This window comes from Colwellia sp. C2M11, assembly GCF_018860915.1.
GTDB lineage: Bacteria > Pseudomonadota > Gammaproteobacteria > Enterobacterales > Alteromonadaceae > Colwellia.
Window position 1 is genome coordinate 1 of sequence record NZ_JAHKQD010000017.1, and the last position, 57,671, is coordinate 57,671.

Below are 57,671 nucleotides of genomic sequence, written 5' to 3' on the forward strand. Positions count from 1 at the left end.
GCACTATTAAGGCGTTATTTATCGTTCATATTTTACTTTTAAGCTGTATACTCCGCTTAGTTTAATATTAATGACAATAAATTAATTAATATTGTGACTTTTACGTTTATTGTTCGTTATACCCCTAGAAAGTAAATTTTTTATTCCTCTTACTTTTTCAGTTTACATTAAAGTTCACACTAAATTTTATCAAATCAGATAGATAACAAGGAAAGAAATGAAAAAAATGAGTTTACGAACGCGTCAGTTTATTAATGATAATATAAAAATTAATGCTGCAGCCTCTTCTTATCCACAACGAATTGTAGCTCCTGGCGCTGTTAACAACATAATTAAAGCAACTGAGCCTACTTTAAATAGCCAATCACCAACCTTAAATCACTCCAGACGCCTGAAGATTGATAAGTAAAAATTGTCTCTGTGTTGTTTGCCAAAACCTTATAAATTGTTAAATTCAAATTAGTTCAAATATAGGTTTTGGCTATACCTTTATTATGGTAATAAAGGTATTTTTGACGTATATGAAAAACTCAAAGATATGCTATTACCTTAACTTCCCTTTCAAAAATTCGATAATCCTTTTATGTCGCATTTTTATAGCAGATAACTTTAAATTACAGATATCTGCTATTTCTTGAAACTCTAATTCAGTACGATAACGCAATAACATTATATTACGATCTTCAAATGATAAGTTTTTCATTAAGGCCGATAGTACCGCAGGTAAATCTTCATAATCATTATTCTCTACGACTAAATTATCCAGGTACTCATCATCGTTGATCATGGCATCCCAACGGCGGTCTCTTATTTTATTAATACATTCATTGTGTGCAATTTTAAATAACCATGCTTTAAAAGACCCAACCCACTTAAAGCTTTTCAAGTGAGTTAGAGCCTTAATAATTGTTTCTTGCACAACATCTTCTGCATCAGACAGGTTGTTCAGCAGTTTCGCACAATATCCTTTTAAAACAGGCAAATATGGTGTGATTAATTGCTGAAACAGACGCGTATCGTAAGGCAGACTTTCTTGCACTAAAGCAACAAGCTGGCGTTCGGTAAGGGTACTCAAAAGTTAAAAAACCTAATTATTGTTTAGTAACTTTATTCGCTAATAAAAAGGTATTAGGCACTGTTGTTATCGATTCATTTTCACCCATAACTTTACTTGCGACACTACCAATAGAAGCTAACGTTCCTTTGATATCTTTTACTTCAATGTTATCGCCTACTTGATACATTTCTCGTAAATAAACTCCGGCTACAATTTCTTGTGCCATTGACTTGGTTCCTATTCCTAAAGAAATAGCGGCAGCCAAACCAACACTAGCAATAACAACGGTCATAATGTTGTTAAGCAGAGATACATCAATATCAAGTTGAGTGATTGATAACGAAATAGTGATAACAATAATAATACCACGACATACTTCAGCAACAGAGCGGCCATAATCAACACCTGTATTCTTAGCTGCTATTTTTACACCATTGAAAACGATCTGCGCAACAAAAAAGCCACAAGATAATACGGCGAGTGAAGCAAGTAACTTAGGTAAGAATAAAACTAATGTATCGATTAAACCTGAAAGTACTGTTAAACCAACAATATCTAATGCCGCTAATAAAAATATTAACAAGAAAAATATTGAAATAAGACTAGAAACAATTTGGCTACCAGTAACCGTTACTTCCATTTTTTTCAATAAAGCATCTAAACCAAGTTTATCTAAAAAGGTATTAAAGCCAATTTTGATTAATGTTTTATTTAAAAAACGTTTAATCATTGAAGAAATCATCCAACCAACCAGTAAAAAAACAATGGCAACAATTAGGTCTGGTATAAAGGTGACAACTTTATGCCAAATAACCATAAAACCGGTATATGCTTTATCTGTAATGTTTTCAGTATCCATCATTTGTTCTCATCATTTATCGTGTTAGTGTTTATCGTCTTTGGATTTGCTGCTACTTTCTTAAATATTGGCTTTAGTATTTTCATAAATATGCTAACAAAAACTATCCAAATAGAAGCCATACCCAATGTAATCAGGTCTTTAGAGCCTTGCTGGTTATTCATAGTTACTGTGGCGCGCTTAAATAGCTCATCATCTGAAGTATTAAAGGCAAATTCACTATCACGCTTAAGCTCTAATGCTATATTCTTTTCTATATTTTTCATCTTTTCCTCTAGCAATAATTTTTATCGCTTTACCTTATAACGATTGAGTCGCTCAAAAGTCACATTTAAATTTATATATGTTTAATTTTTATCCTTGTATACCTATCTATTACTGATTAAACCAGTGCATTCTACTTTATTTAAGTAATTTTTTATTACCTAAACATAAATAAAATTTTGTGACTTTCTAAAGTTCTATCCGTTATAGCTCGGTATGTCGGTTTTATTAAACGATAACTACTAACACGCCCTTTAACACTTTCGACTAAGATGACTCATGAATAACATTAATATCAACACCCAAAATCAACAGGGAAATGTTTCAATTAAGACTATTTCTAAAGATAATTATGAAGAGAATGGAGGCTTACTAGCGCCGGAACAGTGGGAAAAAAGAAACAGTAATATACTCCCCCCTTATTGGTCTGATGATTATGCTTTTGCTCTGCACAAGGGATACCAGCAATATTTATTAAAAAACAAAGAATATATTGAACAGTCTTCTTATGAGCTGTTACTTAATGATACTGAAACACAACAAGAAACATCATTTACTAGAATATTTGTTACTTTTCAAAAAAAAATGGATCGAGGTAATTTACAGCTGGTATTAAAAACACATCAGACAGATGAAATTACGTTATGTGACATAATAGATCTTGAAGAACAACTTACTAATTCCAAGCGTATTATTAATCAACAAGTTGATTTTGCTCGTGCCTTACATGCAAAAATACCTGACTTTTGTATTGCGCATGGTCAGCAGCTTTTATTGCGTATTACAGGAGGATTTCTCCTTAAAGACAACATCCTTGTTTGTTCTAAATCACTATAAACGCCACTTTTAAACTAACTCTACCTTTACTTAATTAGATGCTTAATATGTTGTTAAGCTGAATATCTACCCTACTTTTATCACTTGTTTCCCCGTAAAACCGCCATTAATTTGTGTATGTAATGCGTAAGAAACATCTTTTGCAGAAAAATTCACTAAGGTGACTTCAGGTGTATGAACACTATTTTTTGCCACAGCATCAAGTAATTCATTACTCATAAACCCCATTTTTTGCTGAGCACATAAACTATTGCTTAACCATGCCCCTGCTAAAGAAATAATACCAATATTTGGTGCTTTCCTGAACATAAGTGCAGGCTCTAAAAATGGTAAGGGTTTCAAACAAGCAATACGACCACAAAAGCGCATAAGTTCGATGTTACGAGCGGTAAATTCCCCACCAAGTGAATCAAGCACAGCATCAAAACCTTCGGGTCCTATCTCTGAACTTATTTTCTGATGTAGCTTGTCATCCTGTGAATCAAAAACAAAATCAGCCCCTAATTGCTTTACTAATTTATGATTACGTTTAGCTGCTGTTGTAAAGACATCAGCCCCTAAGCTTTTAGCAAATTGAATCGCAAATTGCCCTACACTGCTAGCACCTGCATCAATAAATATTACTTCACCTTGTGTAACTTGTAACTTTTTCATGGCGATTAAAGCCGCCATTCCTGAGCATGGTAATGTTGCGGCATCACTACCGCTAATATTATTGGGAACAACTGAAACAGCGAAATTAGGTACGGTAGCATAATCACTTAATATACCTTGTTTTTCTATATTGGCGTGCCACATAACACGGTCGCCAACATTAGGAAATAAGCCTTTCTTGGCTTCTACAACAGTGCCTACAGCGTCAAACCCTATAGTATGAGGGTATTGCCAATCACAAAAACCAGTTTTAACTAATTCTGCATCAATAGGATTCAAACCTACATATTCCACTTTAACTAACAGCTCTTGTTCACCGCGTATTGGAAGTGGAATTTGAACCTCAGATAAAGTTAATTCATCATTAGGTTTAACAAGTACAATTGCTCGCATCGATTTAGGTAGGTCAATTATGTTTATTTCGTTGCTATTTAACATGAAACACTCAAATATTATAAGGTCTTTAAACCATAACTCCATCGACCATTAAACGCTTGGTAAGCCTTTACTTTCGCTAATGATGAAGTGATCTTGGCATTAACTGCATTATCTTCTGCTATTAAAACATCTTGCCGCGCATCTAACAACGCTAAGTATGGAATTTGTCCTTCTTGATACATCGCATTAGCTTGCAAAAATGCTTTATTGGCAAAGCTATAACGCTGATCGGCATACCCTTTTTGTGCAATACTTTTTGATAGTAAACGTAATGAAAGTTCACTGTCATTAAGTGCGCCCAATACTACTTTTTGGTATTCATTATAGGCGGCTTTACTCAAGTATTGTTGTGCATCACGTTGCGCTAATAATGCAGGATAGCTTAATAATGACCATTCGATTTGTGGTAAAATTTGCCATTGTTGCTGTGTATTACTTAACGTATTAGTACCAAGACTTACAATACCCACAAAGGCGTCTAAACTAACATCAGGTAACAATGCTTTACTTGCTACAACACTTAGCGAATTAGTTTGGCTAAACTCATATAACGCTCTACTAATATCAGGACGTAAGGCGATAGCCTTATTAGGTTCAGCTAAAGCCACAGTAAAAAGTGTATCTAAAATAGTTTGCTCGTCTTCTAGTATAATATCACCACTAAAACGCCCTGTTAGCATAGCTAAAGTTGATAAATCTCGATATTGCGCATAGCTTACATCAGGTAATAACGCCTGTTGTTGACTAAGTTGCGCATGTGTACGATTTAAATCAAGCTCACTTGCAATCCCTTCTTGCACGCGCGCTTCAAGTACATCAATACTTTGCTCTAGAGCAGTAATCTGTAAATTAAGAATTTTTTCCTTCTGTTTATTACCTTGATAGCTGATATAACCGGTGACTACGGCAGATACTACTTCAATTCGTAATGCTCTTAACTGTTCAGCTTGACTCATAGCTGACGCATTAGCCGCGTCAACCAATGCAGTGATTCGACCGAATAAATCAAGTTGCCAATTTAACTCTAAATTAGCTGATGATTGACGAGTAACATCATCAGCTAAACCTGTACGTTGAGCACCAAGATTCACGCCACCTTGTGGAAGGTACTCAGCTTTTTGCGCACCTAATTTTGCCAGCGCACTTTTCATTTGTAATTGACTGGTCTTCAAATCGTAATTACTGGCTAACGCATCGTTAACCAGTTTATTAAGCTGAGCTGAATGCAATTGTTGCCACCAGTTTATTTCATCTTCACTGGCTAAATGCGCTGCAACATTTGTTTCTGCAACAAAAGCTTCCATTGATTGCCGATAGTTTTGTTCTTCCACTTTACTAGCACAACCAGACAACACAGGGGTAATTAAAATAACACTAACAGCTAACTTATGGGCTAATTTGCACCTAAGCTTATTTGTTAAGTTAATCATGACTCCCCCTTTCCTGTTCTTTGTTTAGGTGCCGTCAGTAAAATATAAAATACCGGAGTAAATAATAAACCAAATACCGTTACTCCTATCATGCCTGAAAATACAGCATTCCCCATCGCATGTCTCATTTCAGCGCCAGCGCCTGTCGCTAACACTAATGGCACAACACCGGCGGTAAATGCAATGGAAGTCATTAATATTGGACGTAAACGTAATCGGCACGATTCAATAATTGCGTCGAAGTGAGATAAGCCTTGTTCATGCTGATCTTTAGCAAATTCCACCATCAAAATCGCATTTTTAGAGGCTAGCGCGACCAGTACAATTAATGCAATTTGAGTAAATATATTATTGTCTGATCCTACTAACCAAACACCTAACAACGCTGAAAAGATAGTCATAGGTACAATTAATATAATCGCTAATGGTAAACGTAAACTCTCATATTGCGCAGCTAATACCATGAAAACGAGCAGTACCACTAAAGGGAATACATATACCATAGTATTACCAGCCAATATTTGTTGGTACGTTACCTCGGTCCATTCATACGTAATGTCTTTTGGTAGTACTTCTGCTAAAACTTTCTCTATCGCTGCTTGCGCTTGATCTGAACTATAACCAGGTGCAGGGCTACCATTTAATTCAGCACTTGGATAACCATTGTAGTGCATAACACGATCAGGTCCGGTGGTTGGCGTAACCGTTAATATTGAACCTAATGGCACCATATTACCTTGGCGATTACGTACTTTTAAGTTAAGGATTTGCTCAGGTACTTGACGAAATTCAGCTTCAGCTTGTGCTTTCACTTGATAAGTACGACCAAACATATTGAAATCATTAATATAAACAGAGCCTAAGTATATTTGCAATGCATCAAAGACTTCATCTAACGGTATTCCTTGAATTAACGCTTGTTCACGGTCAATTTCAATATCCATTTGTGGAACTTGAACTCGAAAGCTCGAAAACAGCCCCATTAAGGCAGGGTCTTGTCTTGCTTTGTTAATCACACTTTGTAAACTGTTAAATAATACTTCAAAACCTTTGTTGCCACGGTCTTCAATTTGTAATTTAAAGCCACCCGTTGTTCCTAAACCACGAATTGGTGGTGGTGGGAATACCGCAACAAACGCTTTATCTATTGCCATAAATTTTTGATTTAACTGTGCAGCAATCGCCATAGCCGATTGACTAGGGTCTGTACGCATATCAAAAGACTCTAATGGCATAAATACAATGGCACTATTGGGACTATTGGTAAAACCATTTATTGATAAACCAGGGAAAGCAGCCGTATTAGCAACACCTGACACTTGTAGTGCAATCGCTTCCATTTCTTTTACAACAGCTTCTGTACGGTCAAGACTTGCGGCATCAGGTAACTGTGCAATGCCCACTAAATACTGTTTATCTTGTGCAGGAATAAAACCACCCGGCACTGTATTGAATAACTGCACAGTGCCACCAACTAGAATAATATAACCGGCAATCGCAATAACGCTCATACGCATTAATTTTTTAACTATCTTTTGATATCGTTTACTCGCACGATCAAAAAGGCGATTAAAAGGAGCAAATAACCAAGCACCAAACAGTTTATTTAATATTCGCGTTAACCTGTCTGGTTTGCTGTCATGTGACTTTAACAATATAGCGGCTAATGCTGGCGATAACGTTAATGAATTAAAGGCGGAAATGATCGTTGATATAGTAATAGTTAACGCAAATTGTTTATAAAACTGACCTGATACTCCACTAATAAAGGCTGTGGGAATGAATACAGCACTAAGCACTAAAGCAATGGCAATAATAGGCCCTGTTACTTCGGTCATTGCAACTTTTGTCGCTTCCAACGGAGATAAACCTGTTTCAATATTACGTTCAACGTTTTCAACAACGACAATGGCATCATCCACCACAATCCCTATGGCGAGTACTAAACCGAATAAAGATAAGGTATTGATAGAAACACCAAGCCAATGCATCACAGCAAAAGTACCTATTAATGAAACAGGTACTGCAATTAATGGAATAATTGACGCACGCCATGTTTGTAAAAAGAGTATCACTACAATCACAACAAGCACTATCGCTTCAATTAACGTTGTAATAACCGCATCGATAGAGTCACGTACAAAAATAGTTGGATCATAAACAATATCGTATTCAACCCCCGCAGGGAAATCTTGAGATAAGCGCGCCATGGTTTCACGTACTTGATCTGACAATTCAATGGCATTAGAGCCTGGACGTTGGAATACTGGGATAGCAAGTGCAGGTTGACTATCTAACATAGCGCGCAAAGAATAAGAGTCTTGTCCTAATTCAACACGTGCTACATCTTGTAAGCGTGTAACTTGACCTTCATCGCCTACCTTAATGATCACTTGTTCAAATTCTTCAACGTTATCAAGCCGCCCTTTAACATTCAATAATATTTGAAATTGGCTATCATTAGCAGAAGGTTGAGAGCCTAAGCTACCCGCTGCAACTTGCTGGTTTTGTGAGCGTAACGCACTGATAACGTCTGATGCAGTTATTTGACGCGAAGCTAAAGCATCAGGATTAAGCCATACGCGCATTGAAAATTGACCACCACCAAATAATCTAACATCACCAACACCCGCTAAACGGGCAATTTGGTCTTTAATATAAAGATCTGCATAGTTAGACAAATAGGCCGTGTCGTGAGTTTTCTCTGGTGAGAATAGATGCACAACCATGGTTAAATCAGGTGTCGATTTTTCAGCAACAACACCTAGTCGTTGAACTTCTTCTGGCAAACGAGATAATGCACTATTAACACTATTTTGTACTTGTACTTGAGCTCTATCAAGATCAGTACCCAGTGCAAAGGTTACGGTTAAACTCATTCGGCCATCACTTGTCGCTTGAGATGACATGTACAACATGTTCTCAATACCATTTATTTCTTGCTCAAGTGGCGTTGCAACAGTTTGCGCAATAACTGACGGATTAGCACCAGGGTAACTTGCTGTAACAACAACCGTTGGTGGCACTACTCCAGGATATTCACTAACAGGTAATTGAAAAAGCGAAATACTGCCAGCAATTAGAATTAACATCGACAAGACCGCTGCGAAAATAGGTCTTTGTATAAAAAAGTGGGAAAATTTCATTGCTAATTCTTACTCTTGTGACGTTAGCTGTGCCGTTAAATTGGCATCAGCAATAGGTAATAAAGTAAAAGTAACACCTGTACTATCAAGTATTATAGTGTTTGGGGAGATAGTCATACCAGGACCAACTCGGGCAGGACCATTCACGGCAATAACATCGGTTGCAACTAAACCAGCGTTAATCGCTCTATAGCTACCGTAGAGTTCACCGACTTGAATTGCCTTATATTCTAGAATATTGTTTTCGCCTACCGTTAAAACAAAACGGTTTTTTAAATCAGTACCAATAGCGCGATCAGGCACAATAATTTTATCACTTATACCATTAGCCGCTAATTTAATGCGAGCAAATGAACCGGCTCTAAGTTGACTTTGATTTTCATTAAATACAGCTCTTACACGTAACGTGCCTGTTGCTGAGTCAATCTGATTATCAATAAAATCAATGTAACCTTTAAAGGCAAAATCATCCTGTCCAACTTTTTGCATGACAACTTGCTGCTTATCATTAGCGGTAACATCAGAAAATGATCTATTCCATGTACGCTCATCTACGTCAAAATAAGCATACATTGCTTTATCTGACACAATACTGGTAAGCACACTTTGTCCTGCAATAACGTTATTACCTTTAGTAATACTGGCACGAGAGATTATTCCATCAATTGGTGAACGAATAGAAGTAAACTCTAATTCAAGTTTTGCAGCGATTAACTGTGCCTGTAAAGCATCAAGTTGTGCTTGGCGTTGACGTAAAGTTGAAGTACGTGATTCAGCTTGCTCTGTTGATATAGCTTTACGTTCAGTTAAACGTATAGCGCGTTTTTCTTCGCTTTTTGCTTGTTCTAATGCCGCTTCAGCACTATCTTTTTGCGCTTCTAGGCTAGCAACGATAGCTAAGAAAGGACGATCATCTAATTGAAAAAGTAGATCACCCTCTTTTACTTTTTCACCTTCATTAAAGGCGATATGCTCTATAACACCAGACACACGTGGCTTTAAAGCAACTTGTTCAGGTGCTTCTATGCGTGTGGTATAGGTGTGCCAATTTTGTACAGGTTTAACAATAACATTTGCAACATCAATCGATTGTAATGGCGCCTGTTGTTTTTGTGCGTTCGGCTCTGGTGAGCAACCGGCTAGTGTTAAGATAGCAATAGTAATAACTATTGAGATTAGATGTTTGTTCATGTTAACTCCTATGGTGATGTGGCCGCAATTTTATGTAATTTGTTTAGTGACAAAAAGAATAGTTTTTACATTTGATTAGTGCCAAAATGGCAACAATAGAGTTAAATCGTGATAATCAATGGGGATAACTAATGGACACAACGAGTCGATTATTAATGTTACTTGAGGTGGTAGAGCAAGGTTCTTTTATCAGAGCAGCCGAAATACGCAATATAGATCGTTCTGTTATCTCTAAACAAATTAACCGTTTAGAAGATGAGTTAGGCGTAAGACTACTTAATAGAACCACACGTTCATTCTCATTAACCGCTGCTGGCTCTGAAATGATAAAAAAAGCAACAGAATTACGAACGCTATTGGGTGACACCGTACGTATTGCAGAGAACTTTCATTTAGAGCCACAAGGGTTACTGAGAATTACCTCAAGTACTTTATTCGGTAAACGTTACTTACAACCAGTGATTAATGATTTTCAAAAACGTTTTCCACAAGTAGAAGTTGAATTGAATTTAAGTGATCGCTTAATGGATATTGTCTCAGAAGGGTTTGATTTAGCTTTTCGTGTCGGCGAGCCCAAAGATTCGTCACTAATTGCCCGACAAATTGCTCGAAATCGTTTATTGATACTGGCAACACCCGAGTTTATTAAAAATTATGGTATGCCTAGTACCATGGAGGATTTAGCTAGATTACCAGCAGCGACCTATGCTGGCGCATCTTTTAGAATTGACAGTGTACATTATTATGATGAACACGATCAGCTACAAGAGCAGAAACTTAAAAGTGTGTATAGAGCAAATGATCCTGAAGTGTTACTGATGAAAACACTTTCAGGTACTACTTTTATTATTGCGCCAGCGTTTATACTCGCTAACGAAATAATGGAGGGTAAATTAGTTCCTTTATTGACCAATATAAAACTAATACAGTTCGGGGCAATTTATGCCTATTATCCCCACCGAGATCTTCCTGTTAGAACAAGGTTATTTTTTGATGCGGTACGCGAATATATAGGCAAAGAAATACCAGTTTGGGAACAGGCGATTCCAAATTTTGAAGATATGTATTAAAAATAACAAAATATTATTTTAATGCCTTAGCTCGCTCATCGATATAGATGTAACCCATTGGAATTATTTAGGATACTTCAATAGCTCTAACATAAAAATCTGCGTCAGAGATAGAGATAATGTTCAATAACAACAAGCTTTCTAGCCATTCATATAAACATTACCCTATCAGAAGATCGTTCATCTCATTAAATTCACCGTCCATATAATAACCGTAAATATCAAGAGAATTATAGCACTTTACTTTAAAAGTCTACTTTAACTTTATTTGCAGTATTCACTGCTATTTCAATTGCTGTTTCAATCGACTCTGCACGTTTTAAAATAACACCTAAGCGACGTCTTCCATCAATTTCAGGTTTACCAAATAAACGAACTTGTGTTTGAGGCTGAGCTAATGCATCTTCAAGGCCTGAAAAACGAATATCTTTTGAGGTACCTTCACGCAAGATAACCGCTGAAGCACTTGGACCATATTGCTCTATTTGATGAATAGGTAAACCTAAAATCGCACGAGCATGCAAAGCAAATTCAGATAAATCTTGTGAAATAAGAGTGACTAATCCAGTATCATGTGGCCGTGGTGATACTTCACTAAAAATAACATCATCACCTTTAATAAAAAGCTCAACACCAAATAAACCGCGACCACCTAGAGCTTCAACTACACTCTTAGCCATTTGTTGTGCTTTTTCAATAGCCACAGCAGACATAAGTGCTGGCTGCCATGACTCTCGATAATCACCGTCTTCTTGTCGATGACCAATCGGAGCACAATAATGTATGCCATCTTTAGCATTAATCGTTAATAGCGTTATTTCATAATCAAAATCAACAAAACCCTCGATGATAACTTTTCCTTTACCTGCACGACCGCCTTCTTGTGCATATTTCCAAGCAGTTTCAATATCATCATTTGAACGAATCAGTGATTGGCCTTTACCCGACGAACTCATAATAGGCTTAACAACACACGGTATTCCTATTTTTTCAATACCGGCAGTAAACTCTTCATACGTAGCAGCAAATATATATGCTGAAGTAGCTAACCCTAACGTTTCAGCAGCTAAACATCGAATACCTTCTCTGTTCATTGTTAATTGTGTTGCTCTAGCACTTGGCACAACATTGAACCCTTCTTGCTCAAGTTCAGCTAACGTGTCTGTAGCAATCGCTTCAATCTCAGGAACAATAAAATGAGGACGTTCTTTCTCTACTAAAGCACGCAATTCTGTACCATCAAGCATGTTAATAACATAACTTCTATGAGCTACCTGCATACCAGGTGCATTGGCATAGCGGTCAACACCAATAACTTCAACACCCAAGCGTTGTAATTCAATAACAACTTCTTTACCTAATTCTCCGCAACCTAACATCATTACTTTTGTAGCTGATGCTGAACAAGCTGTACCTAACATTAATACCTCAAATATTTATAGTAAGTTAATTAAAAAGATCATAACTGAAGTTGTGTATTCACCCTAGTAAAAATCTCTCATTTAATACTAAAGATAATAACAGCATCATATAAAGTAATTTGAAACTATACATCCTCCTACGGAGTATGTTTACATTGAATTATCAATAAATAGTTAATTTATGATCTGAAACCAATTAAATCCATTAAAGCTTAAGTGGTTTATTTTAATGATTAATAACGGTTTATTTAGACGGTGAAATTATTAAAGTAATGTTGTTATATAACCTACATCGTTAATAATGAGAATAATAGCCTATTTCTTCACGCTAATGTTTTCAAGTAATTTAATAATTGTATGATTTTTATTTAATTGAGCTAAATCAATAAGGTAGCTTTTTTCAATATCGAGCATAGGTTCGTGTGATAGCAATTCCCTTACTAATTGATCTTCACCATTGACTATAGCGGTTTTTAAGGCCGCAAAATTGGCTATCCCTGGTTTATTTCTATCGGTATTATCAGATCCCATAAGTCGTACTCCATTAAATAATTCAAGAATGAAATTCAAGCATAGTCTTATGGCTACAAATTACCAGTGCTATACCTGATAAATATAGGTGATTATTAATTATTTATAAACCAATTATAATCGGCTCTCGAATTAAGCTTCTGTGATAGATACAAGCCTAATTCTTTAAGCTGGGTATTATTTTGGTAATTTGGAATTAACGCCTTTAGTTTATCTAAAGCATCCTGACTTTGCCCTGCTCCATCTAATGCAAGCACATATGTATAAGCATACTCAGGGTTACTTGGCATAAGCTGCATAGATTTTTTAAACAAAGGTAACCCTTTATCTAAGCGTTTTTGGCGAACAAAGTGTAACCCATAAGAATAATGCAAAGCAGCTGACTTAGGATTGAGTTTAATACCTTTTGACAGTACCGATGCTACCTGAAATGACTTCTGCTGAGAGCGATATATATCAGCTAAATTAATATAACCCGTTTCAAAATAAGGCTCTATTTTAATTGCCTTTTTGAAGGCCTCTTCAGCTGCTGTTTTTCTATTCATCTCAAGAGCTAATATGCCTTTATTCGCCATACCTTCACCACGCCAACTATTAACATCATTAAAAATAATTAATTCTTTAAATGCTTTATCAAAAAGAGTTTGATTGAGAAAAAGTACATCGCCTGATAATAAACTACGTGCAGTAGCAATTCTTACCGATTTATATTTATCTTCAAGTAAAGGGCTGAGTTGATTAACTCTGTCCTGTGATGGCAATAAAGTTGCTACACTTGCGGCACTCAATCTTATTAATGCTTCATCATGAGATAAGTACGGAGCCAACTCAGCTACACTAATTGTAGTTGTGGTGTAACTTAGTAATTGAATAGCAGTAGCTCGACTCATAATATCAAGTTGTTCATCTGCCATAATAGATAAATGCTGTTGTAATGAAATACCTTGACCCCTATTTAATAACATCAATAAGTGCTTACTTGAAAGAATAGCTTTAGGCTTACCATGCCATTTTTCTAAAGTAGCACTTGCCCATTCATTAGACTTCTCTTCATGGCATTGTACACAAGCATTTGGCGTATCGAAGGTTTCAGATAAATGTGGACGAGGTATTTTGAAGCTATGATCACGTCTATCATCTACACCCATATAAGTGTTTTCAGGCATATGACAATTTACACATTGAGCACCTGTAGAGTTTTCATTATGTTGATGATGTTTTTTAACGTTATAAACTTCAGCGCCATGACATTGTAAACATAAGCCATTGCCTTCAACTTTTAGTTTCATCGTATGTTTATCATGGCAATCTAAACAGTTTACACCCTCTTTATACATTTTGCTTTGCAAGAAAGAACCATAAACATAAACTTCTTCTTTAATTTGGCCATCAGCATAATAGTTAGGGCTAGCGGTAAAATTAGGTGTAAATTGATCTAGAAAAGGTATATTTGCTTTAAAGCCGTCGGTTAATGGGGCTCTAAGTGAATGACATGCAAAACAGTTATCCATAAAATCGTTATTACGTTCACCACCTTCCCAATGAGCTGTTTTATCGCCGATGCTTCGTAACCATCGACCTGTAGGATGATTGATAGATGTAACGCTAGCACGTACTTCCGCTTTCTTTGGTGTTTTCATATGATCGGTCATATCCCCATGACAAGATAAACAACCTACATTGATATTATCAAATTCAGTTTTAAAGGTATTATCTTGACCATTATAGTTTCTAACCAGTCCATCAGAATGACAATCTGCGCACATGCCGTTCCAATTTTGTAATGGCTGTCGCCAATGTAGTCTGTCTTCTGGACGTATTTCTTCATGACTATAGTTGTGATACCAACGCTGTCCACCTTCTTCTTTACTTCTAGCATCCCAAGCAAATGGAAGTACATGCAACCTTCCAGGCTCAGTTTCAACTAAATATTGCTGCAATGGTGTATAGCCAAAAGTATATTTTATTGGATAAGTATCCACGTTATCATCATAAGAAACAGTAACTTGATAGCTATTGTCTTTAATGAAGAAGTGAGCTTTCTGACCATAATGTTCAACATTTACACCTGAAAAGTCAGCGATTACTGTCGTGCTATCTGCAATCGACATGGCTTTAGAATGATCTGAATGTGTCCATTCTTGTTCAGACTGAGCATGACAGGAAGTACAGGTTTGATTTGATATAGGTGCTTTCTTTTGAAAATCATGACCACTTATTACTGCTGACTGTGCGGAAGCAATAAACAGAGAAAACACAAATAAAATAGTTACTACATTTTTAATATTCAAAATTTATATTTACCTTAAAAAGCTTACTTATTTATTAAATTAACTTCGTAATAATTTTTTTATTATACGGCTTAATGTTCAGAAAAAACGTGCTACAACTCTTACTTATTAAGTTACCAATGTTGAGATATCATATTGATAAATTGTGCTAAAATTTTATATGAGTATTAAATAATAAGATTTATTAAATAGTTCAACATCCTTTCTTTTCGGCCAGCTCATTAAGCTTTATCACTATTTATACCTAACCAGCCACTACAGTACAATAATCAAGCTGCAACTATAAATATTCTTTCTCTTACCTCATAAGTTATAATATTTATCGCCTCCCTTTGCCTAAATATTTTTATCCTCAAATATTAATAACTGACTTATTTTTAATAAGAATAAATGAGGTAGCCGACAAAAAATAATAACTCACATTATTCAATCTGACGTTATTCGTCTTCAACAATAATAATATGTAAAACTTCAGGTCCGTGAGCACCTTTAACTAATACACCTTCAATATCCGTTGTGCCACTAACCCCTGATATTAAACACATATTTCGTGGCGTTTGTTTTTTCTTAGCCATTTCATTTGCGATAAGCGCGTAGTCATCCATGTAGTGAAGTATTTTTGACTTAGGTATAACGGCAATCAAATACAACGGAAGGAAGTTAAGTAAAATAGGCATTTCAGGACCCGAATGTGCAACAAACGAACCGGTTTCAGCAACACCATATTCCGCCCAACATAAACCCACAGTGTTATCGTTTACAATATCGATATCTGTTGTTATACCCTGCCAGTTTAATTTATTTAATGGTTCAACACTCTGGACTTTAAGTTCAGATGGTAAAGCGTTTTTATTAAAAAACTGCTTTACCGAATGAGGTAACATATCAAGGGTCGAAATTTTCTCGCAGGTTGTTCCTATAACTAAACCCGCATCAATTCTTAACATTAATGCTTCAGTTGCGTCTGCAGACATTAATTGAGGACGCGCAAATTCACTCTCTTTTAAAAGCTCAAGTGCTTCATCTTCAATAGTTTTAGCATCGGCAGTGATAGTTGGTTTTGCAGCTTGAATAGCACTAAATATTTTTTCTCTACTCATATCACTTATTTGTTTATTCATGATTTACGATCCACCACTTTCAGATTTTTTCATTTTTTTATATTGATGCATAAACGTTGTTGTTTCTGGTTCAATCAAGTCTCGGTTGCGTGTCCAACCTGAGGTGAATGGCATGTATTTGATCCAGCCATTACGACTGAAGGCTTTCATAAAAATAAGACTGCAAGATGAGAACAGTTGAAACAGTTGAGGTCTTTTAGCTAGAACACCGAAAAATTTAACAACAAAACGATTGGTTAAAGGTTCATACTTTTTCTCCCACGATTGTGCGCGCAGCGAGCGTAATAATTTAGGGAGAGGAATATTAACAGGACAAACATCTTCACAACGCCCGTTCATGGTACAAGCATGAGTTTGCTTATTGGCGACTTCAAGACTTTGTAAATGAGGCGTAAGTACCGATCCCATAGGTCCAGGATATACAGAGCCATAAGCATGTCCGCCAATATGTTTATATACCACACAATGATTCATACAAGCTCCGCAACGAATACAGCGCAGCATTTCTTCCATGCCTTCAGCGAGCATTTTTGTTCGACCATTATCAACTAAAACAATGTGACATTCTTCAGGTCCGTCAGCATCGTTCTTTCTTTTGGGACCATTATGAAAAGTTATATATTGCGTGATATCTGCGCCAGTAGCAGAGCGTGTTAACAAACGTAATAAAGGAATTGCATGTGCCATTGATGGTACAAGCTTTTCAATACCTGCGGTAACTATGTGTACTTTAGGTGGAGTAATTGTTAGTTCAGCATTACCTTCATTGGTTACTGTACAAGAAGAGCCACTGTCGGCAAGTAAGAAATTAGAGCCACTAATGCCAATATCAGATGTTAAAAACTTAGTGCGCAGATCACGACGTGCACTTCTTACCAGATCAGTAATTTCTTCTGAATAAGTTGGATCGCTATGAAACTCCCTAAAAAGTTTAACAACGTCTTCCCTGCTTCTATGCATAGCAGGCCAAATGATATGAGATGGAGGATCACCCGCCAGTTGAATAATATGTTCGGCAAGATCGGTTTCAATGCGCTCCATCTCTGAATTATCAAAAGCGTGTGTTAAGCCTATTTCTTCGCCCAACATAGATTTGCTACGAGTTACTTTTTTAGCTTTGTGTTCACGACAGATATCTAACACAATTTTTGAAGCTTCTTCAGCAGTACTCGCCCAATGAACAATAGTACCTTGAGCTAAAGCATTTTTTTCAAATTCAGCCAAATAATGCTCCATATGCTTAATGGTATGGTCTTTAACTTTTTGACCTTGTGCTCGTGCTTTTTCAAATTCAGGAAAGTTTGCAATGGCATCACTACGTTTTGCTTCAGCTTTGTCGGTTGTACGCCTGATGATCATTTTTAAATCAGGTTGCGCCAAAGCATCAGTAACATTTTGAGTAAAATTTTCAGGTTTATTAGCTTGCATCGTTAGCCCCTATAATCTTTGGTGCTAAACCCGCTAAAACTTCAGCGGTGTGCAATGCAGTAATTTTTTGATTACCTTCTCGATTAAGCTTTCCTGCGATATTCATTAAACATCCCATATCGCCACCAAGTAAATAATCAGCGTCAGCAGCAACAACATTTTCTACTTTTTCGCTAACAATGGCGTTAGATATGTCTGAATATTTAACACAAAATGTTCCACCAAAACCACAGCATTCAGAATGACCATTCAATGGTTTATGCTCTAAACCTTTAACGGTAGAAAGCATTTCTCTTGGTTGCTCGTAAACATTAAGAGAACGATAACCAGAGCAACTATCGTGATAAGTGAATGTACCATCAAGTTCAACACCATTCGGTTTAAAATTACATACATCAACTAAAAATGAGAGTAGTTCATGAGTTCTGTCAGCTAAATGTTGAGCTCTTGCTTGCCAACCGGGTTGTTCTTTAAATACTTCTATAAAGTTATTTTTGATCATTGAAGCACATGAACCCGAAGGTAAAATAACATAATCAAATTCTTCAAACTGTTCGATAACTTGATAAGCGATTTGACGAGTACCTTCATCGTCACCTGAATTAAATGCGGGTTGTCCACAGCAAGATTGAGCTGCTGGAACTTCAACAGTACAACCTGCTTGCTCAAGCAAAGTGATGGAAGCAAAACCTACTGAAGGACGTATTGTATTTACCAAACAGGTAACAAATAGTCCGACTCTCTTCTCGGAAATATTTAAACATTCAATCGTATTAGATTGATTAGCGTCAGTATAATTATTTTTGTCAGACATTTATCCGCCCTTATTCTACGAAGGTAATTTGGATATAGATTCAATATCCATCTACTTGAACAATTTAGTATGAAACACAGACAAAAGTATTATTATTTATAATACCCTACGTCGTTTCTCCTATATGAGCAATATACTCCGTTGGTATTTACCTGTATATTCGCAATAGAAAAATAAACTATTTCCATTTTAAACATAATGAGTTTGATATGAACGGTGCATCTGAGTTAGCAATTTTTGCTGTAGTAGTAGAAGAGAAGTCTTTTAGCCTGGCAGCTCAAAAAACAGGTTTGTCCAAAACCGTTGTTAGTAAAAAAATATCGGCACTAGAAAAACAGTTAAATACACAGCTACTTTATAGAACCACTCGAAAGCTTAGTCTTACTGACGCAGGTAAATTACTTTATAAACATGCAAAAGGTATTAACCAGCAAGCAAATGATGCTTTTACCGCGGTTAACGAGTTATCTAAAGACATTTCTGGTCATATTACAATGTCTGTACCGACCATTTCAGGTGAGTTATTACTGGCAGAGTTAGTATCAAGTTTTTGCAAAACCTACCCTAAAATCACCATTGAATTACGACTTGAAAATAAGCTTATCGACTTAGTTGAAGAAGGTGTTGATTTAGCTATAAGAACAGCTGTACTAGAGGATTCTTCCCTTATAGCTGTGCCTTTATTGGAATCTAATTGGATTGTCTGTGCTTCACCCGAGTATTTAAAAGCGAATAAAGCATTAAATACAATTGATGATCTGAAACGCCATAACTGCCTTTGCTACGATCTACAAGCAAATGGTAGTAATGAGTGGCGCTTTGATGACAATGGCGAGCAAAAATCAATATTAGTAAGAGGCTGTATGTCTTCAAATAATGCTTATTCTTTAAAAAAAGCAGCTATGAATGATATTGGGATTATTTATGTGCCTAAATGTAGTGTTTATGAAGAATTACAAGCAGGTTTATTGGTCAATGTGCTGAGCGATTATAAGGCACGTTCGCTAGGGGTTTTTGCTGTTTATCCCTACACGCGATATAAACCTGAAAAGCTAACCTTACTTATTGAGCATATTAAGCAAGGCTATCAAGATTTGGAGCATTATTTTGAATAACGTTCAAAATATATAAACTCTACAGAACTATTAATTAGCCTCAGATAGGAATAATAATAAATTAAGTACCTGCTTCACTACCCACCATTCCAACCAAGAAAAGTAATAAGAGACTAGCATAAGAGAGCTAGTTGAAATGTTTTATGATGACGATGATTTTTGTCGCGTATTTATCCCTCAATGGGAAAAACAATTAATTGCAGATGGTAATATAAAGCGAAATCGCCCCTTCCGTATGGCGATGAGTGAGGTTATCACTATCCTTATTGCTTTTCATACCTCTAATCATCGCGACTTTAAGAATTATTATAAAGGTTATATCGCTAAATTTTACCGCTCTCATTTTCCAAGTTTATTGAGTTACACTAGATTTCTAGAAGTGATGTCTAAGGCTATAGTGCCACTATCTAGCTATTTTTCGATACTAAAAGGTGAATCGACAGGTATTGAATTTATTGATTCTACAAGCATTAAAGTATGTCATTACTTAACCTCAGCTCGGGATAAGAATTAATTAAATTGAACTAAGTGCCCGTTCCACGATCCAATCTTTCGACCAAGAAAAAACAGAAAGATAATAAGAAACGGGCATGAATAAACTAGTTGAAATATTCTGTGATGTCGATGATTTTTGTCGCGTATTTATCCCACAATGGGAGAAACAATTAATTGCTGATGGAAGTATCAAGCGAAATCGTCCATGTCGTATGGCTATGAGTGAGATAATCACTATATTAATTGCTTTTCATACATCAAATCATCGCGACTTTAAAAATTATTATAAAGGTTATATTGCTAAGTTTTATCGTTCACATTTCCCTAGCTTATTGAGCTACACTCGATTTTTAGAAGTGATGCCTAAAGCGGTCGTTCCACTTTCTAGCTACTTTTCAATACTTAAAGGTGAGTCTACAGGTATTGAGTTTATTGACTCTACAAGCATAAAAGTATGCCATAACTTAAGAATTCCTAGACATAAAACATTTGACGGTATAGCCGAACGGGGCAAAGGAACAATGGGTTGGTTTTATGGGTTCAAACTACATTTAGTCACTAACTTTAGAGGTGAAATAGTTGAGGCTAAATTAACTACTGGCAATGTTCACGACACAAAGCCCGTATTAGCCTTAGCTAAAAACTTAAAGGGAAGTTATATGCAGATAAAGGCTATATAAGCAAAAAATTAACAGTTGGTTTGAAGGAAAAAGGAGTTGATTTGATAACAACCGTGCGCCGTAATATGAAAGCCAAAGCTATGTCGTTATGGGATAGAGCAATGTTATCTAAACGGTTTATTATTGAAACGATAAATGATCAATTGAAGAATATATCTCAAATAGAGCATTCGCGTCATCGTAGCCCGAATAGTTTTATGTTGAATTTACTGGCAGGTTTAGTGGCTTATTGCCTTAAAGAAAATAAGCCAACCCTTAATATTAGTGACGTAGAGAAGAATGCTATGGTTAGGGCTTAACCCGATCTGGGGTTACTTGGCGGACTGATAATCGCTTCAGTTGCACCTGTCGCTGGGCATATAGCACCGAATAGATACGCATATTCGAACTGTTGCTGCCTTACTACTCTTGGTCGTGTGCCTTTAGTTGCCCAAACGCGTGTGGTTGTATTTTGCTGACCAAATCGCGCTTCATCTTGAAACCACACATCGACTTTATCTAACTGGGTTTTCCATGGGATGTGAAGGATCGTTTCCATCTGGAAGCTTTTTAAAAAGCGTTTGAGCGCTTTCATCTTGTTTCGGGTGCTTGGAGCGGCTGGTTATCCATGAGAAATTTAAGTGGTGGAGTAGCCGATAAATATTACTAATTTCATACTCAACACTAAAATGCTCTGTAATATATGATTGAATATTTTTTACTTGTAAACGTCCGCCTATTAGCAAGAGTACTGCTTTCTTTAATAAAACTGCTTAATTATTTGAGTTGTTTTGCGGACAATTTTGTTGAGCTACCTGTATGACAACCTAAGTTTAAGGCATCAATCCCTTCATTGAAATATTTGTGAACTCAAATATTTACACTGCTTCAGGGCGACCTTTAAGTATTTTGCGATCTCTGTTCTAGACTTACCATCAACAAAGTGAGAAACCGCCAAGTAGCGATTTCTCATGCGGCTATTTTTAGCGCTTCGAGCGAGTTTTTCTAATTCTTTTGAAGTCATTAACCTGAGATCTGCTTAAGCGATAACGTTCTTAAGCTACCATCAGTCCAAATTCACTAGGTGATAACTTAATACGTGACTTTTTTTCTTTAAGATAATAAGCCACTATTCCTGCCATTACATTCAACATAAAGCCTGTCTCACTTCGATGCCGACTATGTTCAACTTGAGAAATATTTTTTAGCTGATCATTTATCGTTTCAATAATATATCTCTTTGATAACATGGCTCTATCAAACGCTGACATTGCTTTAGCTTCATGTTTTTACGAACGGTTGTAACCAAATCAACATCAATTTTTGATAACTTTTCACTTAACTTCTTTCCGATATATCCTTAATCAGCATAAAGCTTTCCAGAGAGGTTTTTGCATAGATCAGGGAGCGGTGCTCTATCGTTAGTATTACCTGGAGTGATCTTCAGAGAAATGATTTCACCTACGTGATTAATCAATAAATGCAATTTAAAGCCGTAAAACCAACCCATTGTTCCTTTCCCTCGTTTAGCAATAACATCAAACACTCTATTACGTGGGATACGTATGTTATGGCATACTTTAAGGCTTGTGGAATCTACAAAAGCAATACCTGTTGGTTTTCCTTTAACTGTTTGGAAATAAGCACACATAGGAATAAGTAGAGCGGACATTTTGTGTAAGAAACGCGTATAACTCAGTAAATTTGGAAAGTATTCCTTCCAATGTTTTTGAACTAAACCAATATAGAAGTTCTTGAAATTTCTGTGGTTTGATTGATGAAAAGCAATAACGATAGTCATACATTCGCTAGTGGGCATCTTTGATTGACGTCGTCGCTTTTTAGCTCCATTAGCTATTAATTCAGTTTCCCAAACAGGTAAAAACTTATAACAAAAATCATCGACATCGCAAAATATATCTATTAACTTATTCATCTGCCCACCTTTGTTGCTTTCAAATAGTTTTTAGTCGAAAGATCTGATCGCTAGGTGGGCAATTAGTTCAATACTTATCCAGTTTTCAGGTTCATTATGAAAAAGGAATAATTATAAAGTCAAATTAGATCACAAAATTAATCAAATTGGTATAATTGATGTCTGTTTAATATTCATTTGGCCGATAATTTTGCCAAATAAAAAGGGGGGTAATAATCAGATTATTACACCCTTTTGTTTACTAAGTTAATTCATTTTAGAACAAATTATGGTGCTCTTTTATAAACGCGTACCCAGTCAACATCCATGTTCGTCGGGTAACCTTCTTGAGTTGCATTTTCCGCAACAGGACATCGAGCTAAACTATGCGGACAGTTGTTATAAGTAACATGAGGGGTTCTCAAGCCAAGTGACAAGGTAACACGCATCGGTAAGTGCCAATAAAGGTTAGCCTTACGCGCCACTTCCTTACCATCTATATACCAAATAATATAATCCTCTGAAATTTCAGTACCATAAATATGGAAGTCGTCTCTTGGATCAAAGTCGGCAATAATTTTGTTTTGTGATAAATGTTGTAGATCATTGTGAGGACGAACTTCAACAGGATCACCATGTTCATCCTGATAAATAGCATGTAGATTCATATCGATAATTTCAGCAGTATCTTGTTTTTGAACACCTGTTACATCGCTGTATTCAGCTTGTTGTAATTCAACAAAATCGACTTCTGAGTAGATTGGATCGCCAGCTTTAGTTGGGTTCATACCTGCAGCAGCTCTATCTTGTCCATTACTGTAAACCCAAAACGCAGGGCTGTTGCCAGGGAAAGTATGTGTGCCTCTTATTTTGGCTTCATAATAACCATAGGTTTGCACAGAATTAGCTCGAATCATGCCTGATGTATAGAACATATCAACATCGACTCTGGCATTAACACCATCAGACTTACCCCAACGTTGTGCGGTATGCTCTTCGTAATCCATGGTTAAACGTAACTTGCCATCTTCAGTTATTTTCACATTTTCAGGACGCCATGACCATGGACCAAAGTCATCAGGATCATTTTCCCATTTACTGCTATCGAGGCTTACATTATTAAATTCATCTGAACGTTCAGGAATAAAAACCCAATCAGATTCATTACCGTCAACTAAAGTTGGTGATACATTGCCATTTTCATCCGGAACATTTTCAGTGATGGCATCAGGAACCTCTGTATCAGGTGTTTCTGTATCTGGCGTTTCTGCATCTGGTACTGTAATTTCAGGTGGATTTTGAACTGCTGGATCACTATCCCCCCCACAAGCGGTGGTTAAAAGTGTCGTTGCAGTGATTAGCGCTAGGGTTATTTTATTTTTTATTATCATTGTACTACCTAATTATTGATTTTTTATCGAGGTGTGAGGCTACAAAACAATCGCCGCACATATATTATATATAAACATATGATGTTTTTTATTTACAAACAATTAATTATAACTATCGAGTAAAATTGCTTAACCCGAGCTGAGGTTAATTATTGAATGGTGTAAAGTAAATAAGGAGACATAACGCTAATGACGTATGTGTTATTAGCGTTATTTTCGATTTATAGATTTTATATTTCGGTTCTTCTACGCAAAAAAAACACTAAAATAGGAAATAAAAAAGTTAACCAATGCATTGCGCCAGCAGTACTCTCCTTACTCGTATTAATTGCTTCATTAGGTATTTCATCAACGATAGGGTTTTCTGGTACTACCGATGTTTCTGGAGTTGGTGTTGAATCAATGTTATCTGAGCTGCTAGGCGGTTGTTCAACACTGAGCTCAGTGTCTCCATCTATAATTACAACTACTGTTTCTTCTTGTTTACCATTTACTGCTGTCGCGACAATATCAACCGTACCTGCCGCCAAAGCAAATAATTTACCTCGGTTATTTACGTAAGCTTTGGTTTCATCACTTGAGTGCCAATTAATGTATTGATTACTCGCACTAGTTGGTGTTACTTCAATCGCTAATTGAAGCGTTTCGCCAACAGCTATAGTGGCATTATTTTCTGTTTTAATGTCAGTAATATTGACAAAATCACCTGTAATTTTATCTAACATGATATTGTCAATATAGATGGTGCTATTTCCCTGTGCTGCCGCCGATTTGTCAATAATGACTTGCATATTATCATTAACGCCAGACGAAGATGCTCGGTTAATATTTTCGGTGACTGTTATCCATCGCTCACGCGGCAGAGAGCTAATATCAAAAGTATGGAGACTCTCAGGCTCTCCAAGTTTAATAGTAACATCCTTAATCGAGCTATTATTTTCTACAAAAACATCAAAAGAGAGTAAATAATTACCCGCGGTCGTTTCAATAGAACCTTGCGGTGATGTCGCGATAATATCGGCAGTTAAACCATTAGTATGCGAAATTTTTAAACTTTTTCGACCCGTGGAATATTTAAAATCAGGGTAACCTGTAATGGCCATGTTAGCATCAGACATTGCCCACCTTTTACGATATGCACCAGGTTTCTCAGGTTTTGCTAAATTAAAAATATCTTTACCATTCATTGCAATAGCCCCTTCAAAACCAAAAAAAGCTTTGTCGATAGCATAATTATTGGGCTTTTGCCAAACACGCACGTATTCTACTTCAAAGTCTACTGGTGGCGATAAATCTTGTTGGGTTGGCACTCCCATCCAGTCAAAAACTTCAGAGTCAAACCACATATCCATGCGGTTATTTAACAACCACTTATCACCTAAACAATCTAACGGTGTGCCGTTGGCAGAAAGGTTGGTTTTATCATTGGTATTTGCACATCCTGCTGGGCCTTGTTGTGCGCTATATAGTTTTTTACCCTCAAGGTATACCGTATAACTATCTTCGGTCCATTCAATACCATAAGTAGCAAATTTTTCAGCTACACGAAAACCTAAAGGATATTGATGATAGTAAATTTTATTTTTACTTTGTGGTTCTGGTCGATCAATTCGCCAATCATGAATTGATGTCCAAATTCTGGATTCAGGTGCTTTATTACCTCCAACTTTAGTTACCTTGCCAAAATGTTCAAAAACATCAAGTTCAGAGTCTTCACCTGTAAACCAAAAAGAGCCAGACATTGGCGCATCTGGTACTTTAACCTTTACTTCCATGTAACCATATAAAAAACTCTTATGATGGATAATGCCTGCAGAAGTCATATCTTTATAACCTTCAGCAAAGTCAAAATCTGGTTCCCATTGGGTCTTTATTTTTAGTTTTCCGTCTTCAATACGCACATTATGTGGTGCATATTGTGCGCCGCGCCCTTTCCAATAATTAGATGTTTCACCTAAGGCATACCACTTAGTTTCATCTAATGTATTACCGTTAAATTCATCACTGAATGTTTCATTGAATACCCATCCATTGTTATTTTCAGGATCGGATAACGGCAAAACCATTTCATCTGCTTGGCTTACAGTTGAAAGAAGTATCGAGGTAGATAAACCGAGTAAACTTGTTGTTTTAAGTTTCATAATGACTACTTATTAAATAATTGTTTATAGTGCGAAAAATTGGTTAATTAATATTAATATATTGATTAACCTGCTTAGGGTTAAGCTGAATTTCTTCGCCGTTTGTCCAAGTGACGGTAACGGTATCAACCTCATCGCACTGCCCTAGCCCGAACAACAAATCATTATTATAAGTAACCGCAAATGACGATGAAGTATTACCTACTTCCCGCACTTGAGTTCGCCCACAGGCATTAATCGTTACTTTAGTGCCGAATAAATCCGCTTTTTCAACTGGAGACATCCCGACAGTAATGCCTATATAGTTATTGTTTGATAATATTTCGTTATGATTTTCAAATAAATGCCACTTACCACGTTCATTAGCAAAAATAAGATCAAAATCACCATCTTTGTCGTAATCAATCACTTCTGCACCTGCACCTGTTGCACCTAAATCGGTTGAAATAGCTCCATGATTATCAACCAAGGTAAAAGATTTCCCTTGGTTGTTCATATACAAATACTGAGTAACTTCTTTTGACATATCGCCATAGCGCATAAAAAATAAATCTGTCCAACCGTCGTTATCATAATCAGCAGCCAAAGCACTAGTCGTTTGTTCATTAATATCAATGCCCATTTTTGACGTTACATCAAAAAATTGTCCATCTCTATTTTCTAACAACATAGCTGGTAGTGATTCATCTTTGGTTGTGGCGGGTGTTGAGATTACATTGTTTATCACGCCAGCGGTTGCTGAACTGGTTTGACTACAAATTCGCCAGTGATTATTGCCCATATAGCCAATATATAAACCCGGCTTGCTGTCTTTAGGTAAATTTTTCATTTTTACGCCTTTAACACATAAGTCTTCAGGCCAACCAAAGGATTCACTCGCAGTTAAGTTAATGGTACCACTTCGGTCTAAATCGTGAGAGGTATCCTTAGAGGAGCTTTTAAAATCTAATAAGCGCTTATCTTTACCTACATAAACATCAAAATCTGGATAAGCCATTTGCAAGTTTTCAAGCACAAAGTCTCCATCTATGGTGAGGTCTTCAAGTTGTAATGGTTGAAAACGTGAGAAAAATGCAAAACGTTTGCTTGCTGCATCGTAATAGGTTTCTGGCTCAAATTGATGCTCTGCTCTGCTAATTGCTAAATCTAAATCGCCGTCACCATCAAAATCAAGTTGTGAAATAGCACTAACATCCGAGGTGTGTTTTAATGAACCTAGTACTTTGTCAGTTACATCTGAAAAGGTATAACCTTCGCCGCCTGCTATCGCGACCATACGTTTACCACCAAAAACTAATATGTCTGACTGGTCATCACCATTAAAATCAGTAATGACAGAGCGATAACTTAATCGGTCACTAAAAGGTAAATTACCTTCAAAGACAAACTCACCTGTTCCTGAATTACTATAAAAATGGTTCGCCCCCGTTTCAAACTGCTCAGGTGTTGCAAAACCAGTTAAAAATAAATCTGAATTACCGTCATTATTTGCATCAAATACTTTGACTGAACGGCCTCTTCCTTTTTCGAAATGTTCTAAAGGTTTACCACCTGTAAATTGTCTATCTTTTGTTATTTCGAAATGTTTTGGTTTTCTCGGATTACTGCCATTACCACCACCTTGTGCAATAATCACTTCAACTAAACCATCTTTATCAAAGTCAGCAATAGCTGTACCGTGCATATCGCCATTAATTAATGTGGATGGTTCGGTAAAAGTCCCACCTTCATTCCAGTAAACAAACACTTTATGCGCATGCTCAGTTAATAAAAGGTCTTGGTAACCGTTACCATCAAGATCACCGACAATTGCAACGTCCCACTTACGTCGGCCTCTATCCTCTACCGGTATTACTCCTGACGTTTCGGTGAATAAGGTAGGAGGATTTGATTGATTATTTGCTTGTTCAGCGCCTTTTTTATCAAACGTAGCGCAACCATTTAAACTTGCGATTGCACAATATAGAGCGACAGTAGACGCAACTTTATTAAACTTGAATGTATACATCATAATTACTAAACCTTTAAGTTATTAAGTGATGCCAATTGTGTCTTGCTAATTAGCATAATATTTTTATTATTTCGTTCGCTATTTCACTTGTTTTTTTGCCAAACTCTAACGTATTCAATTTCAAAATCGACTATGCCGTCATCTTTCTTTTCTTTCGGACTATTTATTCCAAGTTCTGCTTTGCTTTTGGGGTAACCAACCCAAGGAAAAACTTCTTGATCTAACCAGAGGTTAATTGGCACAGTGGCAACATATCCGTTGTAATCGGCTGGAACATCTCTGTTTTCTTTAGCCCAAGCCGTTACTTCTTCTGTAGTAACTTGTGAGAAAAGTTTACCGTCAATATAGTATTTAACACCTTGCTCATCCCATTCAATACCATAAATATGAAAGTCGTCCGCAACTCTAAAGCCTAAATCTTTCCTTTCGGTATACGTTGGTTTACCGCGAAGTTTTTGCCAATCACGTATTGACCACCAAATTTGTCGGTCTAAGTGTTCTTTACCAGGTTCGCTGTGATAGCCCAGTAATTCAAAGAAATCGAATTCAACTCCTTTACCCATTGACCAAAAAGCACTAGTGACTTCAGCATCAGCCGCTTTGCTTTGTATTTCAATGTAACCGTATTTGAATTCTTTACGTGAAATAATACAGGCTGTCGTAATATTGGCGTACGGCATAGCTTCACCAAATACAGGGGTATGGACTTCTTTAATAAACGGAAAGTCTGGTTCCCAACGTGTTTCAAGAATAAGTTTGCCATCTTCTAAACGATAGTTACGTCCTGAAAACTGTGAAGGTGCACGACCTGTCCATACTTTTTTGTTGGGTTTATCAGGGTGTTTATACTCTGGTTTACCATCTTTAAATTTACCAACAACATACCAACGGTCTTCATCCAGCACTTCGGTTTCAAACTCATCACTTACTACAGTGTTATAAACCCATTGCCCTGTATTGTTAGGATCAGAAAATGGAGATACGAGTGGCGCAGTATGATTACTGTCGTTTGTGCTAGTTGCTACAGTGTTTGAGCCACTGCTACATGCGGTTAATAACGTAGAGCTAAGGAGAAAGGCATAAGCGGTAAGTAACTTATTTTTTTTAAAATTTTGTTTAGATATTTTTTTAAGCATAAGATTTTACCCTGCTAATAGAGTTTACGAAGTTAGTTATCCACTTAACTGAAAACCAGTTAAGTGGATAAAAGCACATCGCCGAATCCAGTTATGCAGAATGTGCTTAGTAAGCGCTAACTTCTTAATGTACATTTAACTCGTTAGCGGCTTTTTCTTTTAAACTAAAAGTTTCATGGAATCTCGGCATGGCTTTTTCTCGCCATAAAGCGCCTTCGGCATGATTGTGGAACCATGAAGGCTGAGTGTTACTCCAACTCCACATTTCCATTTCAGCGACCATTTCTCTTACAACGAGCGGGTACTCTTTACTTAAATCGTTACTTTCGCTGCTATCTTTTTCAACATCAAATAATTGCCATTTGCCACTTACATTGACAATTTTCCAATTATCTTTACGTGCAGCCGCTTCTGAATAACCATTTCTATGGCGTACGGCATAAATCATTTCGCCTGGTCTAGGGTCTGTGCCTGCAACTAAACTTGGTATTAAATTTTTACCATCAAGCTTTTTCTTTTTAGGTATTTCAGCACCTGCAATTTTTGCAAATGTTGGATATAAATCTAAAGTAGAAATAGGGAAGGTAAATGTTTTACCGTTTGGTATTTTTTTAGGCCAATGGAAAAACATAGGTGTTCTATAACCGCCTTCTAATACACTCCCTTTGCGACCTTTTAATGGGTAATTGTTAGCGCCTAGGTTTGGTTTGCCTCCGTTATCACTGAAAAATACAATTAAAGTATTATCGTATTGACCTGTATCTTTTAAGGTTTGTACAATTTCCTTAACACCTCGATCTACCGCATAAACCATACCTGCGTAGATTTTACGTTTTTTATCTTTAATCTCGGGGAATTGCGCCATGTCTTCTTCTTTAGCTTGCATAGGCGAATGAGGCGCATTGTATGCTAAGTATAAAAAGAAAGGCTGCTTTTTATCTTTTGCTGAGGCTTCAATAAAGTTTACTGCTTGCCCCGATAAAGCATCGGTTAGATATTCATTAACATCCACCTCTTTTCCATTGTGTTCAAGTGGTCTAAGGTAATGAAATATTGAGTGATTTAAACCTTGTTTACGTTGTTTTTCATATTGTGCTTTAAACTTACTTGGGAAATAGTCGTGGCCGCCATTTAAAAAGCCATAAAAATCATCAAAACCTCGGTTATTTGGATGGAAATCACCATCTTCACCTAAGTGCCACTTACCGATAGCTCCAGTATGGTAGCCTGCGTCTTGTAATACCTCACTGATAAAAATCTCAGAAGTAGGAATACCTAAACCTCCAGAGCGATCACTGGTAGGTAAGTTAAATTGTGAACCAAATTTGTGTGGATATCTTCCGGTCATAATACCTGCTCGGCTTGGTCCACAAAAAGGATGAGCATTGTATGCGGAAGTCATCATAGTCCCTTCTGCCGCTAACTGATCTAAATTAGGTGTTCTGATATCAGGTGACCCATTAAAGCCAACATCGGCATAACCCATATCATCGGTTAAAATAACTAAAATATTAGGTCGTTCATTAGCAGTACTTGCCAGTGAAACTTGACTTGCAAGTAAACAGGTACAACCTAAAACAAGCTGCCTAAATGTAAATTTTTTCATCGTTTTTACCTAAAGTTTGTATTTATTAATTAATATTTTTCTGCAATAACTTTTAAATTAAAGTAAGCCACGAGCTTTCATGTGATGGCGAAACTTTTCTACTGATGGGTCGCCCACTCTGACAAGTTCTTGCTCAAGTAATAAAACCATCTCTTTTAATTGCTTGCGGTATTTTTTATTATCAATTTCGTTGGTTACTTCAATAGGATCGTTAACCAAATCATACAATTCATCTCGACTATCACCTGGATTCCAGACAAATTTCATTTCAGGGGTTCTAATGGCTCTAATACCAAACCATGCCCCGTTATACCATTCGTATGCATAAAGCGATGAATCTATTCGGCCTTCATCTGCGAAATCCCCTTCCTTCATTAGCGATACTAATGTTCTACCATCAATGTCATCGCCAATTGATACTCCCATAATATCTGAAAGTGTTGGCGCTATATCAATAATAGACACTTGACGATTTACAGTCTTGCTTTCTTGATGTGGTGATTTAATCAGGAGTGGCATACGCATTAATTCATCATACGCGTAAGGGCCTTTGTCATATAACCCATGTTCACCTAACATACTACCTTGGTCACCAACTAAAATGATAGTTAGGTCGTCATACATACCTTCTTCTTTTGCTGTATTTAGTAGGTCGCCAACAACGCGATCAACCATTGCAATAGCACCATAATAAAATGCTCGTGTTCTTCTCCAATCCATATCACTCATATGACCAACATCATGCCAAGGCCACCATACGCCATCTTGCGATAACGGTTTATTAACACGTGGGCTTAAATGATTTTTTGGCAGTTTAAGTGTTCCTGGATCAAACATGCTGGCATAAGGCTCAGGCACACGGTAGGCAGGATGTGGCTGATTAAAACTGACTACACCAAAAAATGGTCGTTTATCTTTGGCCGCCTGTTTTATCATTGCTTGCCCATGAACGACTTTTTTATAAGCTTCAGTATCTTCATAACCACCTGGTAGGGTCATAAAGTATTCGTGTTTCTCATTATTTTCGTCAAGTTTACCTTCATAGTAACCTTTCACTTGAGGAACTTTTGCATACGGTGTCCATTGACGACTAAATCGCTCTTCTGCTTCATGCCCATGTGCTAAATCAATTTCAGCGCCACGCATTTTTCTCCCTTGTGCGCCTAAGTGCCATTTCCCAACATAACCCACTAAGTAGCCAGCTTCAGACGCTGCTCGCATGATCCCGCCTTCTTTTGGATCAAGCTCAGAGACACGAGAGTGCCAAAGTTCAACATTATCATCTAAACCTGTTTTATGACCCCAACGACCAGTGAACATTGCTGCTCTTGACGGAGAACAAAGACCAGTTGTTGTCATTGCATTATCAAAGCGCACTGATTCTGCCGCTAATGCATCAATATTGGGTGTTTTAACCGGGCCTCCGCGATAAGAAAAAGTATCAAAACGCATATCATCAAACATGATTACGAGTACATTTTCTTTAGGGGTAGCTACACTTGAGGTAGCTACACTTGAGGTAGCTACACTTGAGGTAGCTACACTTGAGGTTGCAACTTTTTGACTCTCATTACTATAAGCTAACGGTGAAAAAATAACTGCAGCCAAACTCCCCATGGTTATAAATTTAACAAGTTTTGATATACGGGGACCGAGATTTTCTCTATCCTGATTTATCTTTTGAAAAGATCTTTGTTGTAAAAACAGTTTCATGCTTCACCTTAACTATTTGATTTTTTTGTTGTAATAAGTGCTTGGTAAGCGAGTTACCTTGATTTGAAAATAAATAATCACTTTATTATTTAACCAGATATTTCACAAGCCAATTGATTATCCATATATAAACATATGATGTTTGTATGTGCAAGATTTAAATAGTGTAGACTTTGTAAAGTTATGTAAACAATAAAAATGAGTAAGCCTGTTAATTAGTTTTAATAATAGTTTCCTAAATAAGCTTTAGGACTGTGTTGCTGGAAGATTTTGAAGTTGATACGTCTTTAGCTTAAATACCAAAGCATTAAATGAAAAAAAGCCGTAGGGTTACTACGGCAACAACAATGGGGGAAACTATATAGCGTATTGTTGAAACTCAGCTATAAAAACAAAAACCATTCAAAATATTAAAAAAGACGCCGTAGTTTTGATACGGCGTCAAAAAATCGCAATCTATTAGTGCGATTTAACTTCTAACAAGAGGACACCTTCAGAAGCTAATTCAAACGTAGAATCCAAGGAATTTCCGGTCATTAAGTCAGTAACAGTCACTGGCTTACCGTTTCTTAGCGTTAAGTCTAATTTAGCTGTATTGTGACCAACGTTTAGTATATTGACTAAATAAGTGCCATCAGACTGCTTAATTGTTCGCCAAGTAGTGGTTTTATATGCTTCTCCATTATCTTCAGCTATTACCACATCAGGCATTTGCTCTGTCACTTGAGCAAGGGCTACCTGCTTAATTTTAGCAAGGTCTGCGCTCGGCTCTAAAGTGATTAGTTTACCTTTACCAGCTTTTAACTTTTTAGTGCGTTTTTGGCCATATTCATTAAGTAATAAACTCTTTGAATCAACAATAACTGTACCACCAGCACCAAGATAAGATTGTAAAGCGTCGAATTCAGCATCAGTCACATTTGGGTTGTTATATACAACCACAGTCTCCCAATCGCTGTTGTCTTGCTTTTCAATAATGTTTTTAGTGACAAAACCTAAAGGTAAACCTTCGAAAAATAATTCCTCGTAAAGTTTAGAACCCTTGGTCATGTAATCATCAGTATTGATGGCAGTCGTTTCAGAATAAAATAAACGTATAGGACGCATTTGTTCACGTAATGCAATAATTTCTTCTGAAAAACTATTTAAGTCAAACATTACCTGTGTTACTTCGTTGGTTACATGAGGTTGCATATTATTTGAACCAGCATATGCACCACCAAGCCCAGGATCGAAGAAGTCTAAATCTCCTTCTAAACGATCTTCAGGAGAACCATCAGGATCACGAGCCCAGAACCAGCCAGTATTAGCATCCATACCAAGTAAAGTCGCTAACCAGTACACACTACGCACATAACTGGTGCGAGTATCTAAATCACGCCATTGGCCAGATGATAAAAAGTGAGACTCTGAATTGAAGTTGATCTTGTCAGGTGCTACTGATTCCATAAAGTCGTGGAACATTGCAACCATTCCCCAAGAATAAGCATACTTTTCTATCCACTCAGACGATTTACCAGGACGAATATTCTCACTACCAAAGGCTTTAGCATCATGACCCACCATGGTAGTTAATTCTGCTAATGCTTCGGTATCAATACCACCAGAACGAGAGTCATACATAAACATTCTAGGCATTACCTTAATGGATGTATGAGCGTCTGGATTCACTGAATGTAGTTCATTTTGCACAAACGTAAACCAGTCTGTACTTCTATCCATATTATAACGAGACCAGTCATACCAAATAGGTTGTCCTTGTAATGCTGGATCAATTGGAATCTCAATTGCTACGGTTTCAAAACTAGTAAATGACGTACCCCAATTACTATTTAACGCTGCGATATCACTAGCATACTTATTATCTAACCAGTCACGGAACTTGTTAAGCGTATAAGAAGAAATAGAGGTCATTTCTTCAAAGTTGGCTGTCCAATGTCCTTTTTCAGCATACCAATGTGGCTCATTCGCCAAAACAAAGCCCAATTCGGTAACTTTTTTACCTTTTGTTAATCGACCTGTTTCATGGATAATCTTACCCCAAACATCACGAACTAAAGGGTTATCGATATCAAAACCAGTAAATAAAGAGCGACCTTTACGTACTTCAGGCTCTTGCTTTTCAACCCATTCAGGAATACCCATGATCCAATAATATAAGAAACCAATATTGGTATCAGGAATATCAGTCAATTCTTTCATCAACTCTTGGTCAAAGGTACCATCTTCTTTCAACAAGAAAGAATTGATAGCCCGGTCATGATCCGTTGGGTATAGGTTTTCACCACCATGGTACAGCGCGCCTAAATGATCATTATACACATCAGTATTAGTTAAAGGCTGACCAACTGATTTAGAAAAATAATCGTAAAGAAAAATAGGTTTACCATTGCTGATAAACATATTATCGCTAGCTTTAGTACCTTGCCAATCAACTTTGTTAACAGGACGTCGTTTGATTTCACCACGTAACTCTTGACCTAAAACATCGATACCTTTAGTGAGAATATCAATTACTTTTTGACGTTCAAAATCCGGCAATGCTGCGGCAAGTTCTACTTTGTCATCAGCATAATAACGTTCGTAACCAAATGCTTGCTCTATGGCTTTCGGGTTAGCTTCATCCCAATTAGCAAACTTAAGAAACTCTTGAGAGAACCAAACAAGTGTTTCTTCTCTAGTTACATCAATATTTTTAGCGCGAGCTTGTTCCATCATGCTCAACAGAGTTTTTAATTGTGCTCGAGCTTCTTGCTCTAATGCACTGGCTGCAGAGTAACCAGTCTCAGCAACTGCAACAGTAACTTGAGGGGCGCTAACTTGAGCGTTCTGTTTTTTACTACAACCGGTAGTTAACAAAAGAGCCGAAGCAATAGCTACTCCTATGAGTGTTCTATTCATGATTTATCTCACTGTTGTTCATTAACAAATTTATATTACCACACATAATACATATACAAACATCATATGTATAGGTTAATTTTTTATTATTTTACTAATTATTGAAGATACAAAATCTCTTCAACAAAACTACATTTTGATTCTAGCTATTTGTATATAAAATCGGTTGCTTGCGTTCCGTTAGGCTCGCGCATATCTCCACGATATAAAATCAAAGTATCTTCAGGCAAACCATTTGACGTAATAGTGGCTTGACTAAAATCTACTGGATAAAAGCCTTCTGTTGCTGATTCATCACCTATATTTTCTGCCGATAACATTGATAATGCTAACACAGGTGCTGTTGGAAATATTTTATACCAACGAGTACCTGATGGATTATCAAAACTATCAGGTGTAAGCGCTGCTAACTGCTCTGGTGTTTGCTCCCCAGTTATAGTTTTTTGTTGTAAATCACCACGGGTAAGCTGACCAACAGTTTTATTGTTTAAATCAGCTAAGTATTGACGGTTAGCATCCGTAAGCAAATAGGTAATGTTATTACCCACTTCAGCAACTGGTTCATCAAATACTGTTTGTGTTAAAGAAATATCACCTTTAATAACTAAGTTATTAATACGTCCTCGGGTTAAGTCACGACAACTTGCTTTACAGTTAAATGCCCCCTTACCCACAAGTAATGCGGTACCACTATCAATCGCTTCAATATTTTCCACAGTAATATCTTTCATTATTTTAGAGTGTGGTTTTAACCAAACGCCAGTGAAACCGTTTGTCACTTTCACGTTTGAAATATTGATTTTATTCATCGATGAAAAGTAAGGGCCTGCACGATTAAAGTTATCATTATCAGTACCATTCCCCGCCTCTAATCGAACACCAATACCATTAATAACTTCAATGCTATCAATTTCTATCCAGTCACCACCGTATATTTGCACAACACCGTATCCCGTATGAGCATTAGTTGCTTTTATATTTTTTATTGACCCTTTTACAGGTGTACGGCCATAAGTCGGGTTACGTTTTATCGCGAACATATCAGCCACAACCTCATTATTTTCATTTAAGAAATTATTAAAGCTATCAGTTTTCAGTGGTACATTACTTGATCCTTCAAGCTTGTTAGTACCATCAGGGTTATCTTTAACATAACGGTCTTCTAAAAAAATAGGTTTAGAGCCAAAACGCCACGCATAGGCTCCATCTTTATAGTCAGCATCGGCAAACATCTGCACAGCCACTGATTCAGTATGATTATCTTGAATTTCGATATCTGAAATAGCGAAGTTTTTTACATAAAATAAACCTATAGGAATAGCCCGAGTTAGATTAACTACGCCGTTGCCGTTACCACCATTCATATAGCCATAGTTATGCGGCATATTGGTTTTAGCATCTATTATGAATTTTTCGCCTGGCACTGTTGATCTTACTTCAACGTTTTCGATACGATCAGCTAATAAATTTCCAGGGCCATTACTACGACCAAATGAGAACAAAAATTGACGATTAGGTTTATTTATATTTTGAGGTTCATTTTGGCTGGTTGGATAGGTATCTTCTTTAATCCCTCGCATTTCTAAAACAACGCCTGGCTCTACTTCAATACGAATATTTGAAGGAACGGCGATATGAGATAAACTAAAGCGATTTTGCCCATTAGGATTTGCCCGTAATATTACAACACCACCATATTCTTCTCTTTTTGATTGATTTAACGCTGCTTTTAAGCGAGCAGTGTCATTTACTGTATCAGCAAATACCGCTTCGGCTATTAGCTCATTAGGCTCATCATCAAATATTTTATTTTCAAAAAAGCCAACATTAGCCGTGGTAACGTCATTTTCATCGGTGTAGCCCCTATAGCCCGTTAAGTCTGTATCAAGCATGCCATCAGCAGGGTTTGATGTTGGTTCAGGTAAAGTATCAATAATTTCACTGATTACTTTAATCTGATTAATTCCTAAATTAGCACCATCTACAGCTCTAAATCTAAAACGTACTTTGCTTGCTGATACATTTGCATTAGCGCGAAAGGTGTTTTCACTTGCACTTGCATTGCCCCAATTTTTAAGCACTATCCAACCGCTACCCGTTTTATGAGCTACTTCCCAACTTGTAACTAGATTTTCTGGTATATCGTCTTGAGCAAAGCTAAAAACAAGATTATTGCTTTCGACAATATCAAAAATTATGTAAACATTACTATTAGCTGCGCCAACAATTGTAGCCACTGCTTCTTGTGTATCATCACCAGCTACCACATTCGCTAATATAGGGTTATTCCAATGAGAACTTGGTGCCATATTAGCAACTGTTAATAAATTTACCTCTTCATTTGATGGTATTTCAGCAGAAATTAACTGTTGTAACTCTGCCGTATAAGCAAATGGCCCCCGTTGAGATGCAAAGTAAATTTGAGTCTTATCGTTAGTCGAAGCAACTACAAAATATGGATGACCACTATCATCGATACCATCTTCAGCAAGTACGTCATGACTACTATTAGTAATCACGATTCTTAACGCCTCTGAAAGTTCTGTCATAGTTGGTATAACAATATTGTTATATGTGTAATAACCAACCTCACGTTTTGTATAACGATCACTGTGCTCTATAGTTGCTTCAGCAACAGTTTGCCAAGTATCTATTTCTACGGCTAGTGCTTGAAATGACAATTGACTGGTAAAAATTACAACAATAAACAAAAAAATAGTCTGGTGTAAATTTTTTAATTTATTGATAAAAATACGAGATAAACGGATATTAACCATTTTTATTCTCCAAATATTAGAAGTGACATCATGCAAAACAGTTGTTTTACATGATGTGAATTAAGCTATGGCAAGAGAAAAACGTTAAGCAATTTTTATAAAACGTTTTATTATTCCTGCCAATGCTAATAGAAATAGCGCCCATGAAGCCGGTTCTGTTACTGAAATAGACTGTTTACTAATCGTAATATTTGAAACGGTTAAATAGTCATCATAAGCATAATTGCTATCTTCAATACCAAACTCTAATGACATTAACGAGCCTATAAAAGTGCTAATATCTACACTCAAACCGCCATTTTTGAAGTCATGAACAAGATCAAGGTTCTCATCAACGAGGGTGACATACGCATAGTCAGCGGTAGAATCAATTTTTAACGAAATTTCAGATGTACCTGCGGCAACCATAAATTCTTGATATAAGTACACTCCCCAATATTCATTGGTTGTGTCTGCAAAAGTATTAAGGGTGACACTGTTACTAGTTGTTGAAAAATTATTGGAATAATCACCAAAAATTACATCAGTGACATTATTATCCATGTCATTTTCAGTGTCATAATAAACAACATCGCCTCCCCAACCATTAAGACCATTACTAAAATCCACATTTACAAGGTTAGCTGATACAGCGCTACTCATAACCAAGCCTGTTAAAAGGCAAGCGGTGCCTAAAATATTTTTATATGTTAATTTTTTTTTCATTATATTTATCCTAACATTATTTAAAAACGCTAAATTTATTGAGCTAAATAGCCCGTATTCAATATCTAAATGGATAAACTCTCATGCTGTTTTTTTGTTTTTGAATGTACGTTTTTACAGCACTCCCCCGCTAAATATCAATAAAGCAATATACATACACAGCACAAATAAAACATCATATATTTATAATATATTAATGCATTGTTTAAGATGATAATTACAGCACTTCTTAAGTTTTTATTTATATTGAATATTCTGAAATATACTAGGGCCTGTTGATCTTTCAAGTTCATAATTTAACCACTTACATTGGCAGCCATATCATGGAGCACGCCAATGCGAGTGTACTTTCATAGTTTCTTTTTAATTTATCGTATCTTGTCGCTATACCCCGATACTGCTTGAGGCATGCAAATACATTTTCAACTAAATGTCGGTATTTATATAAACACCAATCGATATCAGCATTACCCACTTTAGAGTTTTTCTTCCTCGGAATTACTGGAATAGTATTTTTATCACGTATTTACTCTCTAAGTACTTCACTATCATAGCCCCGATCAGCAATGATATAATCCGAACTTGGCAGCATATCTATAAGTGTTGGTGCTGCTCTACTGTCGTGAACTTCACTAACTGTAATGTAAAATTCAATAGGTAAGCCGTAACTATCTACCGCCATATGAATTTTAGTGGTGTTACCCGCAACACTTTTACCTATACCCTCACCATCCTCTGTTCTAGCGCCAGTACTGTGCTGATGTGCTTTAACAATACTACCATCAATAAACTCCCACTCTAGGTCCGGCTCATACCTTAATGCTCTGTAAACCCTCATTAAAACACCTTTCTTTGACCATAAATTAAAGCGCCTATATATGGCACTCCAATCACCAAACGACTCTGGCACATCACGCCAAGGACAACCTGTTCGCATTCGGTATAAAATACCTTCCAAAGTATTTCTGTGTGTGGGCTTGTTATACACTCTATCTTTGAGCATTATAACGCTCAGTTTTGATCAGTGCTCATCGTTAAGCATTGTTCGAGGCATGGTGATCTCGTATTTCTATTTTTGGCGAAATAATTATACGAGATTGCCTTTTTAGTTCAAAATCTAATCACGAAAGATCAACAGCCCCGTATCTTTTCAAGTTAGTTATCTTACTCTTGCTAATACACGATACCTGAGACATTAAATTCACGTAGTCCGACTCGCTGCGATGTTGGTGCCTCAAATAAAACACGAATACGATCAGCTGATAAGCTTGTTGCTGGCGTGTAATTAGTCCATCCGTTTACTGCAGCATTTTGCCAAGGCATCATGTCAAGCCAATCTGCATTCGCATCATCCCACGCTTGAACTTTCCAAGCTGAAATTTGATAACTAGGTGCATTATCTTCACTCACTGAGAATTCAAAATGACTGGCTGTAGCAAAACTAAATTCCTGCCAAACTAAATCTGTACCTAAGCCATTAGCGTTTGCTCTCGCCTCTACTGCATTATTATCGTCATATACACGTGCAATACGATCTGTTTGCCAGTTTGAGCTTGCTGCAACAAAAGTATCTACTGTTGCTAATTGAACAGGGTCACCCGTTGCCTCAGTCACTGGCTCTGTTGGTTGCTCCGGTTCAGTCTCTTGTGTTGGTTCTGGCTCTTCAGTGGTATTTTCTGTAGTAGTTAACACAAAACTATCAGCATAATATTGACCACCTTGGTTATTCCACATCCAAATTTGATAGCTGTGGTTTGCATTGGCAGTTGTTTCAAAAGTAAAGCTTTGTGATACATACTCTGTGCCAGTAAAACTCATGTTTGTAATAAATCCGCCTTCTGTAATATTGCTAACACCTACCCAGAATGACTGACCAATTTCGCCCACTTTACCCGATACGGTTAAGGTATATTCGGTATTAGGTAATAAGGTAACGTTCTGTGTAAATGAACCTGCGCCATCAATAAAAGCAGCACTTTCGCCATCAGCTTGGTTGTTATTTATAACGCTTGCACCACCTGGAGTGTTCCACGCTGTATCACCTGATTCAAAACTTGAATTAATTAGTACATTATTTGTTTCTGGTGTTGGATCAGTACCTGTGTCAGTTCCTGTATCAGTACCTGTGTCAGTTCCTGTATCAGTACCTGTGTCAGTTCCTGTGTCAGTTCCTGTATCAGTACCTGTGTCAGTTCCTGTATCAGTACCTGTGTCAGTACCTGTATCAGTACCTGTATCAGTACCGCCATTACCTGAACCACTTCTTGCAACAGGCAATAATAATTCATCAATTCTATAGCCATTAACCGTATTAGCAACAAAGCTTGTCGCAGGTAAACCTTGACCTAACCAGTTAGCTGGAATATTACCATAAACAACAGGATCTGGTTGCATCGGCTGACGACGAGGATCAACAGGTGCCAGTGTATTTCCGTCAAACGCAAGGGCATCTAGATCTAAACCACCCTGCCCATCGGCTGTATGACACGTTAAACAAAAGGCATTTTGGCGAGACTCTGGACGCGGACGATTTTGAAACAATGGACCTTCAGGAAAGTGAATGTCGTCACGTATTCCTACTAAGCCATTAGGTATATTTTGTAAATGTGCCGCATAGTCATCGCTATAATCATGATAACAAACAAAACGATCACTATTGCTACCGTTATCTAATACGTTAGATATTTCATTATGTAATGGCGCTGCATGTAAATTCGCCACATTATTCCACGTATTGTTGTTTGCGACACGCGCTAACGTACCTTTTGCCAAGTTACAGGCAATTTCTTTGTTAACGTCTTCTGCGAATACTTTAAAGTCATCAATCCAACCGGTAAATGTTGCACGGTTGTCACCGTTAGCACCAAGATACAAGGTGCCTGCACTCATCACAAATAACGCCTGGTTGTGGGTAAAACTGTCAACTTTAAAACCATTAACGTAAGTTTCAACGGTGCGGTTGCCCGGACTTAATTGAAAACCTAAGTGTGCCCAACCGGTCTGAGGGATATTCGTTAAGGTATTAACCGTGTGAACGGCTGTACCAGCAGCGTTAACAAACACAATGTTGTTGCTGTTACGTAAGCGAATTTCACTACCATCAGGGAATGTCATTAAAGTACGTTCGCCGCTGTTGTTACGGCTATCAATAAATATACTATAATACCAAGGGCTGTTTAATACCGCATTATTGTTTGCTTGAGCAGGAATATTATATTCTAGCGCGATATTGGTGCCGTCTAACCAATAACCTTTACCGGTAAAACCACCACTGGCAATGATTTCAGCGCGAGCGCCGTTACCTGTCATACGAGCACTGTTTGGCTTATTCCATGCAAGCGATGTTGCTGAGTTTTGGATATGATTAGCAAGAATATCTCTGACGTTATATTGCGCATTAAATCTAAGCGCTTGCACCATATGCGAAACAATAAAGCCGTTAACATTCAAGTAGTCATCAAAAGTCACTTCATCCGTTGAACGACCTGTACTCATTAACCAAGTAACATCAGCTGGAGATACTGGACGCATATTGCTGTGGTAGTTAAAGCGGTGCTCGTTCGAGTCAAAGAAACTGGTGTTGGTTACGTTACCATTTGGCATAACATCAATGGTACGGCTTCGTGTATCACCCACACGTTTATAACCGTCATTAATATCGTTTGTTGGGTTATAAATGAGCACATCTCGGTGACCAGTTTCGCGCACATCTTCAATGTGATCCATATGGTTAATCATGTTATCAAGTAACACCATTTTACCTTTTGTCCATAAACCCATAAGCGTACGGCCATTCACTTTTGCAAGCTCGGCAGAAGCGCTACAGTTCCCATTATATTTGGCTTCTACTTCTAACGGACAACGCGTTGGAAAGCCAGCACGACTTAAACGCTGACCAAAAGAGGTAAAAGTAATATTGGCGCCTTTTTTATCAATCCAAGGGTACGTACCAAAACGTGCATTATCAGGGAGGACATAACGATTACCTTGGTTATCAAGCGTTTCAAACGGATGCATGGCAAAGCCATAACGGGTATTTATCGTTTCATCGTACGGCGCATGACCAATGTTTTCACGGCGAGTAAATTTACGCACATCACAGCTAGGAAACGCATCGACATTGTCTCCATGGAAATAGACAATATCAGATAAGCTTGGAGAGCTGTTGCTGTCGGTTCTTGAAAGCATCAGGTTGCTATCACCCGTCATTGTCGGTTCAAAAAAGGCACCGCCACTAAAGGCCGTACCACCTGCAATGGTATCACCGGTGGTTATTTCTACAATATTAGCATCTACGGTTTTAGGGTTAGCAACACGTACGTGTACATGGGTACTGGCTAACTGGCTATTATCTAATTGTGTAATAACAGCTAAGTCATAACAATCATCCGCGCCGGTATCACCACAGGCATAAGGGCTTTCATTTGTATTACCGGTTAATTCTTCGAAGTCGCCAGAAGGATCACAAATAGTCATGTGGCCTTGGTTACTTCTTGATGGGATGTCAGATGAAGGGTTAGTAATGCCTTCATAGTCTGGATCATAAATTTCGGTACTGTTCATGATCTCCATGCCAGCAGGAGACTCAACAAACGGTTGATTAATTTTTTCTGGTTTAATTAAACGAAAAAACACACCTTGATATGGGCGATGGACTAAACCAATTCGAGCATCAGCACTGGTTGTTAAAGGTGGTACATAAGGATTTAACCAATGTCGATCATCTCCACCAGATACATGGCCTTCGGCCATATGTATTGTTCTATCAATGACAGGTCTGTCCGGTACGGCAGACACCGCAGTAGAAAGTAACACCAATGACGATGTTAGTAGTTTGAGTTTCATATATTGATTCTTATATTTATAGTTATAGTTATTGAGAACATTTAAAATTTATTATTTTTATTTAAAGGCAACTGTTCCGGTTAGATAGTGCGAAAGATTGAGCGCAATATAAAACTGCCCAAGGTATCATTTTTATTATTTTCATAAATCCTCTTAAAGCTGAACATTGCTTATTTAAAATCTAAACAATTTAGCTTGATGTTTGGTTTATATATTTTTATAAGTATAAGAAAGAATACAATCCATATAAACATAAATCACATGTTAATAAAGGTATGATGTTTCATTATTAGTGTGTTGTAAAGGGGTAAAGCGATAATAATGAGAAGCTTTGACCTAAGCGCTTGATCAAAATCAGTATTAAATTGTATATAAATACGCCATTCGGAGCTAAAAATGTAAATTCATGGCTATTATCACCGCTTTTCTTTATTAATTTTGAGGGTATGTCTTTGAAGGTTATGGTAATGAGGCTCGGTTAATTCGCTATTTTCACTGATTATTTTGTAAAATTAAAAAGGGCGTAATAATTCAATCATTACGCCCTTTGTCATATTTATCTTCTGTGAGTTTGTGTACTCACTTAACTGGATACCTAAAACGATGTGTTTGATCTATATTTTCTTTATTTTGAGGCATAGCGGTAACACTAGCTTTCTAATTTTTTAAATAAAGGTGATGTTTTAATATCGCTTTTTATTTTAATATGGATGTCATCAAACTATAGCAACGAAATATGCCCCGTCAATGAATTGATTAAACGGATAACTCTTTATTAACAGGTAAGTGTCGAATACGTATACCTGAAGCACGGTATATTGCATTAGTTATACTTGGGATAATTGGCGGAATACCTGGTTCACCAACACCGCCTGGTGGATGTTCTGATTCAACTAAATGAACAAACATGGGTGGTGATTGATTCATTCGGGTAACTGGAGAGTCATGAAAATTAGATTGCTCTACTGCGCCGTCTTTAACGCTAATTCCTCCCATTAAAGTGATAGATAAGCTAAAGACCATCGCTCCTTCCATTTGTGCTATGACGCGATCAGGAGTTACCGTAATACCACAATCAATAGCAGTATGCATTTCTAATATTTTTACTTGCTTATTAACAACGCGAACTTTAGTTGCTGCGGCAACATAACTACCAAAACTTCTAATAACACTGATGCCCCAAGCTTCATTTTGGGCTGTTTTTTCTTCAACATTGGCTTTATCGCATACTAAATTAAGCGTGTCTTTTAAACGCTTTGTATCAACAGGATATTCTGTTGGGTTTAGTCCTGCATTGTTATATTTAAAACCGCCTTGTTTTAAATCAACATAGCGATCGCTCCCTAACAACTCTAACCACATTTGCCTTGCTGACATATTAGCTTTTACTGCTAATTCATCAACAAATGAACCTTGAGCAAAACCATTGTTAATGTCAGATACCGCACGAACCCAACCTGGTCTTACATGTGATGACGCTTCTTGCGTTTCATATTGCAAGTTATCTAGTTGAAAAGGTGTATCTGCAAAGCCTAGCGATAAATCGTTTGCATTAGGTCTTGTTTGTTTACCATTAAATAACCAGCCAATTGGGGGGTAAGCCACCCTCTGTATCCAATAATCAGCGACTTTATTACTACCATGTTCGGTCTTGGACTGATCGACTAACTCTGCTTTCATATAATTAGCTGAAATCGAATGATAAAAACCATGTTTTATATCATCTTCACGCGTCCAAATAACTTTAACAGGCACATTAACCTGTTTTGCTAACTGCACCGCCTCCAAAATAAAGTCAGGTTTAGATTTTCTTCCAAAGGCTCCTCCCATCAGTGGAATATTTAAAGTAACTTGGTTTACATCAATCCCGCACTCTTTTGCTGCTAAGTTCTGTGCTCCTTGAGGATTTTGTGTACCAGCCCAAATAGTCAGTGTTGCGGATTTATCTTTACCTTGTAACCAGGCTGTCGCAGCTTCGGTCTCCATCGGACTATGATTTATATGTGGCACAGAATAAGTAGCTTCAACGGTTCTATCAGGATCATAGGTATGAGCATAAACATCTCCAGCGCTACGAATAGATTTCCCTGGTTGGTTGACCTTTTTGATTAATTCATCGCTAAAATTAGCCGTGTTATAACTAGCGTGTTCACCATTATCCCAAACTATTTTTAGTTTTTTTCGGCCTTCTTGTGCAGCCCAAGTATTTTTAGCGAGTACGGCAACGCCACCTAATGGATTGGTTCTAAATGGAAAAGTATTAGGTTTTAATTGTATGACCGCAACAACTCCAGTTACCTTTTTCGCCTCAGCATCATCAAACGACTTAACGACTCCCCCGACAACAGGCGGTCGTTGAATGCTTGCAATAAGCATATTTGGCAACTGAACATCGTGAGAATATATCGCTTCTCCTGCGACGATATCCTCAAGGTCAAACAATTTAACTTCTTTGCCAATATAATTAAAATCTTTAATGTCTTTTAATTTCATTGTCGTTAATTCAGGGGCTTCTAATTGAGAGGCGGCAATTGCCAATTCGCCAAAACTAAGTTTTTCACCAGTAATGTTATTAATGACAACATGTTGATTTGCTGTTACTTCATTAATAGCTACCTGCCACTGATTAGCGGCTGCCTGCTCAAGCATGTGCCTAACAGCAGCACCAATTTGTCGTAATCGTGTAAATTGACCACGAATAGAACTTGATCCCGCGGTATTTTGTTGGCCATAAGCCTTATCTGCTTGCCCTTGAACAACAAAAACATTAGACCAAAGTGCTTGCATTTCATCAGCAATAATTTGTGGTACTGTCGTTCGAATACCTTGGCCCATCTCACTACGATGACAAACAATAGAAGTAGTTCCATCAGTATCTAGGCTGACAAAAATATTAAGAGCGTGTTCAGCTTTACCTACTTCATAGTTTGCTTTTCCTGCGAGATTATCTGCGGCATATACTGGAGATAAGCCAGGTAAAGCAGTCGCTAATACTAAGGCACCCGAACCTATACCTAATTGCTTTAAAAACTTTCGACGACTAACATTTAAAATCGTCGTTTCTGTTGAGGATTGCATAGTCATTAAACTTCTCCTACTGTTTTTTCTTTATTTAACATAGCAGCATGTTTAATGGCTTTTTTTATACGAACGTATGTACCGCATCTACAGATATTTCCTTGCATAGCTGTATCTATGTCATCATCCGTTGGCGCTTTATTTTGAATGAGCATCGCCGCTGCACTCATTATTTGACCTACTTGACAATAACCACACTGCGGCACTTTATATTCACGCCAAGAGATTTGTACTGAATGGTTATTTTCAGGATCTAACCCTTCAATTGTGGTAATTTTTTTATTTGCTGCGTAAGAAACAGGGGTAATACATGAACGCATGGCAACACCATCAATATGTACTGTACAAGCACCACATTGCCCCGCCCCACAACCAAACTTAGTTCCAGTTAGCTGCAACTCGTCTCTTATTGCATAAAGTAATGGCATTTCTTCGGCAACATCTAACGAAACATCTTCGTTATTAACCTTAAATTTGATCATAGGAAGCTCTCTTATTTGATTCTTGCATGATTATGAATTATTCCAATGTAGTAAATCTTCTACTGTATCTATATCAAAAGAAGCATTTCCCATTGGTAACTTTTTTAATTGTTTTTGATTTGCTTGTAAAATTGCTTTAGCACCTTTATCTCCCGACAAAGCCTGTAGTTTCTCAAAGTATTGTTGAGGAAAGATTGCTGGTGCGGTAATCCCATCTAACGTTTCTGCGCAGACCATATGTTCTGGGAATTCCAATATTTTTTGCAACAATCTTAGATAGTCGCTTATTTCTAGTGCGACCTGATCAGCTAAAGTGAATAATATATGGGTAGTATCGGGATCATTATTTAAGATCATGTCTATCGATTGTGAGATCGTGTACCCCATTCCTAGATAGGCCATATCACAGTAATATAAAGACTGGGAGATTTGCTCTGCTATTTCCGTGTGATATTCACCTGTAGCAACATAAAGATTAACAAGAGGTATTTCGGCTTTAATTAAAGCTTGAGTAACGGTATTAATCGATTGTTGTAATAAAGGAGCTTTACTGCCATTACGACTTACAACGCTCAGTTGTTTATTACCCTTGAATCTGACGCTATTGCCGCCAGCAAGCATAACCGTTTTGATATTTGTTGGAAGAGTAGTATTGGTCAAGAACATATTAAGCCGATTGCATTAAAGTTTGGCCACTTTTTCCTTCAAGCACAGCGTGTGCTTCAGACAAAATAGATAAGGCTATTGATTCGGGTAACTCTCCACCAATATTTAACCCTACAGGGTTTGACAATGGTGTGGATAATTGTTGAGAAGACAAGTTTGCTTCATCTAGCACTTTTTTAGTGCGATGTGTTGGTCCCAAGAGTCCAACAAACTTCGCTTTACTACCTTGAACAAACTGTAACGCTTTTGCATCTAGCTTTACGTTATGCGTCATTATTACGATAACATCGGTATGAGCGAGACAAGCCTCTTTAGTTAACTCTGTTAAAGGTTGACGGATAATACTATCAACATCGGAAAAATGTATTCCTCTTGCATAATTTACTCGTTCATCAATAACCGTAATACTCCAACCTAATATTTTGGCCATTTTTACCACTGGGACAGCATCAATACCGCCTCCAAAAATAGTAATAGAAGGAGCAGGTTTAATATGATGAATAAATTTACCTTCAGTGGTTAGTAATGATTCTGTTGTTAAGTGATGATCATTAAACAGGGTCAATGTATTTTCAGGAGAGCTTTCACTGATACTTTGTTTATAAATACAACTTTGTTTGGCAAGTAAACTAGCTTGTAGTTTTTCTAGCTGTAACCAATTAGATGTTTGTGTGATTGGTTGTAATAATATTTTTACCATGCCACCACAACCAATCCCCAACTGCCAGCTTAAATCGTCTTCATCACGCATGTCATAACAAACGATATAATTATTCCCTGTATCCCAACACTTTCTTGCTTTAAGCATAATTTCGGCTTCTAAACAGCCGCCACTGAGCAAGCCAAAATACTGGCCAAGGCTATTAATAAACATCATGGCGCCTTGTTTACGATAAGATGAACCATCAGTTTCTATAACCGTTGCTAATACCCACGATAAACTAGACTTTTGTGGTTGCCACTTTGCAAGCAACTGCTCTAACCTATTACTCATTTATTTCAACCATTTATTAAACATTGCCTTTCTTTTTTGCAGACAAAAATGTTCATTCTTTATACACTAGAATAAAGAATCACATACATAAAATCAATATAAACATATTATGTTTTACTTTGTTGTTTGTATTGAACTGAGATCATCAATTGTCGTTTGATGGAGAAACTATATAGATATTTAGTAATAGATATAAATCTTTACCTCCTTCTCAGAGGCAAGGATTGTTATTATTGATTACTTAATGAGCTGTTATCGTATTCAAATTGATAAATAATTTCGCGTGTATATTCATCATTAGGTTGCAGTATCGTAGAAGGGAAATGACTAATATTGACAGCATTGGAATAATCTTGTGCTTCTAAACAAACTCCTTGATAAGGTCTAAAATTACCTGACAAAGCGACACCAGTATATAGCTGCACAGCGGGTTGATTAGTAAATAATGTCATTTTAATATGATTACTTTTAGAGTATAAAACCGCTTTAGGTAAACCTAAGTAGTCTTGATTCTTATGTTCATTATTATGAGTACCTTGGCTATTATTGGCTTCAGTAACATCGAAAACATAACAATGATCGTAACAAGCCATATTTTGTAAATCTGTATCCAGCGGGTATTTATGCTTTATTCCGATATTAGTCAGTTTGCTAAAGTCAAAATCAGAATTAACTACGGGTAAAATATTACCACTCGGCACACCATTACTTTTTCGTTCAAGCATGTTCGAAGCACATATTTTTAAATCAAGCTGCTCGCAGCTTTCATTGCCTAAATTGAAATAAGCATGGTTTGTTATATTAATGGGGGTTGCGGCATTGGTAGTGGCAGAGTAGTTTATTTTTAGTTGGTTTTGCTCTGTTAACTCATAGGTTACCTGCAAAATTAGTTTGCCAGGAAAGCCTTGATCGCCCGATTCTGATTCAATTTTCAGAACTACTGTAGAAGGTGATGAAGAAATAACTTGCCAAAATCGAGTAGAAAAATTATCAGTGCCACCATGTAAACATTGTTTACCATCATTTTTCGTTAATTTGTACTTTACACCATTTAATTCAAACTCTGCATTTTCTACTCTATTACAAACTCTTCCACAAGTTGCCCCTAAATAATATTCATCCGTTAAATAGTCATCGAGATTATCGTAGCCGACAGTCATATCGGTCGCAACGCCGTTAACAGGAAACAAAATTGATTTAATTCGTGCCCCAAAGTTAATTACCTCGACGGACATTCCTTGCCTATTTTGCAATAAAATTGTTTGTAACTGTTCCATAACTATTTATAGCCACTAAAATCGATAATGATTAATATTGTAATGTTAAGGTAATAGTAAACTTAGTATTGTTCATTATTACAATTGCGAAAACCATTGATAATCAGCTCGTTTATATAATTTTTGTGATAAATATAAACCTAACTCTTTTAATTCCGTTTTATCTTGATAATTAACGATTAATAATTTGAGTTCATTTAATGCTTGTTTAGTTTCACCTAAACCATCTATTGAAAGTATCCATGTATAAGCATATCGAGCATTAGTTGGCGTTAAATCAACCGCTTTTTTAAAATATGTAACTGCTTTTTTTAACTCTTTTTTACGAACTAAATACAAACCAAATTCATAATGTAATTCTCCAGATTGGGGGACTTTCTTTAAACCTTGAGATAATACAGATTGAACCAATATTTGGCGTTGTTGACTTCGATAGAGTCCAGCTAAATTAATATAGCCTGCATCAAAATAAGGCTCTATTTTAATAGCCTCTTTAAATCTTTTCTCTGCTAACACCACATCATTAATTTCCATCGCCAACAGTCCTTGATTCACTCTCCCCTCACCTCGCCAACTGCTCACCTCATTAGCAGTAACTAACTCATTAAAAGCTTGTGTAAACACTGAGAGATCCTGTTGCGTTAGTTGAATTGAAACTAAGTTTCGTGCAGCTTCAATACGAATAGATTTACGCTTATCACTTAACAACGGACTAACATATTTAATTCTTTCTTTTGGATTTAATAAAGCACTCGCTTTTACGGCACTTAAACGTAATAAGTCCTCTTGATGCGTTAAATAAGGGTCCAATATTTCTGCCGAAATTGTCGGCGTGGTATATGCAAGCATTTCTAATGCGGTTGCCCTACTAATAACAGCTAATTGTTCATCTGCAATTATCGTTAAATGTTGTTCAAGACTAATCGTATGACCAGCATTCAAAGCAAATAGATATGTTTTACTTGTTAATAACGGTTTTGGTTGACCATGCCATTGTACTAATTTATCTTCAGCCCATTGATTAGATTGATTCTCATGACATTTGATACAAGCGTTAGGGCTACCTAATGTTTTAGATAAATCAGGTCGTGGTATTTTAAAACTGTGATCTCGTCTATCATCTACCCCCATAAATCGACTTTCAGGCATGTGACAATTAACACATTGCGCCCCCTCAGATTTATCTTCATGTTGATGATGGCCTTTTACGTTAAAAACGTCACCGCTATGGCATTGTAAACAAAGCCCATTACCTTCAATTTTGACCTTCATAGTATGTTTATCATGGCAATCTAAACAATTAACACCTGCAGCAAACATTTTGCTTTGTAAAAAAGAGCCATAGACATACACTTCTTCTTTAATTTGTCCATCAGGGTAATAATTGGGTGCTGATAGAAGTTGAGGTGTAAATTGATCTAAAAAGGGCACGTGAGCTTTAATACCATCAGTAAGTGGCGAGCGTAATGAATGACAGGCAAAACAAGAATCCATAAAGCTATTATCTCTTTTTTCTCCATGCCATGAGGCCGTATTTTTACCCAACGTTCTCAGCCAACGCCCTGTTGGGTGTTTATTTGATATAACATCTTTATACACGTTACGTGTTTTTACTGATTTTGCCGATTTCTCATGAGCTGACATATCACCATGGCAAGATAAACAGCCAACATTAATATTATCAAACTCGCTCTTAAAGTGATTAGTTTCATTATCATAATTACGCGTTAAACCATCAGAGTGACAGTCTGCACACATACCATTCCAATTTTGTAATGGTTGGCGCCAATGAAGCCTGTCTTCTGGGCGTATTTCTTCATGGCTATAATTATGATACCAACGCTGGCCTCCGTCTTTTATAGCCCTACTATCCCAAGCGAAAGGCAATATTTGTAAACTCCCAGGTTCAGTTTCGACAATATATTGCTGTAGAGGAAAATGTCCGAAAGTATATTTAATAGGTAATGTTTGTGTGTTGTTATCATAAGAAATAGTGACTTGATAAACACCATCTTTAATAAAAAAAGTTGCTTTTTGACCGTAATGTTCAACACTTTTATTATTAAAGTCACCAAGGATTGTATCGTTAGCTGCAATAGCCATAGCTTTGGCATGGTCTGACTTATGCCATTCATTGGCTTGACTAGTGTGACAGTTAATACAACTTTCATTTGATAATGGTGTTGATTTTTCATTAGCCCACGATGCAGGAGTGGCAAGGACTATACTTAAAATGAGCCAATAAAAATTCACGTGATACCTATTTAATAATATACTAAAAAGTAAAAGGGATAATAAACAAAAGCACATAATACTATTGTGAGTATCATGTGCTTAACAACTATTATAATATCCAATTTTGATTCAATTGAATCAAAGCGGAGTACTCGTTCAATAAATTAAAAAGACACTTTATACACTTGGTTGGCTTTTATCGTATCTGTAGAAAAGCTTTCGCCATTTGGCCAATTTACCTTAAGGCTTTTAACAGTATCACAATCGCCTAAACCAAAATGAATGATATTATCACGACTTTGAGAGTATAATGCACTTGACGAACCAAGCCTTCTCACCTGCGACTTATAGCAAGCCTCAATAGCAATTGTCGCCCCAATTGGTGAGACACCGTTAGCTGAATTTTTCACTTCAATTTCGAGATAATTATTATCATTTTCCCAACTATTTTTAAATAAATGCCACTTACCACGATCATTAGCAAAGATAATATCTAGCTTACCATCTTGATTATAGTCGAATGTTTCTGCTCCTAAGCCAATAGCGCCTAATTCAGGAGAAATAATATTATGCGATAAAGATTTCTTAAAAGATGTTCCATCTTGATTTAACCAAAGAGTTTGCTGATTTTCCGTTGCTAGATTTCCTCGTTTTACAATAAAGATATCTTGAAAGCCATTATTATCATAATCACCCACAGCTGCCGCATTACTCTGTGATAACCCGCCAAGTCCAAGCTTTTCTGTAACATCGATAAACTTACCGTTCTTATTTTCAAGTAATACATTAGCGACCCCTTGATCATGTTTATAGGCAGGATAACTTTTAACGCCGTGAATTACACCTGTTGTAGGCGACCAAGTATTACCAGCTACGCGCCAAGTATCATTACCAATATAGCCAATATATATACCTTTTTTATCCAGTTTATCTGGCCAACCAAGTGCATTACTGTTAATTAAGCGAATGTCTTGTCCTTGATGATATTCGCCGTGCTGTTCATATTTATAACCGCTTTCTCCAAGATATATATCTTGCATTGGCCATGCTGATTGATAATTCTCTAAATTAAAAACATCACCTATCACTAAATCTTCAAACTCAAAAGGACCTCTTTTAGTGTAAAAAGCAAATGTTTGACTTGCTTCATCATAAAAGGTTTCTCCAATATTAAGCTCTTTTCCGGTTGTTAAAAATAAATCAAAGTCACCATCATTATCGTAATCGATTTCTGAAATACTGGTCACATCAAGTAAGTCTTGACTCAACCATTCATCTGTTACATCGTTAAAGGTTAAATCACCATTCCCTTGATGCATGGTAATACGTGCATCACCATATAAAATAAAGTCGCTAATATTATCGCCATTAAAGTCAGTAACGAGTAGTTTTTGACCATCCCTCATTGTTTTTACCAAACGAGAAGATACGACTAATTGACCTTTACCGTCATTTTTATACGAAATACTTGGAATATTTTTTTCATTTTTCTTTCCTGGAAAGCCTAGTAATAATAAATCTAACTCGCCATCATTATCACCATCATAAAATTTTGATGTTCTGCCTCGCATAAACTCAAGTGGTTCGTCGAACTCTTTACCTTCGGTAATATTTCTTTGATTATCGATATGAAACAGCTTAGCGTTTCTTGCATTATCACCAGAGCCACCTCCCCGCGAGACTAAAATATCAGTCACGCCATCTTTATTATAGTCCCCTACTGCAATGCCATGTGTGTCACCTACAAGAAAATCATATCCTTTCCCAAACTTCCCTTGGTTATTCCAATAAAGTTTGATAGAGAAACCGTGATCCGTTAACAATAAGTCTTGGTAGCCATCATTATCTAAATCAGCAATTACCGCATTATCCCACTTTCTTCGATTAGCATTTTCTAACTTAATATCATCACTCGCAGCATTAAAGTGCTTAACAGTTGTTGGCTCTATTGTCTTAGGGGCATAACTGCTTGAACATGACATTGTTATACAGCTTGTAGCTAACAATATAGCGCTAGAAATATATTTTTTATCGTAAATCATGTAAAACCTTTAGATATATTCAATACAAAGCCATTTAAAAACCAAAAAAATTAATAAGTTAAAATTGGCTTAATTAGGTGGTGTTTAATAAAAGCAGTCAAAATATAAATGACTTGCACTGCTATAATTTAAACATCATACTAATACACACTTAATACAAATAAAAGTATTATTCTTTTATTTCTCAATTATCCATACTCTTAACTTTTACTAATTTAGTGATAAAAATATGACTTTAAAACTAGATAAAAAATTTGATTTAAACTGCGGGCTCGCCGAAGGTTGCGTTTGGTCTATTAATGATAATGCCTTTTATTGGATCGACATCGTAAAGTCTCATCTTTATAAATACTCCCTCAACGATAGCTCTTTACAGCGCTTTGACACACCTGAACAACCTGCAAATATAATGCTCACTCAGTCACCAGGTCTGTTATTAGTGTCACTTTTTGATGGTTTATATTTATTCGACGTCAACAAAGAAAGCTGGCAACTATGGTTAGATGTTGAACCAAACAAAACGTTAAGAATCAATGACGGTTGTGTTGATGTAAATGGTAATATTTGGTTAGGAACCATGTTAATGAGCCCTGATAAACAAGGTATTGAACATGATATGGGCAAGTATGGACGTCTATTTAAAATATCACCAAACAAAGTGACAAGCATAGAAAAAGAAGTCATCGCAATTTTTAATTTAGCGACATTTTCTTTAGACAATAAAACCTTTTTTTATGCAGACTCTTTCACCAATGAAATATATGCATGCGATTTTGATATATCAACTTCTAAACTTTCAAAACAACGCCTTTTTTGTAAATTAGCAGACAAATACGGACACCCTGATGGCGGAACGACCGATAGTGAAGGTTTTATATGGAGTGCTCGTTGGGACGGTAAAGGTATTGCTCGTATTTCACCTAAAGGTGAGTTAGCACAATTTTATCCGCTAAATGCATCACAAGTAACCAACGTTTGTTTTGGTGGCGAAGATTTAAAGACGGTATTAGTGACAACGGCATCCTTAACACCAGAAGGTGAAGCCGATGGTGGTAGTGTACAATTATTTCGTTGTGATGTTGCAGGTATCCTCCCTAACACCGTCCCTATATCTCTCAATAACTAACAGATTTAAGTTACAGAGTCGTGAATCAATTGTTGAATACTCTATCCATTCTTTGTTTTATTTTTTTATTAAGCCTCTTTAGTTGTTGTGCTCATTCAAAGCAAATGGTGCAAACAGAAGTTCAAATAGAGCTGCAAGCGAAGATAGTAGATAAAGTAGAAAAATTAAAAAGCCTTATGGCAATCACACAATTGAATAATATTGATGTGAGCCGTGAAAGGATGACGGTTCACCTAACAAGTTTATTTATTGATTGGGCTATTTGGGATGAGAATAATATTACTAAAAATATCCCTTATTATCTCGACCACCCCGTATATAAAGATAGTGCTCAGCACCTTGCAGAGTCATTGCCCGACTTTCAACGTAAGTCCTTAATAATTGTTTTAGACCAAGCCATTGAAGAGTTACAACAAGTAATTTCAGGTGCTATTTCAAGAAAGCCTGTACCAGAAATAAACTGGAGCACGGTAGACATTATTGATAACCAGTTTATTGATAATGGTCAGCCTGTATTTTTGGGCACCTACACTTGGAAAACAGACGAAACATTATCTAATCAATACTTTGGTAACTTACATAGTGCCTATTTAGCTCCTTCATTCATTGTAAATAAAGAACTAGAAATTGATTTCCAAAAACACTTTAGGATAGAAAGCGATACCGATCAACGTATTGGCCAAGTATTTATTTCTCATAGTTCAATACCCGAATGGCCTACAGAGCTAGACCCTAACTTTGACTTAGGAAAGCGACTTTTTAGTAACTATGACATTGATAACCCTTTAGCAAAAACCTTATTTTCAGCACTCTTTAAGAGTTATGTACCATTATTTAAAGATAAAAGATCATCAAAATTAGGTTATATGCTATTTAATGAGCCAAGCTTTTTTACCCAAGCAGACAGTTGGAATAACGGTGCTGTATCGGCATATACCAAAGCTAACTTCAAAGAATGGTTAAAAGGCAAACATCAGTCCATTGGGCACTTAAATACGCTTTGGCACACTAACTTTAAGAGTTTTGCGACACTCGATATTGAAATACCCATGCAATCAAACTTACGTGGGTCACCTGTTTGGTTTGACTGGATGCGTTTTAATCAATATCGAGTTACACAATGGTTTACTTTTTTAGATAGCGAAATAAAAAAATATGATCCGCAAGCTAAAACTCATATAAAGCTTATGCCTTGGTTATGGAATACTGACACTCGTGATCACGGGCTTGACTTTGAGTCATTACTTGAAATTACCGATATTATTGGCTTTGATGCTAATTCACAATACAGCAATTTCAGAGGTGTACAGCCTTATGAGGCAAACTTTAGCTTTGATTGGCAAAGTGCAGCGATGTCATTTGATTTTTTCAGTTCGGTTCAACCAGAGCAATTATTATGGGACTCAGAAAACCACTTTTTTAATAATGTAAAATTTCAAGAACGTGATATTGATCCTGATTATGTTAGAGCTATCTATTGGCTGGCCTCAACTCATGGTTTAGCTGGCTCTTCAACATGGCTATGGGGGCGTAATCTTGACGGTTCTATTATCAGCCGTAAAAAACAAAACTCTGAGTTTATTACTGAAGTGACTCACCAACCTATTGGTTTACATTCATTAACTCGTACTTTGATGGACATTAACGCACACGGCGCCGACATTCAATTACTAAGAAAAGCACCAAAATCAATACGTATCTTTTATTCAGAAACTAGCGCCATCAATCAACCTGAATACATGACAACAATTAGAGAAACCTATCAATCGTTATATTTTGAAGGGGTAGCTTTAGGCTTTGTTAGTCAAA

At 36.8% G+C, this 57,671-nt stretch carries 36 protein-coding genes and 5 pseudogenes (1 of these 41 running past the window's edge); 8 read left to right on the forward strand and 33 right to left on the reverse strand.

Translation table 11 applies throughout. The features are described from left to right. Window positions 1-217: 217 nt before the first annotated feature. Window positions 218-409, forward strand: a complete 192-nt coding sequence (locus KO509_RS05755; protein ID WP_215972338.1) for a hypothetical protein — start codon at window positions 218-220, stop codon at window positions 407-409. Window positions 410-544: 135 nt separating this feature from the next. Here KO509_RS05755 and sigX read toward each other — a convergent pair whose 3' ends face one another. Genes sigX through KO509_RS05770 form a run of 3 tightly spaced genes read right to left on the reverse strand, consistent with a single transcriptional unit; the run spans window position 545 to window position 2,182 of the window. Then, complete coding sequence (gene sigX, locus KO509_RS05760) at window positions 545-1,075, reverse strand: RNA polymerase sigma factor SigX (RefSeq protein ID WP_215972339.1); 531 nt, start codon at window positions 1,073-1,075, stop codon at window positions 545-547. Window positions 1,076-1,091: 16 nt separating this feature from the next. Beyond that, entirely contained in the window at window positions 1,092-1,919 is an 828-nt protein-coding gene (locus KO509_RS05765) for a mechanosensitive ion channel domain-containing protein (RefSeq protein WP_252727414.1), read from the reverse strand. After that, entirely contained in the window at window positions 1,916-2,182 is a 267-nt protein-coding gene (locus tag KO509_RS05770; protein ID WP_215972340.1) for a hypothetical protein, read from the reverse strand. The genes KO509_RS05765 and KO509_RS05770 overlap by 4 nt, the downstream gene beginning before the upstream one ends. Before the next feature lie 277 nt (window positions 2,183-2,459). On the opposite strand from KO509_RS05770, the gene KO509_RS05775 reads away from it, so the two are divergent. Beyond that, window positions 2,460-3,017 carry a hypothetical protein gene (locus tag KO509_RS05775; RefSeq protein WP_215972341.1) on the forward strand — a complete coding sequence of 186 codons (558 nt, stop codon included), beginning with the start codon at window positions 2,460-2,462 and terminating at the stop codon, window positions 3,015-3,017. A 66-nt stretch (window positions 3,018-3,083) separates the two neighbouring features. Here the strand turns inward: KO509_RS05775 and KO509_RS05780 are convergent, their stop codons facing one another. From KO509_RS05780 to KO509_RS05795, 4 genes are read right to left on the reverse strand one after another with little or no spacing between them, the layout of a single operon-like run. Next, window positions 3,084-4,109 (reverse strand): zinc-binding dehydrogenase, encoded by a 1,026-nt coding sequence (locus KO509_RS05780; RefSeq protein ID WP_215972342.1) that lies wholly within the window; start codon window positions 4,107-4,109, stop codon window positions 3,084-3,086. 14 nt (window positions 4,110-4,123) lie between these two features. Continuing rightward, window positions 4,124-5,539 (reverse strand): TolC family protein, encoded by a 1,416-nt coding sequence (locus KO509_RS05785; protein WP_215972343.1) that lies wholly within the window; start codon window positions 5,537-5,539, stop codon window positions 4,124-4,126. After that, complete coding sequence (locus KO509_RS05790) at window positions 5,536-8,685, reverse strand: multidrug efflux RND transporter permease subunit (protein WP_215972344.1); 3,150 nt, start codon at window positions 8,683-8,685, stop codon at window positions 5,536-5,538. Before KO509_RS05790 ends, KO509_RS05785 begins: the two co-directional genes overlap by 4 nt. A 9-nt stretch (window positions 8,686-8,694) precedes the next feature. Beyond that, complete coding sequence (locus KO509_RS05795; protein WP_215972345.1) at window positions 8,695-9,876, reverse strand: efflux RND transporter periplasmic adaptor subunit; 1,182 nt, start codon at window positions 9,874-9,876, stop codon at window positions 8,695-8,697. A 131-nt stretch (window positions 9,877-10,007) separates the two neighbouring features. Between KO509_RS05795 and KO509_RS05800 the strand changes: the two genes are divergently transcribed. Beyond that, window positions 10,008-10,946: a LysR family transcriptional regulator gene (locus tag KO509_RS05800; RefSeq protein WP_215972346.1), complete on the forward strand. Its 939-nt coding sequence runs from the start codon at window positions 10,008-10,010 to the stop codon at window positions 10,944-10,946. Between the two features lie 245 nt (window positions 10,947-11,191). On the opposite strand, the gene purT is transcribed toward KO509_RS05800, so the two are convergent. From purT to KO509_RS05830, 6 genes are all read right to left on the reverse strand, one after another. Next, window positions 11,192-12,367, reverse strand: a complete 1,176-nt coding sequence (gene purT, locus KO509_RS05805) for a formate-dependent phosphoribosylglycinamide formyltransferase (RefSeq protein WP_215972347.1) — start codon at window positions 12,365-12,367, stop codon at window positions 11,192-11,194. A 315-nt stretch (window positions 12,368-12,682) separates the two neighbouring features. Beyond that, a complete protein-coding gene (locus tag KO509_RS05810) occupies window positions 12,683-12,898 on the reverse strand; it encodes a hypothetical protein (protein ID WP_215972348.1) in 216 nt (71 codons plus the stop codon). A 95-nt stretch (window positions 12,899-12,993) separates the two neighbouring features. Continuing rightward, a complete protein-coding gene (locus KO509_RS05815; protein WP_252727415.1) occupies window positions 12,994-15,189 on the reverse strand; it encodes a cytochrome c3 family protein in 2,196 nt (731 codons plus the stop codon). Between the two features lie 437 nt (window positions 15,190-15,626). After that, the gene (locus KO509_RS05820) at window positions 15,627-16,310 is read right to left on the reverse strand and encodes a lactate utilization protein (RefSeq protein WP_215972349.1); all 684 of its coding nucleotides are present in this window, start codon (window positions 16,308-16,310) and stop codon (window positions 15,627-15,629) included. 3 nt (window positions 16,311-16,313) lie between these two features. After that, window positions 16,314-17,738 (reverse strand): lactate utilization protein B, encoded by a 1,425-nt coding sequence (locus tag KO509_RS05825; protein ID WP_215972350.1) that lies wholly within the window; start codon window positions 17,736-17,738, stop codon window positions 16,314-16,316. Beyond that, window positions 17,728-18,552 (reverse strand): (Fe-S)-binding protein, encoded by an 825-nt coding sequence (locus KO509_RS05830; RefSeq protein ID WP_215972351.1) that lies wholly within the window; start codon window positions 18,550-18,552, stop codon window positions 17,728-17,730. Before KO509_RS05830 ends, KO509_RS05825 begins: the two co-directional genes overlap by 11 nt. Window positions 18,553-18,761: 209 nt before the next feature. Here KO509_RS05830 and KO509_RS05835 point away from each other — a divergent pair, with 209 nt between their 5' ends. From KO509_RS05835 to KO509_RS05845, 3 genes and pseudogenes are all read left to right on the forward strand, one after another. After that, window positions 18,762-19,667: a LysR family transcriptional regulator gene (locus KO509_RS05835; protein WP_215972352.1), complete on the forward strand. Its 906-nt coding sequence runs from the start codon at window positions 18,762-18,764 to the stop codon at window positions 19,665-19,667. 118 nt (window positions 19,668-19,785) lie between these two features. Further along, window positions 19,786-20,157, forward strand: a pseudogene (locus tag KO509_RS05840) (IS982 family transposase); the annotation flags it as partial. A gap of 100 nt (window positions 20,158-20,257) precedes the next feature. Then, a pseudogene (locus tag KO509_RS05845) lies at window positions 20,258-21,141 on the forward strand (IS982 family transposase). A gap of 11 nt (window positions 21,142-21,152) precedes the next feature. Here KO509_RS05845 and KO509_RS17990 read toward each other — a convergent pair. The 20 genes and pseudogenes from KO509_RS17990 to KO509_RS05950 form a co-directional block, all read right to left on the reverse strand. Then, window positions 21,153-21,558 (reverse strand): annotated as a pseudogene (locus tag KO509_RS17990) (winged helix-turn-helix domain-containing protein); the annotation flags it as partial. Window positions 21,559-21,876: 318 nt separating this feature from the next. Further along, window positions 21,877-22,757 (reverse strand): annotated as a pseudogene (locus KO509_RS05860) (IS982 family transposase). Window positions 22,758-23,023: 266 nt separating this feature from the next. After that, window positions 23,024-24,127: a family 16 glycosylhydrolase gene (locus KO509_RS05865; RefSeq protein ID WP_215972356.1), complete on the reverse strand. Its 1,104-nt coding sequence runs from the start codon at window positions 24,125-24,127 to the stop codon at window positions 23,024-23,026. Window positions 24,128-24,357: 230 nt separating this feature from the next. Continuing rightward, window positions 24,358-26,268: an Ig-like domain-containing protein gene (locus KO509_RS05870; protein WP_215972357.1), complete on the reverse strand. Its 1,911-nt coding sequence runs from the start codon at window positions 26,266-26,268 to the stop codon at window positions 24,358-24,360. Window positions 26,269-26,311: 43 nt separating this feature from the next. Next, the gene (locus KO509_RS05875) at window positions 26,312-28,279 is read right to left on the reverse strand and encodes a CRTAC1 family protein (protein ID WP_215972358.1); all 1,968 of its coding nucleotides are present in this window, start codon (window positions 28,277-28,279) and stop codon (window positions 26,312-26,314) included. An 83-nt stretch (window positions 28,280-28,362) separates the two neighbouring features. After that, window positions 28,363-29,415, reverse strand: coding sequence for a family 16 glycosylhydrolase (locus KO509_RS05880; RefSeq protein WP_215972359.1), 1,053 nt, complete (start codon window positions 29,413-29,415; stop codon window positions 28,363-28,365). 124 nt (window positions 29,416-29,539) lie between these two features. Further along, complete coding sequence (locus KO509_RS05885) at window positions 29,540-31,021, reverse strand: sulfatase-like hydrolase/transferase (protein ID WP_215972360.1); 1,482 nt, start codon at window positions 31,019-31,021, stop codon at window positions 29,540-29,542. A gap of 57 nt (window positions 31,022-31,078) precedes the next feature. Further along, window positions 31,079-32,734: a sulfatase-like hydrolase/transferase gene (locus tag KO509_RS05890; protein WP_252727416.1), complete on the reverse strand. Its 1,656-nt coding sequence runs from the start codon at window positions 32,732-32,734 to the stop codon at window positions 31,079-31,081. Window positions 32,735-33,193: 459 nt separating this feature from the next. Next, window positions 33,194-35,635, reverse strand: a complete 2,442-nt coding sequence (locus KO509_RS05895) for an alpha-amylase family protein (RefSeq protein WP_215972361.1) — start codon at window positions 35,633-35,635, stop codon at window positions 33,194-33,196. A 146-nt stretch (window positions 35,636-35,781) separates the two neighbouring features. Beyond that, window positions 35,782-38,412 (reverse strand): hypothetical protein, encoded by a 2,631-nt coding sequence (locus tag KO509_RS05900; RefSeq protein WP_215972362.1) that lies wholly within the window; start codon window positions 38,410-38,412, stop codon window positions 35,782-35,784. 84 nt (window positions 38,413-38,496) lie between these two features. Continuing rightward, a complete protein-coding gene (locus tag KO509_RS05905) occupies window positions 38,497-39,117 on the reverse strand; it encodes a hypothetical protein (RefSeq protein WP_215972363.1) in 621 nt (206 codons plus the stop codon). Window positions 39,118-39,421: 304 nt separating this feature from the next. Then, window positions 39,422-40,120: pseudogene (locus tag KO509_RS05910) on the reverse strand (IS5 family transposase). Window positions 40,121-40,290: 170 nt separating this feature from the next. After that, window positions 40,291-43,962: a LamG domain-containing protein gene (locus tag KO509_RS05915; RefSeq protein ID WP_215972364.1), complete on the reverse strand. Its 3,672-nt coding sequence runs from the start codon at window positions 43,960-43,962 to the stop codon at window positions 40,291-40,293. Between the two features lie 756 nt (window positions 43,963-44,718). Next, window positions 44,719-47,046, reverse strand: a complete 2,328-nt coding sequence (locus KO509_RS05920) for a molybdopterin cofactor-binding domain-containing protein (protein ID WP_252727417.1) — start codon at window positions 47,044-47,046, stop codon at window positions 44,719-44,721. Then, the gene (locus tag KO509_RS05925) at window positions 47,046-47,522 is read right to left on the reverse strand and encodes a (2Fe-2S)-binding protein (RefSeq protein ID WP_215972365.1); all 477 of its coding nucleotides are present in this window, start codon (window positions 47,520-47,522) and stop codon (window positions 47,046-47,048) included. Before KO509_RS05925 ends, KO509_RS05920 begins: the two co-directional genes overlap by 1 nt. A gap of 30 nt (window positions 47,523-47,552) precedes the next feature. Beyond that, window positions 47,553-48,182 (reverse strand): nucleotidyltransferase family protein, encoded by a 630-nt coding sequence (locus tag KO509_RS05930; protein WP_215972366.1) that lies wholly within the window; start codon window positions 48,180-48,182, stop codon window positions 47,553-47,555. 7 nt (window positions 48,183-48,189) lie between these two features. After that, window positions 48,190-49,182, reverse strand: coding sequence for an XdhC family protein (locus tag KO509_RS05935; RefSeq protein ID WP_215972367.1), 993 nt, complete (start codon window positions 49,180-49,182; stop codon window positions 48,190-48,192). A gap of 230 nt (window positions 49,183-49,412) precedes the next feature. After that, entirely contained in the window at window positions 49,413-50,459 is a 1,047-nt protein-coding gene (locus tag KO509_RS05940; protein WP_215972368.1) for an aldose epimerase family protein, read from the reverse strand. Window positions 50,460-50,537: 78 nt separating this feature from the next. After that, the gene (locus tag KO509_RS05945) at window positions 50,538-52,712 is read right to left on the reverse strand and encodes a multiheme c-type cytochrome (RefSeq protein ID WP_252727418.1); all 2,175 of its coding nucleotides are present in this window, start codon (window positions 52,710-52,712) and stop codon (window positions 50,538-50,540) included. 146 nt (window positions 52,713-52,858) lie between these two features. Then, complete coding sequence (locus tag KO509_RS05950; RefSeq protein ID WP_215972370.1) at window positions 52,859-54,676, reverse strand: CRTAC1 family protein; 1,818 nt, start codon at window positions 54,674-54,676, stop codon at window positions 52,859-52,861. Between the two features lie 289 nt (window positions 54,677-54,965). On the opposite strand from KO509_RS05950, the gene KO509_RS05955 reads away from it, so the two are divergent. Beyond that, entirely contained in the window at window positions 54,966-55,862 is an 897-nt protein-coding gene (locus tag KO509_RS05955; RefSeq protein WP_215972371.1) for an SMP-30/gluconolactonase/LRE family protein, read from the forward strand. 107 nt (window positions 55,863-55,969) lie between these two features. Beyond that, window positions 55,970-57,671, forward strand: partial view of an alpha-amylase family protein gene (locus tag KO509_RS05960; protein WP_215972372.1) — the 5' portion only. 557 nt of this gene lie beyond the right edge of the window; only the first 1,702 of its 2,259 coding nucleotides appear in the window; it begins with the start codon at window positions 55,970-55,972; its stop codon lies off the right edge, out of view.

Coding starts and splice junctions, on each gene's coding strand:
- KO509_RS05755 (WP_215972338.1), top strand. CDS start 218: ATGAAAAAAATGAGTTTACGAACGCGTCAGTTTATTAATGATAATATA.
- KO509_RS05765 (WP_252727414.1), bottom strand. CDS start 1,919: ATGATGGATACTGAAAACATTACAGATAAAGCATATACCGGTTTTATG.
- KO509_RS05770 (WP_215972340.1), bottom strand. CDS start 2,182: ATGAAAAATATAGAAAAGAATATAGCATTAGAGCTTAAGCGTGATAGT.
- KO509_RS05775 (WP_215972341.1), top strand. CDS start 2,460: ATGAATAACATTAATATCAACACCCAAAATCAACAGGGAAATGTTTCA.
- KO509_RS05780 (WP_215972342.1), bottom strand. CDS start 4,109: ATGTTAAATAGCAACGAAATAAACATAATTGACCTACCTAAATCGATG.
- KO509_RS05785 (WP_215972343.1), bottom strand. CDS start 5,539: ATGATTAACTTAACAAATAAGCTTAGGTGCAAATTAGCCCATAAGTTA.
- KO509_RS05790 (WP_215972344.1), bottom strand. CDS start 8,685: ATGAAATTTTCCCACTTTTTTATACAAAGACCTATTTTCGCAGCGGTC.
- KO509_RS05795 (WP_215972345.1), bottom strand. CDS start 9,876: ATGAACAAACATCTAATCTCAATAGTTATTACTATTGCTATCTTAACA.
- KO509_RS05800 (WP_215972346.1), top strand. CDS start 10,008: ATGGACACAACGAGTCGATTATTAATGTTACTTGAGGTGGTAGAGCAA.
- purT (WP_215972347.1), bottom strand. CDS start 12,367: ATGTTAGGTACAGCTTGTTCAGCATCAGCTACAAAAGTAATGATGTTA.
- KO509_RS05810 (WP_215972348.1), bottom strand. CDS start 12,898: ATGGGATCTGATAATACCGATAGAAATAAACCAGGGATAGCCAATTTT.
- KO509_RS05820 (WP_215972349.1), bottom strand. CDS start 16,310: ATGAATAAACAAATAAGTGATATGAGTAGAGAAAAAATATTTAGTGCT.
- KO509_RS05825 (WP_215972350.1), bottom strand. CDS start 17,738: ATGCAAGCTAATAAACCTGAAAATTTTACTCAAAATGTTACTGATGCT.
- KO509_RS05830 (WP_215972351.1), bottom strand. CDS start 18,552: ATGTCTGACAAAAATAATTATACTGACGCTAATCAATCTAATACGATT.
- KO509_RS05835 (WP_215972352.1), top strand. CDS start 18,762: ATGAACGGTGCATCTGAGTTAGCAATTTTTGCTGTAGTAGTAGAAGAG.
- KO509_RS05865 (WP_215972356.1), bottom strand. CDS start 24,127: ATGATAATAAAAAATAAAATAACCCTAGCGCTAATCACTGCAACGACA.
- KO509_RS05870 (WP_215972357.1), bottom strand. CDS start 26,268: ATGAAACTTAAAACAACAAGTTTACTCGGTTTATCTACCTCGATACTT.
- KO509_RS05875 (WP_215972358.1), bottom strand. CDS start 28,279: ATGATGTATACATTCAAGTTTAATAAAGTTGCGTCTACTGTCGCTCTA.
- KO509_RS05880 (WP_215972359.1), bottom strand. CDS start 29,415: ATGCTTAAAAAAATATCTAAACAAAATTTTAAAAAAAATAAGTTACTT.
- KO509_RS05885 (WP_215972360.1), bottom strand. CDS start 31,021: ATGAAAAAATTTACATTTAGGCAGCTTGTTTTAGGTTGTACCTGTTTA.
- KO509_RS05890 (WP_252727416.1), bottom strand. CDS start 32,734: ATGAAACTGTTTTTACAACAAAGATCTTTTCAAAAGATAAATCAGGAT.
- KO509_RS05895 (WP_215972361.1), bottom strand. CDS start 35,635: ATGAATAGAACACTCATAGGAGTAGCTATTGCTTCGGCTCTTTTGTTA.
- KO509_RS05900 (WP_215972362.1), bottom strand. CDS start 38,412: ATGGTTAATATCCGTTTATCTCGTATTTTTATCAATAAATTAAAAAAT.
- KO509_RS05905 (WP_215972363.1), bottom strand. CDS start 39,117: ATGAAAAAAAAATTAACATATAAAAATATTTTAGGCACCGCTTGCCTT.
- KO509_RS05915 (WP_215972364.1), bottom strand. CDS start 43,962: ATGAAACTCAAACTACTAACATCGTCATTGGTGTTACTTTCTACTGCG.
- KO509_RS05920 (WP_252727417.1), bottom strand. CDS start 47,046: ATGACTATGCAATCCTCAACAGAAACGACGATTTTAAATGTTAGTCGT.
- KO509_RS05925 (WP_215972365.1), bottom strand. CDS start 47,522: ATGATCAAATTTAAGGTTAATAACGAAGATGTTTCGTTAGATGTTGCC.
- KO509_RS05935 (WP_215972367.1), bottom strand. CDS start 49,182: ATGAGTAATAGGTTAGAGCAGTTGCTTGCAAAGTGGCAACCACAAAAG.
- KO509_RS05940 (WP_215972368.1), bottom strand. CDS start 50,459: ATGGAACAGTTACAAACAATTTTATTGCAAAATAGGCAAGGAATGTCC.
- KO509_RS05950 (WP_215972370.1), bottom strand. CDS start 54,676: ATGTCATGTTCAAGCAGTTATGCCCCTAAGACAATAGAGCCAACAACT.
- KO509_RS05955 (WP_215972371.1), top strand. CDS start 54,966: ATGACTTTAAAACTAGATAAAAAATTTGATTTAAACTGCGGGCTCGCC.